The following is a 56,245-nucleotide window of genomic DNA, read 5'->3' as shown; positions in this document are numbered from 1 at the left end:
ACGTTATACGCCCTCTTGTCAAATCGTACGGCGATAACTGTACAACCACTTTGTCTCCGGTCAGGATTCGGATAAAGTGCATCCGCAATTTCCCGGACACGTGGGCAAGAATTTGATGACCGTTCTCCAGTTCAACTTTGAACATTGCATTCGGCAAAGGTTCGACTACCGTACCTTCGACTTCAATGACATCTTCTTTGGCCACCGTCAATCTCCTTTCGTATCGGCATCCGTCAGTGCCCGCTGCACAAATTTCGTTATGGCGTAACGCAATTTGCCATTCGTCACACGTCCGGTTTCCCTTAAACTGTCTACAACCTCGCTGCTGATCTCAGGCATGAGTTCCAGATGCGCGATGTTTTTCTTCTTCGGCTGGTCGAATTTGCGTTTGTTTCCATCGGCAATTCGCACAAACCGATCGTCGATAATGTCCACGATCACAGCGTATTTCTCGGAATCCCTTCCGCGCAAGGCCATCACGATTTGTCCGAGTTGTGGTTTGCCCATTCGCTCCACGCTTCTTCACCTACGTTCCGGTTCTTGTCAGGATCTCGTATCCGTCCGCTGTAACGGCCACAGTATGCTCAAAGTGCGCGCACCATGATTTATCGACGGTGACGACGGTCCAATTGTCGGTTAGCGTTTCGACGTAACGTTCCCCGAGCGCAACCATCGGCTCGATCGCCAACACCATGCCCGGCTTAAGGCGCGGGCCGCGGTCCGGAATACCGTAATTCGGAATTTGCGGTTCTTCGTGCAAATCGGCCCCGATGCCGTGCCCCACATATTCGCGAATGACCGATAAGCCTTCGTCTTCGATGCATCGCCCAATGGCGTGCGAGATTGTAAATAAGCGAACATTCGGTTTCACAAGCTCGATGCCGGCGTACAGCGACTTTTCGGTAACCTCCAGCAGCTTGCGCGCGGAGTCCGATATCGTCCCGACCGGATAGGTCCAAGCCGAATCGCCGTGGAACCCGTTATACTGGGCGCCGATATCGATGCTGATGATGTCGCCGTCGTTTAATTTACGGTGATTCGGTATGCCATGTACCAACTCTTCGTTGACCGAAGCACAGATGCTGGCAGGAAAATGGTTGTAGCCTTTAAAAGAGGGTATGGCGCCTTGACCGCGAATGAACGTTTCGGCGATCCGATCCAATTCCAGCGTCGTCATTCCCGGTTGAATCGCTTCAGCCATCAGCCGGTGCGTCTCGGCGACGATCCGCCCTGCTTCCCGCATGTAGCCTAACTCAACGTCGGACTTACAAATGATCATTACGCCTGCCCTTTCAGCAGCGAACCTATAACCTCGGTAACCGTATCGATTTCCTGCTCTCCATCCACTTGACGAAGCAACGCTTTGTTTTCGTAATACGAGAGCAATGGAGCCGTTTTGTTAAAATATTCATCGAGCCGCGTACCGACTTTTTCTTCCGTATCGTCGGAACGTTGGTACAGCTCGCCGGAGCATTTGTCGCACACGCCCTCTTGCGCTGGCGGGTTAAACAGTACATGATAGGTCGCGCCGCAAGATCTGCAAACCCGGCGTCCGGTCAGACGCGCAAGCAGCTTCGTACGGTCAACTGTCAGGTTGATGACATGGTCAATCTTCCGGCTCATCGAATGAAGGATTTCGTCCAGCGCTTCCGCTTGGGAAATCGTCCGCGGGAATCCGTCGAGCAAAAATCCATTTTCGCAATCCGGTTGCTGCAATCGTTCTCTGACGATCCCGATTGTGACATCATCAGGAACGAGCAAGCCTTTATCGACAAACTCTTTCGCTTTCACACCGAGCGGAGTGCCTTGCTTCATAGCTAAGCGAAAGGCGTCTCCAGTCGAAATGTGTGGAATTGAAAATTCGTTAACGATACGTTCAGCTTGTGTTCCTTTACCTGCACCCGGAGGACCCATGAAAATAATGTTCATCGATATCCTCTCCTTCAACAGCACAATAGGTGCCGACGCATTCAACGATTGGAATGCTATCGGAACCTACGCTTTTTCGGCGAACGGCAATCTCGGGTCATGCCGTTTATTTATTGATAAACCCTTTGTAATGGCGTTTGATCAGTTGCGTTTCGATCTGCTTCATCGTGTCAAGCGCAACGCCGATCACGATCAAGAGCGAGGTGCCGCCAACTTTCACTCCATCCGGCAAACCGGCGAGCGATCCGAAGAAGATCGGGAGCACCGAGATCGCAGCCAAGAAAAGAGCTCCGGACAACGTGATCCGCGTCATAACGCGTGTCAAGTAGGTTGCCGTTGTTTTCCCTGGGCGAATACCCGGAATGTAACCGCCGTTCTTTTTCATCTGATCCGCCATTTGCACCGGATTGATTTGCACGAACGTGTAAAAATAGGTAAATCCGATAATAAACAAGACGTACAGAACCATACCGAGTGCGCCAGTCGTGTAGTTGAAGTTACGCATTACCCAATCCGCAACCGGATGTCCGGTCCAGAATTGAGCAATCGTGTACGGGAACATCACGAGCGACATCGCGAAGATGACCGGGATAACCCCTGCCGCATTCACCTTCAATGGAATGTGCGTGTTTTGACCGCCATACATTTTCCGTCCTACAACACGTTTTGCGTATTGCACCGGAATTTTGCGAATCCCTTGCTGAATAAAGATAACACCCACGATAATCGCGATGACGACAATCAGGATGAGCAGCAGCTTCGCGCTGTTCAAGAAGATTTGTCCGCTACCGTCGACAAACTGGGATTGGTATATATCTTTGAGGTGTTTCGGAATACCCGCGACGATCCCTGCGAAGATGATGATGGATATGCCGTTGCCGATTCCGTATTCCGTAATCTGCTCGCCAAGCCACATCAAGAACGCGGTACCCGCCGTCAACACGATTGCGATCATCAAATAGGTCGTAAATCCGGAATCCAAAACCATCTTAAAGTTATACATCCGGTTAAAGCCAATTGCTGTACCATATGCTTGAATCAAGCCAAGAATAATCGTTCCGTAACGGGTAAATTGCCCCAGCTTTCTCCGACCGACTTCACCCTCTTTCGCCCATTGAGCGAATTTCGGGATGACGTCCATCGAGAGAAGCTGAACGATAATCGAAGCGGTGATATACGGCATAATTCCCATCGCGAAGATGGAGAATTGGAACAGTGCGCCACCCGTGAACGTATTTAACAAGCCGAACACGTTGTTTTGCTGTTCTTCAATTTGCTGAAATACCGATGTGTCAATGTTGGGCACCGGAATGAAAGAGCCAAGACGATACACAATCAGGATAAACAGGGTAAACAGGATTCGCTTTCTAAGGTCTTCGACTTTCCATATATTCGATATGGTTTTCAACATTAGATCACCTCGGTTTTACCACCGGCAGCCTGAATTTTATTTACCGCAGATTGAGAGAACTTGTTCGCTTTGACTGTCAGTTGAACAGTCAATTCGCCGTTGCCTAGGATCTTTATGCTGTCTTTCGCACTGGACAGAATTCCGGACTCAAGAAGCAGTTCCGGCGTAATTTCAGTTCCGGCAGCAAATTGATTTAATTGCTCCACGTTAACGACAACATACTCTTGGCGGAACGGATTGTTAAATCCGCGTTTAGGCACTCGGCGATACAACGGGTTTTGCCCGCCCTCGAAGCCAGGACGTACGCCGCCGCCGGAACGAGCCTTTTGACCTTTGTGACCTTTACCTGCTGTTTTACCAGTACCGCTACCGATACCGCGGCCGATCCGTTTACGAGTGTGACGGGAGCCTGGGGCTGGAGTCAGTTCATGCAATTTCATCGTTGCACCTCCTTCAACTTATTGCTTGCAATATATCACGATTAACCTTGAACTTCCGTAACTTTCAACAAGTGGCCCACTTGATTCACCATTCCGCGAATCGCTGGGTTATCGTTGTGAACTACCGATTGGTTCAACTTGCGCAATCCGAGTGCCTGCACCGTCGAACGTTGCGTTTCCGGGCGGCCAATCAAGCTGCGCACGAGGGTAATTTGTAATTTAGCCATCGTTTCCCCTCCTAACCTAAAAGCTCTTCTACCGTTTTACCGCGCAGTTTCGCTACGTCTTCCGCGCGCTTCAAGCGGGATAATCCTTCGAGTGTTGCGTTTACCATGTTCATGGAGTTCGAAGAACCTAACGATTTCGTCAAGATATCGCCAACGCCAGCCAGTTCGAGTACGGCACGAACCGGTCCGCCGGCAATAACTCCTGTACCTTCCGATGCTGGCTTAAGCAATACGCGGCCTGCACCGAAATGTCCTGTAACTAGATGCGGGATCGTCGTTCCGACGAGTGGCACATGGATTAAGTTTTTCTTCGCATCTTCGATGCCTTTGCGGATTGCTTCAGGCACCTCGGAAGCTTTGCCGATACCGGCTCCGACCCAACCCTTGCCGTCGCCGACGACCACTAGCGCGCTAAAGCTGAAACGGCGTCCGCCTTTAACAACTTTAGCTACGCGATTGATATTGACAACTTTTTCTGTCAGTTCTAAAGTGTTCGGATCTACACGCAAGTCGTTAACCTCCTTATTCAGTAATTAGAATTCAAGCCCTGCTTCGCGAGCCGCGTCGGCCAGCGCTTGGATTCTGCCGTGGTACAAATATCCGCCGCGATCGAATACGATCTTTTCGATTCCTTTTTCTTTCGCGCGTTTCGCAATCGCTTCGCCGACTTTACGAGCTGCTTCTACGTTGCCGCCGTTTTCTTCGCTGCCGAGAAATTCTTTCTCCAGCGTCGAAGCTGCTGCAATCGTTACGCCTTTCGAATCGTCGATGATTTGCGCATACATATGTTTCGCAGAACGGAATACGCTCAACCGAGGGCGCTCCGTCGTACCGTTGATTTTCTTACGAACACGAAGGTGTCTTTTCAAACGAGCTTTGTTTTTATCGCCTTTAGAAATCATGCTGATTTCACTCCTTCCATTCAGCGTTACGCAGCCGAGGCCGCTTTATACGTGCAGGCTAGATTATTTCTTCTTACCGACTTTACCTTCTTTGCGAAGGATGCGCTCGCCTTCATACTTGATCCCTTTGCCTTTATACGGCTCAGGCTCGCGTACGGAGCGGATTTTTGCTGCAGTTGCGCCGACCAGTTCTTTGTCGATGCCTTTCACGATAATTTTCGTGTTGGCAGGAACTTCGAACTCGATGCCCTTCTCCGGAACGATTTCGACCGGATGGGAGTAGCCTACGTTCAGAACCACTTTCTCGCCGGTTTTGTTAGCGCGGTAACCTACGCCTACAAGCTCAAGCGATTTGCTGAATCCTTCGGTAACGCCGCTCACCATGTTGGCTACGACGCTGCGAGTCGTTCCGTGCAGGGAACGGTGCAGTTTGTTTTCGGAAGGACGTTCGATCGTGATGACATTCTCTTCGATGCTAACTTTCATATCTTTATGAAGTTCGCGGCTAAGCGAACCTTTAGGACCTTTAACGGTGATCAGCGTACCTTCAAGAGATACGTTGACGCCACTCGGTACTTGGATCGGTTTGCGACCAATACGAGACATTGTTACACCTCCATTCGTAATGCAGTCAAATTACCAAACGTAGCAGACAACTTCGCCGCCCGCTTTGGACTGGCGAGCTTCTTTATCAGTCATAACGCCTTTGGACGTGGAGACGATAGCAATTCCAAGTCCGCCCAGTACGCGCGGAATTTCGTTGCTTTGCGTATACACGCGAAGGCCAGGTTTGCTGATTCTTTTCAATCCGGAAATAACGCGCTCGTTGTTCGGGCCGTATTTCAGGAAGATGCGGATAATGCCTTGCTTGTTATCCTCGATATATTCAGCGTCGCGGATGAAACCTTCGCGCTTCAAAATCTCAGCAATTTGCTTTTTGATTTTCGATGCAGGCATTTCAACCGTTTCGTGACGAACGATATTCGCGTTGCGAATGCGCGTCAGCATATCTGCGATCGGATCTGACATAACCATATTGCGTACCTCCTTCCCGTATCAGGGTAATTACCAGCTTGCTTTTTTAACACCAGGAATCTGGCCTTTGTATGCTAATTCGCGGAAACAAATTCTGCAAATTTTGAACTTTTGCAAAACGGAATGCGGACGGCCGCAGCGCTCGCAGCGCGTATAAGCACGCACTTTGAACTTCGGTTTACGCTGCTGCTTCACAATCATCGAAGTTTTTGCCACTACTCACACCTCCTGAATTATTTGGTGAACGGCATTCCCAATTGAACGAGCAACTCGCGGGACTCTTCGTCGGTTTTCGCTGTCGTTACGATAACGATGTCCATACCGCGAACTTTATCCACTTTGTCATACTCGATTTCAGGGAAGATCAGCTGTTCTTTCAGTCCGAGCGTGTAGTTACCGCGTCCGTCAAATGCCTTCGTCGACACGCCGCGGAAATCGCGAACCCGTGGAAGCGCAACGTTGAACAGTTTGTCCAAGAAGTAGTACATCCGGTCGCCGCGAAGCGTTACTTTTACGCCGATTGGCATATTTTCACGAAGCTTAAAGCCTGCGATGGACTTCTTCGAACGAGTAATGACCGGTTTTTGACCGGAAATGATACGCATATCTTCTACAGCTGTATCAAGCACTTTGGAGTTTTGTACGGCTTCGCCTACCCCCATGTTGATAACAACTTTCTCGATCTTCGGAACTTGCATTACCGTTGTATAATTAAACTTCTGCATTAAAGCAGGGGTAATTTCGTTTAAATAACGATCTTTCATTCTTGCAGCCATGAATTATGGACCTCCTTTCCACCAATCTCGATTAGTCGATTACTTCACCGGATCGTTTAGCAACACGAACTTTTTTGCCGTTATCGAGCACTTTGTAACCGATACGAGTCGGTTTGCCGCTCTTCGGATCAACCAGCATCACGTTGGACACGTGAATTGGCGCCTCCTGCTCGATAATGCCGCCTTGCGGATTTTGTTGCGATGGCTTCGCATGTTTCTTCACCATATTCACGCTTTCCACGAGAACGCGGTTTTGGCGCGGGTATGCTGCGATAATGCGGCCTTTCTTGCCTTTGTCCTTGCCTGTGATGACGATAACCGTATCGTCTTTCTTCACGTGCAATTTATTGTTGTGCGATTCAAGCACTTTTTTCAATCTTGGCATTCGTTAACACCTCCTGCATGCTTGCCGTCCGGACAAGCTTTTTCGCATAAGTCACTTCCTGGGGTGAAGATTAGATTACTTCAGGAGCCAGGGAGATGATCTTCATGAAGTCTTTATCGCGAAGCTCACGTGCTACTGGTCCGAAGATACGAGTTCCGCGTGGGCTCTTATCTTCTTTAACGATAACCGCTGCGTTTTCGTCAAATGCGATGTAAGAACCGTCTTTACGGCGAACAGCGCGCTTCGTACGAACGATAACCGCTTTGACTACGTCGCCTTTTTTGACAACGCCGCCTGGTGTTGCGGATTTAACGGAGCAGATGATCAAATCGCCGATATGGCCGACACGACGTCCCGTTCCGCCAAGTACGCGAATGCACATCAACTCTTTAGCACCGGAATTGTCACCTACGTTAAGGCGTGTAAATGGTTGAATCATTCAAGTCTCCTCCTTCCGAAAAAGCATCTATTCTGCTTGCTTAAATAACAACCGCTACTTCGACGATTTCAACCAATCTCCAGCTTTTGTCTTTCGACAATGGGCGAGTTTCCATGATCTTCACCGTGTCGCCAATCTTTGCTTGGTTGTTTTCGTCGTGCGCTTTGAATTTCTTCGTATATTTAATACGCTTATGGTACAGATCATGTTTTTTGTAGGTTTCTACAGCAACAACGATCGTTTTGTCCATTTTGTCGCTGACCACTTTGCCAATTTGAGTTCTGCGCGAGTTGCGTTCGCTCATGAGATGACCTCCTCTCTGTTACAGTCCATTTCGATCGATATCAAATATCGTCAATTAGCTGATCCCAAGTTCTCTTTCACGCAAAACGGTTTTCGCGCGAGCGATGTCCTTGCGTACGTCGCGAATGCGAGTCGGGTTATCAAGCTGGCCTGTAGCCAGTTGGAAACGGAGATTAAAGAGTTCTTCTTTAAAACCGTTGATTTTGTGCTCAATCTCAGCAGTGGTCAGGTTGCGAAATTCACTACCCTTCATTTGCTTCACCACCCAATTCTTCACGTTTCACAAACTTCGTTTTGATCGGAAGCTTGTGAGATGCGAGACGCATCGCTTCGCGTGCGATCTCCTCGGAAACTCCGGCAAGTTCAAACAGGATTTTTCCTGGTTTAACGACAGCGACCCATTTTTCCACGTTACCTTTACCGCTACCCATCCGTACTTCAAGCGGCTTTTGGGTAATTGGCTTGGAAGGGAAAATTTTGATCCATACTTTACCGCCACGTTTAATGTAACGTGTCATCGCGATACGGGCAGCTTCGATTTGACGGTTTGTAATCCAAGCCGGTTCAACGGCTTGCAGACCGTATTCGCCAAATGCGACTTCAGCGCCGCCTTTTGCACGACCTTTCATGTTACCGCGTTGTTCTTTGCGGTGTTTGACGCGTTTAGGCAATAACATGTTTAGTTACCTCCTTCCGGGGCATTTTTCTTCTTAACCGTCGGAAGAACCTCTCCACGATAAATCCATACTTTCACACCGATACGTCCGTATGTCGTATGAGCTTCCGCCGTGCCGTAATCAATATCCGCACGCAATGTGTGAAGCGGAACCGTACCTTCGCTGTAGCCTTCCGTACGTGCGATTTCCGCGCCGCCCAGACGTCCGCTGACCGAAGTTTTGATTCCTTTTGCTCCTGCACGCATCGTTCTTTGAATCGCTTGCTTCAGCGCGCGACGGAAAGAAACGCGGCGTTCCAATTGCTGTGCAATGCTTTCTGCAACCAGGATCGCATCGATATCCGGGGATTTGATCTCCGAAATGTTGATATGAACCTTTTTGCCTTTAGTGATCTTAGCAATTTCATTGCGAATCACTTCAACCTCAGAACCGCCTTTACCGATAACCATACCCGGCTTCGCCGTATGGATCGTCACGTTCACGCGGTTAGCGGCACGTTCGATTTCAATATGAGAAACAGCCGAATCTTTCAGCTTATTTTTCAAATACTCACGGATTTTTACGTCTTCCAGCAGCAAGTCGCCGAAATCTTTACCCGCGAACCATCTCGATTCCCAATCACGAATAATTCCGACTCGTAGTCCGACTGGATTTACCTTTTGGCCCATACGTTTTCCCTCCTTATTTCTCGGATACCACTAATGTAATGTGGCTTGTTTTCTTTTGAATCGGTTTTGCGCTCCCTTGCGCACGTGGACGGAAGCGTTTCAGCATCGGTCCTTGGTTTACGAAAGCTTCACTGATGACCAAATTGTTAGCATCCAACGAAAAGTTATTCTCTGCATTCGCAATTGCGGAAGTAAGCAACTTTTCCAGAACCGGGGAAGCCGATCTTGGCGTATGACGCAAAATCGCGATCGCGTCGCCAACCTTTTTCCCACGAATCAGGTCAATAACCAGTCTCACTTTTCGAGGAGCAATCCGAACATAATTCGCACTCGCTTTAGCTTGCACCGTAATACCCTCCTCTCGAACATATCAAGTAACTATATTAGCGTCTGCCCGTTTTCTTGTCGTCGTCCGTATGTCCTTTGTACGTACGAGTTGGCGCGAATTCGCCAAGCTTATGTCCTACCATATCCTCAGTCACGTATACCGGTACATGTTTGCGTCCATCATAAACAGCAAACGTATGGCCGATAAACTGCGGGAAAATGGTGGAACGGCGCGACCAGGTTTTGATAACTACCTTTTTGCTCGCTGTATTGAGGTCTTCCACTTTCTTCAGCAAATAACCGTCTACGAACGGTCCTTTTTTAAGACTGCGTCCCATGTGTGATCCTCCCTTCGTCAATCATGAATCGTCTAAGCGCTTCTTACCTTATTTCGTGCGACCACGAACGATATATTTATTGGAAGCTTTACTTTTCTTACGCGTTTTGTAACCAAGCGTCGGCTTGCCCCATGGGGACATTGGCGATTTGCGTCCGATTGGAGCGCGGCCTTCACCACCACCGTGTGGATGGTCAACCGGGTTCATAACAACCCCGCGCACTGTAGGGCGCTTGCCGAGCCAACGGGAACGTCCGGCTTTACCGATGCTGACGAGCTCATGATCTTCGTTACCAACGGATCCGATTGTCGCGCGGCAAACTTTAAGGATGCGGCGAACTTCACCGGAAGTCAGGCGAACGGTCACGTACTCTTCTTCTTTACCAAGCAATTGAGCTTCCGTACCGGCTGCGCGAACAAGTTGTCCACCTTTACCTGGTTTCAGCTCGATGTTGTGGATAACTGTACCGACTGGAATATTCTCCATCGCCAGTGCGTTACCTGTTTTGATGTCCGCAGTAGGTCCGGACATGACTTCGTCTCCGACTTTCAGGCCTTTCGGAGCAAGAATGTACCGCTTCTCACCATCTGCATATTGAATCAATGCGATATTCGAAGTACGGTTCGGATCGTATTCAATCGTAGCAACGCGGCCTGGAATGCCGTCCTTCGTCCGTTTGAAATCGATGATCCGGTATTTACGCTTGTGTCCGCCGCCTTGATGACGAACCGTAATTTTACCCATGTTGTTGCGTCCTGCTTTTTTGCTAAGCGGCGCGAGCAACGATTTCTCGGGAGTGCTTGTCGTAATTTCCTCAAACGTCGAAACGGACATATTACGTCTCGAAGGCGACGTCGGTTTGTACTTTTTAATTGGCACGTTGTTTTCCTCCTTACTTTAAAAATTTCTTATTCAACGGATTCGAAGAATTCGAGCGGCTTGCTGTCTTGGCTAAGCGTTACGATCGCTTTCTTCCATTCGGTCGTGTAACCGGAATAACGTCCGTACCGTTTCGGTTTAGCCGGAACGATCATCGTGTTCACGCCCGTTACTTTCACTTTGAAAATAGCTTCGATCGCTAGTTTGATTTCGGTTTTGTTCGAACGTTTGTCAACTTCGAACGCGTATTTCAGATCGTTCATCATTTCACTTGTGCGTTCGGTAATCACCGGGCGCTTGATAATATCGCGTGGATTTTTCATTACGCAAGCACCTCCTCTACTTTCTGTACCGCATCCTTCGTAATGATCAGTTGATCATAGAGCAGCACGTCAAGCACGTTGATTCCGTCAGCTGCAACAAACTTCACATACGGGATGTTGCGGGCGGATAACGCTACATTATCATCATAGTTCGCCGTTACGACCAGAGCTTTGCGCCCTACTTTCAGGTTGGTCAGAATCGATGCGAACTCTTTCGTTTTTGGCGCGTTAAGAGCCAATTGATCCAATACAATAATTTGATTGTCGATCACTTTGGACGACAATGCCGATTTGATCGCCAGACGGCGAACTTTTCTAGGCAGTTTGTACGCATAGCTGCGTGGAGTAGGACCAAATACGATCCCGCCGCCCTTCCATTGTGGCGAACGAATGCTGCCTTGACGCGCGCGTCCCGTACCTTTTTGTTTCCAAGGTTTGCGGCCGCCGCCACGCACTTCAGAACGACCTTTTGTTTTGTGCGTTCCAAGGCGTTGCGATGCTTGCTGCATAACGACAGCATCATGCAGTACATGGACGTTCGGTGTAATTCCAAATACGTTGTCGGACAATTCAACTTCTCCAACTTGTGCTCCAGTTACATTATAAAGAGCCACTTTCGGCATGTAGAGTTCCTCCTTTCCTGCTCAGGTTACTTCTTAACCGTAGTTTTTACTTTTACATAGCTGTTTTTAGGACCTGGAATAGAGCCTTTAACGAGCAAAACATTGCGTTCCGCATCAACGCGGACGATTTCAAGGTTTTGAATCGTGATTGTTTCTCTGCCCATTTGTCCTGGCAATTTCATGCCTTTAGGCACGCGGTTACCCGTACGGATCGTAGCGAGCGAACCTGGTCCACGATGGTAGTTCGAACCGTGCGTCATCGGACCTCTGCTTTGTCCCCAACGTTTGATCGAACCTGCGAAACCTTTACCTTTCGAAATACCCGTTACGTCAACAACTTCACCTTCCGCGAACAAATCAGCCTTAACTTCTTGGCCAACCTCATATGCAGAAAGATCAATACCGCGAATTTCGCGAACGTAGCGCTTAGGCGTCGCGCCCGCTTTTTTCGCATGGCCCGTTTCAGGTTTATTCGCGTTCTTTTCCTTCTTATCGGCGAAACCGAGTTGGATCGCTTCGTAACCGTCGTTCTCAGCGTCTTTCTTCTGAAGAACTACGCAAGGACCTGCTTCGATTACAGTAACCGGAACTACCGTCCCGTCTGCTGCGAACACCTGAGTCATTCCGAGTTTTTTCCCTAAGATACCTTTCATGTTGACACCTCTTTTCCTTTCTTTATTTCCGTTAAGTTAATATTACAGTTTGATCTCGATATCGACACCGGACGGTAAATCCAAGCGCATCAAGGCATCCACTGTTTGTGGAGTTGGGTTGACAATATCGATCAAGCGCTTGTGCGTGCGCATTTCGAATTGTTCCCGAGAATCCTTGTACTTGTGTACCGCGCGGAGAATGGTAATGATTTGCTTTTCTGTTGGAAGCGGAATCGGACCGGAAACACCTGCACCGGAACGTTTTGCAGTTTCAACAATTTTCTCTGCGGACTGGTCAAGAATTCTGTGATCGTAAGCCTTCAAACGGATACGAATCTTTTGCTTTGCCATATAAGTCCCTCCTTCTATCGCCCAATTTAGTATCGGACATACTCCGTGAAAATTCTCCGACCGCACCCTATGGCAAAGGAGCCGGGTGTGTCGGCAACCTCTCACATCATCGCGACGTCACAGACCAACGTTCACTATTATATAAAAAAACAAGGGCGAATGCAAGAAAATTTTCTAGAAAGATTAATTTTCATGAATAAACCCCCTTGCGATGTGGCAAGGGGGTCGTTACAGTCAGTGACTGTATTATTATTTTTGGATCGAAGCTACAGCGCCAGCGCCTACTGTACGGCCGCCTTCACGGATAGCGAAGCGAGTTCCTTCTTCTACCGCGATTGGAGCGATCAGTTCAACAGTAACCGTGATGTTGTCGCCTGGCATAACCATCTCTGTGCCTTCTGGCAGGTTGATGATGCCTGTTACGTCCGTTGTACGGAAGTAGAATTGTGGACGGTAGCCAGTGAAGAATGGTTTGTGGCGTCCACCCTCTTCTTTAGTCAGAACGTAAACTTGAGCTGTGAAGTTCGTGTGTGGTTTAACCGAACCTGGTTTAGCAAGTACTTGTCCGCGCTCGATGTCTTTACGGTCTACACCGCGAAGAAGAGCACCGATGTTGTCGCCCGCTTGAGCGGAATCAAGAAGCTTGCGGAACATCTCTACGCCAGTTACGACGCATTTGCGAGTTTCTTCAGCAAGACCTACGATTTCGATCTCGTCGGATACTTTAACTACGCCGCGCTCAACGCGTCCAGTAGCAACCGTACCACGGCCAGTGATCGTGAACACGTCCTCGACAGGCATCAAGAAAGGCTTGTCAGTGTCGCGCTCTGGGTTAGGGATGTAGCTGTCCACGTGTTGGAACAGTTCTACGATTTTGTCAGCCCAAGGGCCGTCTGGGTTTTGCAGAGCTTCACGAGCAGCACCGCGAACGATTGGAGTGTCGTCGCCTGGGAACTCATATTCGTTCAGCAGGTCGCGAACTTCCATCTCAACCAGTTCAAGAAGCTCTTCGTCTTCAACCATGTCGCATTTGTTCAGGAATACGACGATGTAAGGTACGCCTACTTGCTTGGACAGCAGGATGTGCTCGCGCGTTTGCGGCATTGGGCCGTCAGCTGCGGATACAACCAGGATTGCGCCGTCCATTTGAGCAGCACCGGTAATCATGTTTTTAACGTAGTCGGCGTGGCCTGGGCAGTCAACGTGTGCGTAGTGACGGTTGTCCGTCTCGTACTCAACGTGTGCTGTGGAGATTGTGATACCGCGCTCGCGCTCTTCTGGCGCTTTGTCGATTTGGTCGAATGCTACAGCAGCACCGCCATATTTTCTCGACAATACTGTAGTAATAGCAGCAGTCAGGGTTGTTTTACCATGGTCAACGTGACCGATCGTACCGATGTTAACGTGTGGCTTATTACGTTCGAATTTTGCCTTTGCCATTTCAACAATTCCTCCTTAATATAGGAAAATGGTTTATTATTATTCGCCTTTGTGTTTTGCAATAATTTCTTCTGCAATCGACTTAGGCACTTCTTCATAGTGAGAAAGTTCCATTGCGAACACCCCGCGGCCTTGCGTACCGGAACGAAGTACGGTCGAGTATCCGAACATTTCGGAAAGAGGTACTTTCGCACGGATGATTTGCGCGCCAGCGCGGCTGTCCATACCTTCAATACGTCCGCGACGGGAATTGAGCATCCCCATAACGTCGCCCATGTACTCTTCAGGTACTGTAACTTCAACCTTCATGATAGGCTCAAGCAGGGATGGGTTACATTTGTCCTTCGCTGCTTTAAGCGCCATTGAGCCGGCGATTTTGAACGCCATCTCACTGGAGTCGACGTCATGGTAGGAACCGTCGACAATCGTAGCTTTGATATCAACGAGCGGGAATCCGGCAAGAACACCGTTTTTCATCGACTCTTCGATACCGGCTTGAACCGGAGCGATATACTCTCTCGGTACGGAACCGCCAACGATTTTGCTTTCAAAGATAAAGCCTGTACCTGGCTCAAGCGGTTCGAACTCAATCCAGCAATGTCCGTATTGACCACGGCCACCGGACTGGCGAACGAACTTGCCTTCAACCTTAGCAGGCGTGCGGAACGTTTCGCGGTAAGCAACTTGCGGTTTACCGACGTTCGTTTCCACTTTGAACTCGCGACGCATACGGTCAACGATAATTTCCAGGTGAAGCTCACCCATACCGGAGATGATCGTTTGTCCCGTTTCTTCATCCGTTTTCGCGCGGAAGGTTGGATCTTCCTCAGCCAGTTTGGAGATTGCAACGCCAAGTTTATCTTGGTCAGCCTTGGTTTTAGGCTCGATTGCAACGTCGATAACCGGATCAGGGAAGTTCATCGATTCCAGGATAACCGGATGTTTCTCGTCGCAAAGCGTGTCGCCCGTAACGGTATCCTTAAGGCCTACTGCAGCTGCAATGTCGCCGGAATAAACGATAGCGATCTCTTGACGGCTGTTCGCATGCATTTGAAGAATCCGTCCGATTCTTTCACGCTTGTTCTTCGTTGCATTCAATACGTAGGAACCGGAGTTCAGAACGCCGGAGTATACGCGGAAGAATGTCAACTTACCGACATAAGGGTCAGTCATGATTTTGAAAGCCAATGCTGCGAACGGTTGATCGTCGCCCGATTTGCGAACCGCTTCCGTTCCGTCTTCAAGGTGACCCTTGATATCCGGTACGTCGGTCGGTGCTGGCAGGTAGTCGACTACCGCGTCAAGCATAACCTGTACCCCTTTATTACGGTAAGAAGATCCGCAAATAACCGGGAAGATCTTCACTTCGCAAACACCTTTGCGAAGTGCGGCTTTCAGCTCAGCAACTGTTATTTCTTCGCCTTCGAGATATTTCATCGTGAGCTCTTCATCAAGCTCAGCAACTTTCTCGATCAGCTCCAAACGAAGCTCCGCAACTTTGTCCTTGAACTCAGCTGGGATTTCGACTTGTTCGATGTCTTTTCCGAGATCGTCTTTGTACATGTAAGCAACTTGCTCGACAAGGTCGATGATCCCGTGAAACTCGTTTTCTGCACCGATCGGCAATTGAATCGCGACGGCATTAGCCTGAAGGCGATCGCGCATCGATTGTACAACGCCCAGGAAGTCCGCGCCGATGATGTCCATTTTGTTAACGTAGGCGATACGAGGTACGCCGTAACGGTCCGCTTGTCTCCAAACGGTTTCCGATTGCGGCTCTACGCCCTCTTTAGCGCTGAATACGCCAACAGCTCCATCCAATACACGCAGGGAACGTTCAACTTCAACAGTGAAGTCAACGTGTCCCGGGGTATCGATGATATTGATGCGGTGACCCTTCCATTGAGCGGTCGTCGCAGCGGAAGTAATCGTAATCCCGCGCTCCTGCTCTTGCTCCATCCAGTCCATCGTTGCGCCGCCCTCGTGAACTTCACCGATCTTGTGCACGCGTCCTGTGTAGAACAAAATACGCTCGGTCGTGGTTGTTTTACCCGCATCAATATGCGCCATGATCCCGATATTGCGTGTATTTTGCAAGGAGAATTCTCTTGACATGGAATAATCTCCTCTCGTTTTTCTAGTTTATCAGCTTGAAGCTGAAGACTACCAGCGATAGTGAGCAAATGCTTTATTCGCTTCAGCCATTTTGTGCGTGTCTTCGCGTTTCTTAACGGAAGCTCCGGCATTGTTGCTAGCATCGATAATTTCGGCTGCCAGACGCTCTTCCATCGTTTTCTCACCGCGGTTGCGGGAGTAGTTGACCAACCAACGCAGGCCAAGCGACGTACGGCGTTCAGGTTTAACTTCGATCGGTACTTGGTAGTTGGAACCACCTACACGGCGTGCTTTAACTTCAAGCACAGGCATGATGTTCTTGATCGCAGTTTCGAACACTTCCATCGGCTCTTTGCCCGTACGCTCGCGAATCAAATCAAACGCGTTGTACAGAAGGCGTTGTGCAACACCTTTCTTGCCGTCGATCATAATGCGGTTGACCAAACGGGTAACAAGCTTGCTGTTATATACTGGATCCGGTAATACGTCTCTTTTAGGAACTGCTCCTTTTCGAGGCATCGTAATCCTCCTTTCTCAAAAACTATGCGGTTATTCTCATAAACGCGATAGCGATTATTTTTTCACTTTAGGACGTTTCGCGCCGTATTTGGAACGGGCTTGTTTCCGGTTGTTAACGCCGGAAGTATCCAATGCGCCGCGAACGATATGATAACGAACACCCGGAAGGTCTTTTACCCGTCCGCCGCGAATCAGTACAACGCTGTGCTCTTGCAGGTTGTGTCCGATACCCGGAATGTACGCCGTTACCTCAACTTTATTCGTTAAGCGAACACGCGCATATTTACGAAGAGCCGAGTTCGGTTTCTTCGGAGTCATCGTGCCTACACGAGTACATACGCCGCGTTTTTGCGGAGCGCTCAAATCGGTTTGCTCACGCTTCAAGGCGTTGAACCCTTTTTGAAGAGCTGGAGATTTCGATTTGTATACTTTCGCTTGGCGACCTTTGCGCACCAATTGGTTAATTGTTGGCATGTTGCCACCTCCTTCCCAAAGATTAAGAATCGACTACATCGTTCATCGTAAGCCCACAGACCCAGGCGGTTCATAAATGAACAAACGAAATGTTCTTGCCGCGGTCCTCCGTCAAAAACGCCAGTGGCGCTCTGCCGGAAGACCGACAACAAAAACATTGTAAGCTTTATTCATTCACGACGGCGGCCATAGCGGCGCCGACTTCGATACCACACGCTTTCCCCAAATTCTTCATGGTGTCGACGTACGTGATTTTTACCCCCGATTTGTTGCAGAGGTTAACGATTTTAGTTGTAATCCGCGGATCTGCATCATGTGCAATGAACACTTCGCTAGCTTTACCAAGCTCCACGCTGCGTGTCGTTTGCTTTGTGCCAATGCTTAACTTCTGACCCTGTAAATTCTTTTCATAAGACATTAGCGATAACATCCTCCGAAACACAGGTAATCATGCCTTAGGCACACTTTGATATATTAGCACCTGAAAAATATCATGTCAAGCAATCTTTTAAAAACTGCCGAATATTATTCAACGCTAACCGCTTCCCGCTCGATTTGATCCTCGTTTTCTTCTTCCTCTTGGTCGGCAAAACGAATGTTGCGATAACGCGCCATTCCCGTACCAGCCGGAATCAGTTTGCCGATGATGACATTTTCCTTCAGGCCGAGCAGCTGATCGACCTTGCCCTTGATCGCCGCGTCGGTAAGTACTCTTGTCGTCTCCTGGAACGATGCAGCGGACAAGAACGAGTCCGTTTCAAGCGATGCCTTCGTGATCCCGAGCAATACCGGACGTGCGACAGCAGGCTCGTTGCCGGCCAGAATCGCTTCTTTGTTCGCCGCTTCATATTCATGAATGTCTACGAACGCGCCAGGCAAGAGCGTCGTATCTCCGGCATCGACGATGCGGATTTTGCGAAGCATCTGCTTGATCATAACTTCGATGTGCTTGTCGTTGATTTCTACGCCCTGGTTCCGGTAAACGCGCTGAACCTCTTGCAGAATATAGTTCTGCACGCCGCGGATCCCTTTGATGCGAAGCATATCTTTCGGGTCGATCGAACCGTCCGTCAGCTCGTCTCCGGCTTCTACGTGGACTCCTTCATGAACGCGGATACGCGAACCATAGGTTACGGCATACACTTTCGTTTCCGCTTCGCCTTGTACCTCGATCTCGCGGCGGTCCTTCGCTTCGCGAATTTGCTTCACTACGCCGTCGATTTCGGTGATGATCGCTTGACCTTTCGGATTGCGCGCCTCGAACAACTCTTGGATACGCGGCAAACCTTGGGTAATGTCATCGCCGGCAACGCCGCCGGTATGGAACGTACGCATCGTCAGCTGTGTTCCCGGCTCGCCGATCGATTGCGCCGCGATAATGCCGACCGCTTCGCCGATTTCGACAAATTTGCCGGTTGCCAAGTTGCGGCCGTAACAAATTTTACATACGCCATGACGTGCGCGGCAGCTCAGCACCGAACGGATTTGGATCGTTTCGACGCCGGCCTCGATTAACTCCTCGGCTTTCCATGCGTCAATCAGATCGTTGCGGGCTACAATAACTTCACCGGTTTTCGGATGACGAACCGTTTCGAAGGAATATCGGCCTTCGATCCGATCGTACAGATCCTCGATAACCTCTTTGCCGTCTTGGATCTTGCTGACCGTAAAGCCTTTGTCCGTTCCGCAATCGTCCTCGCGGACGATAACGTCCTGGGCGACGTCAACGAGACGACGGGTCAAGTAACCCGAGTCCGCCGTACGAAGGGCCGTATCGGCAAGACCTTTACGGGCGCCGTGCGTCGAGATGAAGTACTCGAGGACCGTCAGACCTTCACGGAAGTTCGATTTGATCGGCAATTCATGGATTCGACCGGATGGGTTCGCCATCAGACCCCGCATACCGCCGAGCTGAGTGATCTGCGATTTGTTACCCCGTGCTTTGGAGTCAACCATCATCATGATCGAGTTATAGCGATCCATCGATTTCATCAGAATGTCCGTAATTTGGTCTTTCGTATTGCCCCAGATTTGGATAACCCGGTCGTAACGTTCTTCGTTCGTAATCAATCCGCGACGGTATTGGTTCGTAACGACTTTAACCTTTTCTTCCGATTGCTGAAGGATTTCAACCTTTTCTTTCGGAACGGTTACGTCAGCTACGGCAACGGTAATACCCGCGCGCGTCGAATACGTAAAGCCGGTTTGCTTGATTTTATCCAAAATCTTCGATGTTTCGGTCGTATGATAGATCCGGAAACATTCGGCGATTATTTGTCCGAGATACTCTTTGCCGATCGCGCCTTTGACATCGACGTTTTTGATAAACTCAGAAACGTTGACGCCTTTTTCGGAAATAAAGTAACGATCCGGCGTGCCTTGCAGCAGGTTCGTTTTCGTCGCTTCGTTGATGTACGGGAAGCTTTTCGGGAAAATTTCGTTGAAAATAACTTTACCGATCGTCGTCACGAGCAACGAGTTTTGTTGAGTTTCCGTAAAGGACGTTTTGCCCAGCACTTTGGCAGGCAGCGCGATGCGTGCGTGCAGTGCCGCGATGCCGCGTTGGTAAGCGGAGATCGCTTCGTTCACCGTAGCGAACACCATGCCGGCACCCTTGGCTTCCACGTTGTCCATCGTCAAATAGAAGCTTCCGAGAACCATATCCTGCGATGGCGTAACGACAGGCTTGCCGTCTTTCGGGTTCAAAATGTTGCCCGAAGCCAGCATCAGCAGGCGCGCTTCCGCTTGGGCTTCCGCCGACAACGGAACGTGAACGGCCATTTGGTCTCCGTCGAAGTCGGCGTTGTAAGCCGTACATACGAGCGGATGCAGCTTGATCGCGCGGCCTTCGACCAGAATCGGTTCGAATGCCTGGATGCCGAGACGGTGAAGTGTAGGGGCGCGGTTCAGCAGAACCGGATGCTCCTTGATCACTTCCTCGAGCACGTCCCAAACTTCCGAGCTGACGCGTTCGACTTTGCGTTTTGCGCTTTTGATATTGTGCGCAAGACCTTTATTCACAAGCTCTTTCATAACGAAAGGCTTAAACAATTCAAGCGCCATTTCTTTCGGCAGACCGCATTGGTACATTTTCAGGCTTGGTCCGACAACGATAACGGAACGGCCGGAATAGTCAACGCGTTTACCGAGCAAGTTTTGACGAAAACGACCTTGTTTCCCTTTGAGCATATGGCTGAGCGATTTAAGCGGACGGTTGCCCGGACCGGTAACAGGACGGCCGCGACGACCGTTGTCGATCAATGCGTCAACCGCTTCCTGGAGCATCCGTTTCTCGTTCTGCACGATAATGTCGGGAGCGCCCAGGTCGAGCAGCCGCTTAAGCCGATTGTTCCGGTTGATCACGCGGCGGTACAAGTCGTTCAAGTCAGACGTTGCGAAACGTCCGCCGTCGAGTTGAACCATCGGACGAAGCTCCGGCGGAATAACCGGAAGCACGTCAAGGATCATCCATTCCGGATTATTGCCGGAATTACGGAACGCCTCCATGACTTCAAGCCGCTTGATCGCACGGTTTCTGCGTTGGCCTTGGGCCGTGCGCAGTTCTTCGCGCAGGTGATCAAGCTCTTTGTCGATGTCGATATCTTGCAGCAGCTTCTTCACCGCTTCGGCGCCCATGCCGGCTTGGAAGCCGTAGCCGTACTTCTCGCGGTAGCTGCGGTATTCTTTCTCGGACAGCAGTTGCTTCTTCTCCAGCGGCGTATCGCCTGGATCCGTCACAACGTAGGAAGCAAAGTAAATGATCTCCTCAAGCGAACGCGGCGACATATCGAGCGCCAAACCCATTCGGCTTGGGATTCCTTTGAAAAACCAAATGTGCGATACCGGAGCGGCCAGTTCAATATGACCCATCCGTTCACGGCGCACTTTCTGGCGCGTTACCTCAACGCCGCAGCGGTCACAAACGACGCCTTTATAACGCACGCGTTTGTATTTGCCGCAATGGCATTCCCAATCTTTCGTCGGGCCGAAAATCTTTTCGCAGAACAGCCCTTCCTTTTCCGGCTTTAACGTACGGTAGTTGATCGTTTCCGGCTTCTTCACTTCCCCGCGGGACCAGGAGCGAATTTTATCCGGAGAGGCCAAACCGATTTTCATAAACTCGAAATTGTTAACGTCCATCAAGGAGCAACCCTCCTCAAGAGTGTACTAGAGTGCAACAAAAGCATATATATTACTCTGCGCCGACTTCCGCACCTTCAAGGTTCAGGTTAAGCTTGTCGCTGGTCGCATCGTCTTCGTCATCGAATTCTTTCATTTCGATCTCTTCTTCGTTCTCCGTCAATATCTTAACGTCCATACCTAAGCTTTGCAGCTCTTTGATCAAGACCTTAAACGACTCCGGCACGCCCGGTTCCGGAACGTTCTCGCCTTTGACGATCGATTCGTACGTCTTCACGCGGCCGACCACGTCGTCCGACTTGACCGTAAGAATCTCTTGCAGCGTGTACGCCGCGCCGTAAGCCTCGAGCGCCCAAACCTCCATCTCCCCGAAACGCTGGCCGCCGAACTGCGCTTTACCGCCGAGAGGCTGCTGCGTAACGAGCGAGTAAGGACCGGTCGAACGGGCATGGATTTTGTCGTCGACCATGTGCGCGAGCTTGATCATGTACATGACGCCGACCGTTACTTCGCGCTCGAACGGTTCGCCCGTCCGGCCGTCGTAAAGGACCGTCTTGCCGTTGCGCTGCATTCCGGCTTCTTCCATCGCGTCGAAAACGTCGTTCTCGCGCGCGCCGTCAAATACCGGCGTAGCCATATGCATGCCAAGCGTCTTGGCCGCCATGCCGAGATGAACCTCAAGCACCTGTCCGATGTTCATCCGCGATGGTACGCCCAGCGGGTTGAGCACAACCTCGACCGGCGTGCCGTCCGGGAGGAACGGCAAATCTTCTTCCGGCAGGATACGCGCGATAACCCCTTTGTTACCGTGGCGTCCGGCCATTTTGTCGCCTTCAGAAATCTTACGTTTCTGTGCGATATAGACGCGTACGAGTTGATTCACGCCTGGCGGCAGCTCGTCTCCGTTCTCGCGGGTGAACACTTTTACGTCGACGACGATGCCGTCGGTACCGTGCGGCACGCGAAGGCTTGTATCACGCACCTCGCGGGCTTTCTCGCCGAAGATTGCGTGCAAGAGACGCTCTTCCGCCGTAAGCTCCGTTACCCCTTTCGGCGTAACTTTGCCGACCAGAATGTCGCCTGCGCCGATCTCGGCACCAACGCGAATGATGCCGCGTTCGTCAAGGTTGCGCAGCGCGTCTTCCCCGACGTTCGGGATGTCGCGCGTGATCTCTTCCGGTCCGAGCTTCGTATCACGGGCTTCGGATTCGTATTCTTCAATGTGAATGGACGTATATACGTCCTCTTTCACGAGCTTCTCGCTAAGCAGGATCGCATCCTCGTAGTTGTAACCTTCCCATGTCATGAAGGCAACGACGACATTTCGGCCAAGCGCCAATTCGCCTTGCTCGGTCGATGGGCCGTCGGCGAGAATGTCCCCCCGCTTGATGACGTCGCCTTTGCGGACGAGCGGACGTTGGTTGATGCACGTTCCTTGGTTGGAACGCATAAACTTGTGAAGCTTATATTTGATGATATCGCCTGTCACCGGCTTGCCGTCAATCATCTCGACGCGGCGCAGCCAAATCTCGTTCGCCGACGAACGCTCGATGATGCCGTCGTGCTTCGCAACGATACATACGCCGGAGTCTTTCGCGGACTTGTGCTCCATGCCCGTGCCGACTAGCGGCGATTTCGGAATGAGGAGCGGAACGGCTTGCCGCTGCATGTTCGATCCCATGAGCGCGCGGTTGGAGTCATCGTTCTCGAGGAACGGAATGAGCGCCGTCGCGACGGAAACGACTTGCTTCGGCGATACGTCCATGTAGTCGACGCGATCGCGCGGAACAGTCAGAATGTTGTCAGGCTGCTTGTTGTATCGAACGATTACATTCTCGTCGACAAACGTGCCGTCCGAATTGAGTTCGGCGTTCGCTTGCGCGATAAAGTAGTTGTCCTCTTCATCAGCCGTCAAATAATCGATATGATCGGTGACCTTGCTTGTCTGCGAGTCAACTCGACGATACGGCGCTTCGATAAAGCCGTATTCGTTGATCCGCGCAAAGGTCGACAAGGAGTTGATCAGACCGATGTTCGGTCCTTCCGGCGTCTCGATCGGACACATCCGCCCATAGTGGGAGTTGTGTACGTCACGAACTTCGAAGCCCGCGCGCTCGCGTGTCAAACCACCGGGTCCGAGAGCGGACAAACGGCGTTTGTGCGTCAGCTCGGCAAGCGGGTTCGTTTGGTCCATGAACTGAGACAGCTGGGAGCTTCCGAAAAACTCTTTGATCGACGCGATGACAGGACGTATATTGATCAGCGCTTGCGGCGTGATCACGTTCGCGTCCTGAATCGACATTCTCTCGCGCACGACGCGCTCCATCCGGGACAAGCCGATCCGGAATTGGTTTTGCAGCAATTCGCCTACGGAACGAAGACGACGGTTGCCGAGATGGTCGATGTCGTCCGTGCTGCCGACGCCATGGAGCAGGTCGATGAAATAGTTGATCGAAGAAATAATGTCGGCCGGCGTAATATGCTTCACCGATTTGTCGATCAGGCCGTTGGCGATAACTTTGATCACCTTGCCGTCTTCGATCGGCGAGAACACGTTGATGCTCTGCATCGGAATATCGTTCGCATCAAGCACGCCGTTAGCTACGTGATAAGTTTTGAACCCGACGTTCTTCTCCAAGTACGGCAAAATTTGATCCAGCAAGCGGCGGTCGATCATTTGTCCGGCTTCGGCAATGATCTCGCCAGTTCCCGGGTCCACAAGCGTCTCCGCCAGACGTTGGTTGAACAGACGGTTCTTGATATGCAGCTTCTTATTGATTTTGTAGCGTCCGACATTCGCCAAATCATATCGCTTCGGATCGAAGAAACGCGCGATCAGCAAGCTCTTCGCATTGTCGAGCGTCGGCGGCTCGCCCGGACGAAGGCGCTCGTATATTTCGATCAGCGCTTTTTCCGTCGAGTCGGTATTGTCTTTATCCAGCGTATTGCGGATATATTCATCATCGCCCAGCAAATCGATAATTTCCGCATCCGTACCGAAGCCAAGCGCACGCAAAAGCACCGTTACCGGGATTTTGCGCGTCCGGTCGATCCGAACGTAGATAATATCTTTCGCATCGGTTTCCAGTTCAAGCCAAGCTCCGCGGTTCGGAATAACCGTCGCGGTATATGTTTTCTTCCCATTTTTATCGATCTTTGTGCTAAAATAGACGCTAGGGGAGCGAACCAGCTGACTGACGATAACCCGTTCAGCACCGTTGATGATAAACGTCCCCGTCTCCGTCATTAACGGGAAGTCGCCCATGAACACTTCCTGTTCCTTAACTTCGCCGGTTTCCTTGTTGATTAGGCGCACTTTGACCCGCAGCGGAGCCGCATAAGTAACATCGCGTTCTTTCGACTCGTCGACGGAATATTTCGGTTCGCCTAAGCTATAATCGATAAACTCCAACACCAAGTTGCCTGTGAAATCTTGAATCGGCGAAATATCATGAAACATTTCGCGCAATCCTTCTTCCAAAAACCACTCGTAAGATTTTTGTTGAATTTCGATCAGGTTAGGAACTTCCAGTACCTCATTGATTCGCGCGTAACTCCTGCGAGTACGCCGACCAAATTGAACAAGTTGTCCTGCCAACTCCATTCACCCCTCATGTCTACTCACTTAAACATTGCTTGCAAACCTAAATCAAGAGAAGTTGCATGAGCGCACGATGCACGCACTGATGCAATCTCTCTTGCAAAAAAGCAAAAAACGAAGAAAACCTCTATTCGTAGCCTTTCATTAAAAAGCCGCATGTAGAGGCATGTTCTCATCTCAGAGACCGATGTCGTGTTGTGCACATATCAAGTAGATTTACCTAAAATGTAAACATTATACGTAATATGCTAATTTTATATGCATATCGCGCAAAAAAATTCTTGACATTTTAGCAAACTAAAGACATGTAGCCCATCCTAATACTGACATTTTATAATAATACCACATCCAGCATATCAAGTCAAACGGTTTTTACGAATGTAAAGTTTGCCATAACACGCCGGTGCAGCAGGATTTATCCTTACAGTTCCAAGCAATGACTTCATTCGATCATTTGGGCTTCGTTGCTTTAAAAATGCGGTAGCCCTTATCTTTCGTCACTTCTTCCACATGCTCAAACAGCTGCTCCAGCTTGTCCTGCGTTGACGGCGCTCCCTGCTTCTTCTGGATGACGACCCATAACGCGCCTTGCGGCGTCAGTCGCTCAGCCGATAACTCGTAGATCCGGTGCACCACGTCTTTGCCCGCCCGAATCGGCGGGTTCGTCAGAATGGCGTCAAACCTCTCCTCGCCCAGTGCTGAAAACAAATCGCTTTGCAGCACCGTCACGTTCGCGATGCCGTTGGTGCGCGCATTCTCTTTGGCCAGCCCGACCGCTCGTTCATTCACATCAATCATCGTAACATGACCTTGAGGCGCCAGTTTCGCAGCCGTCAGGCCAATCGGTCCATATCCGCAGCCGACATCGAGCACTTTGGCATCGGAAGGGAACGCCATATGGTCGATCAAAACACGGGAACCGTAATCGATGCTTTGTTTGGAAAACACGCCGGCATCCGTCACAAAGGAAAACTTGCTGCCGCGAAGGGTCGCTTCGAATTTTTGCCGGTCGTGAACGGTACTCGGCTTCTCCGAATAATAATGCTCCGACATCGCATTTGCTCCTATCTCTATATGAACTCTAGCAAGGATAAAACTTCAAAAAACAGCCCGTTTGAAGATAACTTCAAACGGGCTGCATCGTTTCCTTATTTCACTTCAACGTTTGCTCCAGCTTCTTCAAGCTTCGCTTTGATTGCGTTAGCATCGTCTTTGCTTACTTTTTCTTTGATTGGTTTAGGTGCGCCGTCAACCAGGTCTTTCGCTTCTTTCAAGCCGAGGCCTGTAATTTCGCGAACAACTTTGATAACGTTGATTTTGGACGCGCCAGCGTTAGTCAGGATTACGTCGAATTCGGATTGCTCTTCAGCTTCAGCAGCTGCGCCGCCGCCTGCTACTACAGCTACAGGAGCTGCTGCAGTTACGCCGAACTCTTCTTCGATTGCTTTAACGAGGTCGTTCAGTTCCAGTACAGTCATACCTTTGATTGCTTCTAAAATTTGCTCTTTGCTCATGGTAGAACCTCCATTATGGGAATTAGATTAATTTTAAGCTTCTGCTTCTTTTTTCTCAGCAACTGCTTTAACGCCAAGCGCAAAGTTGCGGATTGGAGCTTGCAATACGCTAAGCAACATGGACAGCAAGCCTTCTCTCGAAGGAAGCTCGGCCAGTGCTTTGATTTGGTCGAAACCAACCACTTTGCCTTCAACAACGCCGCCTTTAATTTTCAAAGCGTCGTTCTTCTTCGCGAAATCGGACAAGATTTTTGCCGGTGCCACAACGTCTTGCGTACTGAACGCAATCGCTGTCGGACCAGTCAAATGCTCGTCAAGAGCGGAAAGTTCCGCTTGTTCCGTAGCGCGTCTTGTCAGGGAGTTTTTCAAAACTTGAAATTCTACGCCTGCTTCACGAAGCTTCTTACGCAGCTCCGTCACTTGAGCAACGTTCAAACCACGGTAGTCCGTAACAACTGTACAGGAGCTCGCACGCAATTTGTCGGTAATCTCAGTGACAGCTTGTTGTTTCTCTTGAATAATTTTGACGTTTGCCAAACTGTACACCTCCTACAAGTTTTTCGAAGAAAAACTTTCGTCGTAACGATTGAACTAAATTAAAAATGCCTCCGTAGACAACTACGAAGGCATGATGCGTCGCACAGAAACTTACGTTTCAAAACACGAACCTGTATCATAACACCTCGGTAGGAAATTAAGCCTGAAAGGCACCTACTGTCTACGGTTTGCATATTCGTTTGGATGACGATTGAACAGCAACATCAAACAGATTAACACGTTCGCGGACCAAAGTCAATGGCGTAGGTTTTTCCAGACGCCTCGCAAACGATCTTATCTGAACGATTGCGTGTTCACCGTTGCGCTTGGGCTCATCGTCGAGGATACGGCGATGTTTTTCAAATATACGCCTTTCGCTGCTGCCGGCTTCGCCCGGTTAAGAGCTTCGATCAGAGCGCGGAAGTTGTCGTTCAGCTTCTCAGCGTCGAACGATACTTTCCCGATCGGTGCGTGAATTTGTCCCGCTCGATCTAGGCGGTATTCGATTTTACCCGCTTTGATTTCTTGAACTGCTTTGGCTACGTCGAAAGTTACCGTGCCTGCTTTCGGGTTCGGCATTAAGCCTTTACCGCCGAGCAGACGACCCAGCTTACCGACTTCGCTCATCATATCAGGCGTAGCTACGCAGACGTCGAACTCGAACCAGCCTTGTTGGATTTTGTTGATCAGATCTTGATCGCCAACATAATCCGCGCCAGCCGCTTCCGCTTCTTTCACTTTTTCGCCTTTCGCAAATACGAGCACTCGTTTCGTTTTACCTGTTCCATGAGGCAATACGACAACGCCACGCACGTTTTGGTCTTGTTTCTTAGGGTCTACGCCCAGACGGACGGCAACTTCAACGGTTTCGTCGAATTTGGCCGATGCCGCTTTTTTTACCAGCTCAATCGCCTCTAACGGCTCATAAGTGGCGTTGAAATCAAACAATTTTGCAGCTTCTGCATACTTCTTGCCGTGTTTAGCCATATTTCGTTTCCTCCTTTGTGGTATTAGCGGATAATCCTCCCACTGATGCGGCGGAATGCCGCCATGCGAAAAAAGTTTCGCAAACAATTAGTCTTCGATGACGATACCCATGCTGCGAGCCGTACCTTCAACCATCAGCATTGCCGCTTCAACGGAAGCTGCGTTCAGGTCGGGCATTTTTGTCTCAGCGATTTCACGCACTTTCGCGCGTTTAACGGTAGCGACTTTCTTCTTGTTCGGTTCTCCGGAGCCTTTTGCAATGCCCGCAGCAACACGAAGAAGAACTGCAGCCGGTGGAGTTTTGGTTTCGAATGTAAAGGAACGGTCTTCGAATACGGAAATAACGACAGGAATAATCAATCCCGCTTGGTCAGCCGTACGAGCGTTGAACTCTTTACAGAAAGCCATGATGTTAACCCCTGCTTGACCGAGTGCCGGTCCGATTGGAGGCGCTGGATTCGCCTTACCCGCAGGAACTTGCAGTTTCACCATCTTGATTACCTTTTTAGCCATGTGAAACACCTCCTTGCTCAAATTGTGGTCGAACGGGAAATATACCCTCCCACTGACGTAGGCCTATCCGCGTGAATAGACCCGAAAGAAACCAATACACATTAAATCGACGGAATCCTCTTTAGAAATCAGATGATCATTCTACTTCGAACAACTTCATGATTTCGCAATTAAATTCACCTTAAAAACGCGGTCGATCACCCACGAATTGCCTCGATCTAATTTAATTATATTTTCTCCACTTGAGTATAATCCAACTCCAGCGGGGTTTCCCTACCAAACATGTTGACATGCACCTTCAGCTTACTCTTGTCAGGAATAATATCCTCGATCGATCCTACAAAATTCGCAAACGGCCCAACTTTGACGCGAACCGTTTCTTTCAGATGGAAATCGATTTTCGGCTTCGGTTCTTCCATGCCCATATGCTTGAGAATTTGTTCGACTTCCTCAGGCAGAAGCGCCGTCGGTTTCGAACCCGAACCGGTCGAGCCTACGAACCCGGTTACGCCCGGCGTATTGCGGACGACATACCAAGAATCGTCGGTCTGGATCATTTCAACCAAAACATAACCAGGGTACACCTTGCGCATGACGGTTTTCTTCTTGCCGTCTTTGTTGACGACCTCTTCTTCCATCGGCACAAGAACCCGGAATATTTTGTCCTTCATATCCATGGATTCGACGCGTTTCTCTAAATTGGCTTTGACTTTGTTCTCATACCCGGAGTAGGTATGAACAACGTACCATCTTTTTTCCATAACAGCCACCTTTGGACCTACTATTTTAAAACAAGATCCAACAGTTGTGTAATACCGATGTCGAGCAGCCAGAAGTAAACCGTCATGATCAGAATCGTGACGATTACGACGAGCGTATAGCTTGTCAGCTCTTTACGATTCGGCCAACGGACTTTTTTCAATTCCGACCAACTGTCGGTAAAGAAAGAAAACGTAGTTCCAAAGCCTTGTTTGAGTTTACTTAAAAAAGCCACAACTACACCCCCCGGAACCTATCTCGTTTCGCGATGAGAAGTATGCTCGTTACAAAACTTGCAATATTTCTTCATCTCAATGCGGTCAGGGTTGTTCCGCTTATTCTTGCTGCTAGTGTAGTTTCTTTGCTTGCAGCTTGTACAAGCCATCGTAATAATTACCCGCATCGTGTACACCTCCCAAGACAACCTTGTAGTAAGGAGCGTCTATACTTACACCTAAAAATCGTACGCAAATTTAGGGCTACCTAACACACTTTAGCACAATACAAAAATCATGTCAAGGAGAAGGTGCCTTATCACACCTGCCGGGAAGGGCGTTTGTGGCCGCAGTAACAAGACTTCATCAGACATTATGGACATCTAATCGTAATCGTAAACTTTTTTCCAATTGGCATCTTCGGAAAACAGCATCAAAAAACAGCCCTCTCTCGCGAGATAGGCTGTACGTTTTCGAGTTCATAGGTTAAGGCATGATCGCTTCCGCCTGAAAAAGGTCGTTATGAATTGCTAATATCGCGTACTTCCAAATAACGTTCCAGCTTGCGTTTGACGCGTTGCAGCGCATTGTCGATCGACTTCACGTGACGATCCAGATCAACGGCGATTTCCTGGTAGGAGCGCCCGTCCAAATAAAGCATCAGCACCTTGCGTTCCAGATCACTCAAAATTTCGCCCATCTTATCTTCCAGGCCGCTGAATTCCTCCTGGTTAATAATCAGCTCCTCCGGGTCGGTGACCCGCGAACCGCAGATGACGTCAAGCAACGTACGGTCGGAATCCTCATCGTAGATGGGCTTGTCCAAAGAAACATACGAGTTGAGCGGAATATGCTTCTGTCGCGTCGCGGTCTTGATCGCCGTAATGATCTGCCGGGTAATGCACAGCTCCGCAAAAGCTTTGAAGGATGCCAGCTTGTCCCCTTTAAAATCGCGAATCGATTTATATAACCCGATCATTCCTTCTTGAACGATGTCTTCCCGGTCTGCTCCGATCAGAAAATAGGAACGCGCCTTGGCCCGGACAAAATTGCGATATTTGTTTATTAAAAATTCGAGAGCCTCGCTGTCCCCGTCACGCACAGCTTCGACGACGTCTTCATCCGTCTTGAGGTCATACTCGTGCATTCTCAATTCTTTGAGGTCGACGCTCACAAATAATCCCTCCGGTTGCAAGTGTTACCTATTTTCTCTAGCAAAGATAGAATAAGTATACATTATGTAACCTGACATCGTCAACCGAATGAGGCTGCCGATTTGTCACGGAAACGTCACATTCTACTTGCAAGATTGGCCGTCATTTTTCACCGCGCCGCCACCGCTCGAACAACTGCTTCGCATCGAGGCTCAGCTTCCCCTCGATCGTATTGGTCTTGACCACGGACTGCTCCGTGATTTGCCGCCGCACTTCCTTGCGGCTCGTCTCCACGTCGAGCAGCAGCTCCCGCGCCGACAGCCGGAGCGCCCCCTTGCCGAACGTCACGTGCTGCTCGACGACGTCCGAGGTTGCCACGATGATCCGCCGCCGCCGCGCGGACAACTCCCCGACGAAACGCTCGATGCATTCGTCGGCCGTTTCCTTCTCTTTCGTGTAATGCACTTGCACTCGGCTTTGCTTGTACTTCCCGCCATGGCCGGGCACATGATGGGCATCGAAGACGACGATGATCTTCATTCCCGAAAAAGCTTGATACCCGGCCAATAAATCGATCAATCGGTCGCGCGCCGATTCAAGACTGAGCTGTTTGAGCGATTCGAGCTCGGGCCAATCGCCGATGACGTTGTAGCCGTCGACGATCAGTACTTCTTCGATGTCCTTCATGTTTACTTCTTGCTTTCGCGTTGACGCACGACCTCGTACATGATGACGCCGGCCGCCACGGAAGCGTTAAGCGAATTGATTTGACCGAACATCGGAAGCTTCAGCAAGAAATCGCATTTTTCCTTGATCAGCCTGCCGATTCCTTTGTTCTCGTTGCCGATGACTACGGCGAGCGGCATCGTCAAGTCGCTGCGGTACATGTTCTGCTCGGCCGAGACGTCCGCCCCGGCAACCCATATGCCCTGCTCTTTCAATTCCTCGATCGTCTGCGCGATATTGGTGACGCGCGCTACCGGCACATATTCCACCGCGCCCGCCGATGTTTTCGATACCGTCGCGGTCAAGCCGACCGAGCGGCGTTTCGGGATGATGACACCGTGCACGCCGGTGCAATCGGCCGTACGAAGGATCGATCCCAGATTGTGCGGGTCCTCGATTTCATCGAGGATAAGCAGGAACGGCGTTTCGCCGGCCGCCTTCGCCCGCGCGATCAAATCTTCGACTTCGGCGTATTCGTATGCGGCCACCTGTGCCACGACGCCCTGGTGCTGAACGTTCCCCGCCATTTGGTCCAGCTTGCGCTTGTCCACAAACTGCACGATGATGCCGTTTTTTTTCGCTTCCGCCACGATCGGCATCGTCAGCTGCTTCTGCGCGTTCTCCGCAAGCCACAGCTTGTTGATCGTTCGTCCGGAACGAAGCGCTTCGAGCACCGAATGCTTCCCGGCAATATATTCTTCCAAAGGAAATCCTCCCTGCTTCTCTCTCGTTATCTATTCGGACGGGCTCTTCGCAGACTTGCCGCTTTCGATGCTTTGCACCGCAATGCCCATCAATTGTTCCAAACGTTCGAATCTTTTCTTATAGTACAAATAACCGAGCAAACATTCAAATGCCGTGCTGTGCCGGTATTGCAAAATATCGGCGTTTTTCGGCGCGGTGCCGGATTTGGCGTTGCGCCCGCGCCGGACGATATCCTGCTCTTCCTCGTCCAGCAGCGGGAGCACGAACTCCAGCGATTTGGATTGCGCCTTCGCCGATACAAATCGTGTCGCTTGCCGGTGCAAATGGTTCGGCCGATGGTTCGGCAGCGACACGACGTATTGCCGGACGTACATTTCATAAACGGCGTCGCCGACGTAAGCGAGCACAAGAGGTTGAATCAAAGCCGCGTCTTTGGCCGGCGCATGGGTAAACAATGTATCGTCCATCGTTATTTCCTGCGCCAGCGGATGCCTTGCGGCGTGTCTTCCAGCACGATGCCGCGTTCGGTCAGCAGGTCGCGGATTTCGTCGGCCCGCGCCCAGTTCTTCGCTTTGCGCGCTTCGACACGCTCGGCGATCAGCTGTTCGATCTCGCCGTCCAGCAGCGCTTCCTCGCCATCCGATAGGATGCCCAGAATGTCGTTCATTTCATCGAATAGAGCCAGCAGCGCCTTCAACACGGCAGCGTTCGCCCGCTCCCGCTGCAAATACAGGTTCGCTTCGCTGACGAGTTCGAACACGGCCGTAATCGCATCCGGCGTCGAGAAATCGTCCTCCATCTTGGCATGAAACTCGCCGCGGATCGCCTCAAGCCGCTCTGACAGCTCATGGCTGCCATTCGCATCCGCCGCTTCCGCGGCTTCTGCGCCGAGCACCTTCAGCCGGTGCTTCACATTGGCCACGCACGTTTCGATCCGTTCGACGCTGTTGCCGGCCTGCGCAATCGTTTCGTCGCTGAAATTCAGCGGACTGCGGTAATGCGCCGACAGCATGAAATAACGGATCACTTCCGGTCTGATGCGCGCAACCAGATCTTTAACCAGAATGCCGTTGCTGAGCGACTTGGACATCTTCTCGTTGTTGATGTTCACGAAGCCGTTATGCATCCAGTAATGGGCAAGCTCCTGCCCGTTCAGCGCCTCGGACTGCGCCACCTCGCACTCGTGATGCGGGAATTGCAGGTCGTGTCCGCCGCCGTGGATGTCGAGCGTTTCGCCCAAATATTTGCCCGCCATCGCAGAGCATTCGATATGCCATCCCGGGCGGCCTTCGCCCCACGGGCTGCTCCAGCTAATCTCGCCGGGCTTCGCTTTTTTCCATAACACGAAATCCATCGGGTTTTCTTTACGCTCGTCGACCTCGATCCGGATGCCGAATTGCAGCTCCTCGAGATTCTGATGCGACAGTTTGCCGTAATCGGCGAACTTCTCCGTCCGGTAGTTGACGTCTCCGCCCGCTTCATAGGCATACCCTTTGTCGATCAAGCCTTGAATGAACGCGATAATCTCCGGAATGTTGTCCGTTACGCGCGGATTCAACGTCGCCCGCCGCACCTTCAGGGCATCGATGTCCGCGTAATAAGCGGCGATGAACGTTTCCGCGACTTCCGGCACGGTCGTCCCCATCTCTTCCGCCTTGCGGATCAGCTTGTCGTCCACATCCGTGAAGTTGACGACATAATTGACGTCATAGCCGGTCGCATCCAGGTAACGGCGCACCACGTCGAAGACGATGGCCGGACGCGCATTGCCGATATGGATGTAGCCGTACACCGTCGGCCCGCAAACATACATTCTCACTTTGCCTGGCTCGATCGGCACGAACTTTTCTTTATTTCTCGTTAACGTGTTGTAAATCTTGAGTGGCATCTCGTTCAACCCCTTTGTCATTTGGTCTTGTTCCGTTATGTTTTAAGCTATGCAGCTCCGATTTCAATTCTTCGATTTCTTTCTGCATCGTGCGGAACATTTCGATAACCGGGTCGGGCAGCTTGGAATGGTCCAGCTTGTCGACCCGCACGCCGTCCCGCTTCACGACGCGGCCCGGATTGCCGACGACCGTGCTGTTCGGCGGCACCTCCCGCAGCACGACCGCATTTGAGCCGATACTTGCATTATCCCCAACCGTAAACGATCCGAGCACTTTGGCGCCCGAGCCGACAACGACGTTATTGCCGATCGTCGGATGCCGTTTGCCTTTCTCTTTGCCGGTACCGCCAAGCGTCACGCCCTGGTAGAGAACGACATCGTCGCCGATTTCGCACGTTTCCCCGATGACGACGCCCATTCCATGGTCGATGAACAATCGGCTGCCGATGCGTGCGCCCGGATGGATTTCAATCCCCGTAAAAAAGCGGCTGACCTGCGATACGATTCGCGCCATCGTGCAGAACCGCCGCTTGAACAAAGCGTGCGCGATCCGATGCGCCCATATCGCATGAAGCCCGGAATAGGTGAATACAACCTCAAAAACGCTGCGCGCCGCTGGATCGTTGTCCATGACCGCTTGTATGTCGGATTTCATATGGCTAAACATCTGGTTATCCCCTCTGCCATGGATAAACGATGGCGCCTTGGAAACCTAGCGCATGACGTTTACCGGTGAAATAAGATCAGCCTATAAGAAAAACCTCTATCGAAGTCCTTCAAGGATGAGCGACCGCGTTTTAGCGGAAGTTTATTCTAGGTAAAGAAAGTTCTTTTTCGCTTTAATGCTTCAGCGAACTTAAACTTTCATTATCGTTCAGAAAGGTTCGGCTCCGCTGAAAACTTATACTTTCACATATTATAAATACAAAAAAGCCTCTGCAGCCAAATTCGGCTGCAGAGACGTTTATCCGTGGTTCCACTCTGCTTGGGTTACGCTCTCCGACTCGATCTAACGATTCCGCTATCGGTCATCGTATCCCCTCTTGTGCGTCCTTAACGCGGACGATTCGGCACAACCTACCTTGTCTGGCGCGCCAAAAGGCGGCCGCAAATCGGATGCGCAGCTCACAGGTGCATCATACGCTTCGACGGAATGGGCGATTCGCAGCCGGACGCCGAAACGTCCGATCCCCCTCTCTGAAAATCCGCAGGTGAAACATATTCTCCTGATCAACGCTGATATAATTTAGGGCCCCGCGAAGTACCTGAGTCAGCTTTGAAGCCAAGCCCCACTTTGTGGTGACGTTTCCCCTAGTATACATCGTTACAGCAGGTTGCGCAACCGGCTTGTGACTTTGTCTCGTCCCAGCAAATACAAGGTCTGGTTCAGATCGCGGCCGTGCATCTGGCCCGTCAGCGCCACGCGGATCGGCATGAACAGCTGCTTGCCTTTGCTGCCCGTCTCGGCTTGCACGCTCTTGATTAGCCCTTGCATCGCTTCCTCCGTAAATTCAGGCGCCTGCTCCACCTGCTTCAAGAAAGAGGCAAGCACGGCCGGTACTTGCGGTTCGGCGAGCACGGCTTTCGCTTCGTCGTCGAACTCCACTTCCTCGCGGAAGAACATGTCGGACAACTCGACGATTTCCGATGCGGAGCGCAGCTGCTCTTGGTACAGGCCAACAAGCGCGGTGACCCATTTCGTCGTCGCTTCGTCCAGCTGCGCCGGAATCCTGCCGGCTTTCTGCAAATGCGGGATCGCCATCTCAACGACACGCGTCAGATCGGCTTTCTTCAAGTAATAGTTGTTCATCCAGCTCAGCTTGTCGGTATCGAACACCGCCGGGCTGCGCGACAGCCGGCTCTCGTCGAAAATGCCGATCAGCTCGTCGCGGGTGAACATCTCGTTCTCGCCTTCCGGCGACCAGCCGAGCAGCGCGATGAAGTTGAACAACGTCTCCGGCAAATACCCGAGATTGTCGTATTGCTCAATAAATTGAATGATCGACTCGTCGCGCTTGCTCAGCTTTTTCCGGTGCTCGTTCACGATCAGCGTCATATGGCCGAACAGCGGCGCTTCCCAGCCAAGCGCTTCATACAGCATCAGCTGACGCGGCGTATTGGATACGTGGTCCTCGCCTCGAAGCACATGGGAAATGCGCATCAGATAATCGTCCACGACAACCGCGAAGTTATACGTCGGAATGCCGTCTTTCTTCACGATGACGAAATCGCCCATGCCGTCCGATTCAAACGAGATTTCGCCTTTTACCATATCGTTGAACGTATACGTCCTGCCTTCCGGCACGCGGAACCGAACGCTAGGGATGCGGCCTTCCGCCTCATACGCCTGGCGTTGTTCCTCCGTCAATGTGCGGTGCTTCCCGGAATAACGCGGTGTTTCGCCGCGCGCGGTTTGCTCTTCGCGCTCCTGCTCCAGCTCCTCCTCGGTGCAGTAGCAATAATACGCCAGCCCTTTATCCATTAACTCCTGCCAGCACTTGCGGTAAATATCGAGTCGTTCGGTTTGACGGTACGGCCCGTATTCGCCCCCGATGTCGATGCTTTCGTCCCAATCGATGCCTAGCCATTTCAAATATTTCAGTTGACTTTCCTCGCCGCCGGCCACGTTGCGCTTCACGTCCGTGTCCTCGATGCGGATAATGAATTTTCCCCCGTGATGGCGGGCGAACAAATAGTTAAACAACGCCGTCCGAGCGTTACCGATATGCAAATGACCGGTTGGGCTCGGCGCATAGCGCACGCGGATTTCTGGTTGGCTGCTCATCTGATCCAGCGCTCCTCCCTGAACGTTCAATATCCCTTGATCATAGCACATCGCGAACGAGACAGACAACCGACTGGGCGGCGATTCCTTCGCCTCGGCCGGTGAAACCAAGCCATTCCGTCGTCGTTGCCTTTACGTTCACCTGCGAAATCTCCGCCTCTAGCGCACGGGCGATAATCTCGACCATATGCGGAATGTGCGGCGCCATCTTCGGCTTCTGGGCGATGATCGTCGAATCGATATTGCCGAGCTTGTAGCCCATCGACTTCGCGATCGCCCATACTTGCTCCAGCAGCTTCAAGCTGTCGGCGTCCTTAAACGCAGCATCCGTGTCGGGAAAATGTTTGCCGATATCGCCTTGTCCCAGCGCGCCGAGGATGGCGTCGCTAATCGCGTGCAGCAGCACGTCGGCGTCGGAATGGCCGAGAAGCCCTTTCTCATATGGAATGCGGACGCCGCCGATAATGCATTCACGGCCTTCCACCAATTGATGCACGTCAAAACCTTGCCCTACTCGAATCATCTTGTCGTATCCCCTCTCCATGATTGCCGGGACAGCACGTACTCCGCCATGTCCAAATCTTCCGGCGTCGTAATTTTCAAATTGCGGTAGTCACCCTCCACGACATGAACCGGCAGTCCAAGCCGCTCGACGAGCATCGCGTCGTCGGTGCCGAGGAACCCGTCGCGCTCCGCCGCACGATGCGCCTCAAGCAACGCGGACAGACGAAAAGCCTGCGGGGTCTGAATCGCCCACAAGCTTCGCCGATCCGGCGTCGATGATATGACGCCAGAAGGATGTACAAGCTTAATCGTATCTTTGACCGGTACGGCGAGCACCGCTGCGGCATCCGTCGACCGCGCCTTTTCATAGCAGCGTACCGCTTGCTCCGGTTTCACGAACGGACGGACGCCGTCGTGAACCAGCACCCACTCGATCCCTTCTTCCTCCAGTGCGACAAGCCCGCGATAGACCGAATGCTGCCGCTCTGCGCCGCCGGCGATGACGCGGATCACTTTGGTCAGCGCGTACTGCCGAACGAAATCTTCATTCCGGTCCACGTCGTCTTTCCCTACAACAAGCGTAATCGCCGCAACATCCGCCAGCTGCTCGAACAGCTCCAGCGTATGCACGACGATCGGTTTGTCCTGCAACAGCAAATATTGCTTGCTTTCTTGCGTGCCCATCCGCGAGCCCCGGCCCGCGGCGACAACGACAACGCCAAGCTTCCCCATATTCCTCGGCCCCTAATCTCTCCTGTTGGAGTCACTCATCTGTATCTACTATACCTGTTTTAGAGTGCTTTTTCCAACAATTTCGGCTTGGCGAAGATCATTCGGCCGGCCGACGTTTGCAGCACGCTCGTCACGAGCACTTCCATCGTCGTGCCGATATACTCGCGGCCGCCTTCGACGACGATCATCGTTCCGTCGTCCAAATAAGCGACGCCTTGTCCGTGCTCCTTGCCGTCCTTAATGACCTGGACCAGGATTTCCTCACCCGGGAGAACGACAGGTTTCACCGCATTCGCCAAATCATTAATGTTCAGGACGGAAACCCCTTGCAGCTCGCAAACCTTGTTCAGGTTAAAATCATTCGTCACCACTTTACCCTGGAGCGCTTTGGCAAGCCGCACCAGCTTGCTGTCAACCTCGGAAATATCCTCGAAGTCACCGTCATAAATGAGAACTTTAACGTCCAATTCCTTCTGGATCCGGTTCAAAATATCAAGACCACGACGGCCGCGATTCCGTTTCAGCAAATCCGAAGAATCGGCGATATGCTGCAGCTCCTCGAGCACGAACTCGGGAATGACAAGGGTCCCTTCGATAAAACCGGTTTTGCAAATATCGGCGATCCGGCCGTCGATGATGACGCTTGTATCCAATATTTTGTGCTCCTCAAATCCCTTCTCATCCTTCTGCTTGCCGCGATCCCCGCGAGCGGCCGCTAGCAGAGCGGCGATTTCGTCCTTCTTCAAATACCCGATCTGAAACCCGATATAGCCGAATAATAGCGTCATCATGAGCGGAATTACCGTATCGGCACCGCTGATCTTGGCGACAGGCGGATAGACCAGAAAAGAAGCGAGCAGGCCGACGATCAAACCCAGAAGGCCGGAACCCAACTCCCCCCCGGGAACTTGAGCCAACCGGTCGATACTACCCCGAATCATCCCGATGATCGCTTGGGTTCCCCAAGTTGCTACCGCAAATCCGAGCAGCGCGCCTAAGGCGACGAACAAGAGCTTGCCGCCGAAGCCATTCGCAGCATCAAATACAGGTTCTAGAAACAAGAACGGCTTGTCCATCAAATCATAAAGCTGGCCGCCTACCATCGCGCCCAATAAAGTCAACAATAGCTGAATTGTTCTTTTGAACATCATGATGCTTCACCTCCATCAATTTGTATGCTTATTTCCATTCCTTTTACAATTATGGTCCAATTTCTTCAAGGCTAATCGGAGACGAACAATTTCTTTTGAAATCGGACATCGGTTTCGCTATAATGAAATTGGAAATTGAGTGGAATTGAGGTGCATGGGATTGAGCGCGACAACATTAACGGAATTTCAGGAACAAGTATCGGAATTGCTGCTCCGCCATCGAAGTTTGCTGGATGTATTGTCAAAGTGCGGCCAGGCGAATGCCGCCGTCAATCGATCGGTCGTCAAATCCATAACCGAATGCGGCTGCATTGCCGTTCAAGCCACAAAACAAACGTATTCCGACGATCTGAGCATCGAAGGAACCAAGCATCAGATGAACAGCCACGTTTCCGGCGAGCTCTGCGAGCATTGCAAGGAAATGATTACGACCGAGCTTGGGAAAAATTTGTTCTATATGTCCGCCTTATGCAATTTGCTTGATGTGGATATGGATGAGGTTGTTACCAAAGAATCGCAAAAATGCACGACGCTCGGATTTTTTAACCTATCGTAGGTCTGAACCGAAACCAAAGAAAAAAGCATTTATTTTCTCTTCAGAAAATAAATGCTTTTTATTTTGCCTCGCTATGATATTTTACGATTCGGATTTGACTGCTTCTTCCGATTTGGCGGCGGCGGATTGTGTCTTGGATTTGCGCCGTCTGCGCGGGAAGAGCCGTTCAACGTTTTTTTTTAAGCCGTACAGCGCGTAAAGTACGAGCGGCACGAAGATCAGCTTGGACGAATGCTCCGGAAAAATAATAGCCAACGTTACGGCCGCAATGATGATGGCCGGTACGACCCAGATGGCGGCTTTCGGAATGCCGACCTTCTTGAAGTTCGGGTATTTGACGGTGCTGACCATCAAATACGACAAAAGCAAGCTGCCGACGACCATGTACGGTGCGCCGATATCGTTATGGAACAACGCCAGCGTAGCGAGTACGCCGCCCGCCGCCGGAATGGGCAAGCCGACAAAATAACCGGGAATCCCTGCTATGACGTTAAACCGGGCAAGCCGAAGCGCTCCGCAAATCGGGAAAATCGCAGTAACGATCCAGGCTGCAGCCGGATTAATATTCTGAAAAGCGACAACGTACATAATAAACGCAGGCGCTACGCCAAACGAGATTACATCGGACAGCGAATCAAGCTCTTTGCCGAATTCGCTTTGCACATTTAACGCTCGGGCAACCCGACCGTCGATCCCGTCGAGCAGCATCGCGATGATGACCATAATGGCAGCCAATTCCGGTCTTTCGTTAAACACCAGGATAATCGAAACGATTCCTAGAAATAAATTACCCACAGTAAATAAGCTGGGAATGGATTTGGTTATCATTTATTTGTCCACCTCTACATTTACTATGCCCCAAAACCGTTTCTCAATTGATGTCGTATAAAATGCCATTAATTGATTGTATGGGATTTAAATATGTCTGTCAATAAACACTTGTTCTTGGATGCGCTTTAATCCTTCTTTGATCGCGCGGGCACGAACCTCGCCGATACCGTCGACCTCGTCCAATTCTTCGATGGTTGCCATCATCATATGCGACAGATGGCCGAATCTTTCCACCAGATTGCCGATGATGACCGCCGGCAGCCTCGGGATTTTGCTTAACATCCGGTAACCGCGCGGCGAAATCGGTTCTTCCATCATGCTGCTCGTGTATGGATACCCGAGTATGCGAACGATGCTATGGTGGTCGAGCAGTTCCTCGGAAGACAGCTTCTTCAACCCCAGCTTCACTTCTTTGATGCGTTCCTCGGAGTTGTCCCGAGAATAATCCTTGAGCAGCAGCCATGCCTCGGCATCGATATGGCTTACAAGCTCCTCCATTTGCAAGCTGATGAGACGCCCTTCGGTGCCTAGCTCGTTGATGAAGCGCTTGATTTCAGCCTTGACCCGCAGCACCATCTCGACGCGCTGCAGCACACCCGCCACTTCATGCAAGGTGACAAGCTCCTCGAATTCGGACGCCCCCAAATTGGTGAAAGCTTGGCTCAGCACGGCTTTATATTTTTCAAGCGTTTGGATCGCTTGATTCGCTTTCGTGAGGATCACGCCGATATCTTTGAGCGTATACCGAAGGCTGCCTTGGTACAGCGTGATGACATTCCTTCTTTGCGAAATCGATACGACGAGCTTGCCGGTTTGCTTCGCGACTCGCTCCGCCGTCCGGTGCCGGATGCCGGTTTCGGTGGCGGGCAGCGATGGATCCGGGATAAGCTGCGTATTCGCATACAAGATACGCTTCAAATCTTCGCTGATGATGATCGCGCCGTCCATCTTCGCGAGTTCGTATAAGTAGTTCGGCGAAAAATCGCAATTGATCGAGAACCCTCCGTCCACCACTTCCATCACTTCCGGGCTGTACCCGACCACAATCAGAGCGCCGGTTTTGGCCCGAAGCACATTTTCCAGCCCGTCGCGGAACGATGTGCCCGGAGCGACCAGCTGCAGCAATTGGCTCATCGTTTCCTGTTGGTTCGTTTCCTTCATCTATATCGCCCCCTTATCCCCTAACCTAGCGCAACCGCAAGTGCTTCCGCCACCGTATCCACCCCGATGACTTCGATTCCTTTAACCGGTTTGAAGCCTTTCAGGCTTTTCGCCGGCATAATGACCCGCTTGAAGCCGAGCTTCTCGGCTTCCTTGATCCGCTGCTCCGCACGGGATACGGCCCGAACCTCGCCCGTCAGTCCGATCTCGCCGAATACGACGTCGAATTCGTGGGTCGGCCTATCGCGGAAGCTTGAGGCGATGCTCACCGCCACCGCCAAATCAACCGCCGGTTCGTCCAGCTTGACCCCGCCCGCCACGTTCAAGTAAGCGTCCTGATTCTGAAGGGACATGCCCATGCGCTTCTCCAGCACGGCGATGATCAATGCGAGCCGATTATGATCGATCCCGGTCGACATCCGCCGCGGCGTCGGAAAGTTGGTCGACGTTACAAGCGCTTGCAGCTCGACGAGTACCGGGCGTGTGCCCTCCATGCTGGCGATGACGGTCGAGCCCGCAACGCCGCGCGGCCGCTCGGACAAGAATAGCTCCGAAGGATTCGCCACTTCGATTAGTCCCGCTTCAGCCATCTCGAATATGCCCATCTCGTTCGTCGAACCGAACCGGTTCTTCACGGTCCGCAGCAGCCGGTAAGCATGATGCCTCTCCCCTTCGAAGTAGAGCACGCAATCGACCATATGCTCCAGCATCCGGGGGCCGGCGATCGCTCCTTCCTTCGTCACGTGACCGACGAGGCAGGTCGCAATACCTTTCCCTTTAGCGATGCGCATAAAATGCGCCGTACATTCGCGAACTTGCGATACGCTGCCCGGTGCCGACGTGACCAACGGCACGTATACGGTCTGAATCGAGTCGATGACCATAAAATCCGGTTCCACTGTCGCAACCGCCTCTTCGATCTGGTCCACGTTCGTTTCGCAGAGCACGAACAAATTGGCCGACAGAGCGCCGAGCCGATCAGCCCTCAGCTTCGTCTGCCGGACCGATTCCTCTCCGGAAACGTACAGTACCTTCAAGCCGCTTGTGGCAAGAGCATTCGACGTTTGCAGCAGCAAGGTCGATTTGCCGATCCCGGGATCGCCGCCGACAAGCAGGAACGATCCCGGCACAAGCCCGCCGCCGAGCACGCGGTCCAGTTCGCCGATGCCTGTTAAGATGCGCGGCTCCTGACCACTTTCTATATGTATGATCGACACCGGTTTTTCTTTCGTCATGAGCGACGAATTTACGCCCTGCGTTTTGACCACAGTTTCGATCTCTTCCACCATCGTATTCCAACCGCCGCAGCCTGGGCATTTGCCGAACCACTTGGCCGACTCGTAGCCGCATTCCTGGCAGTTGAACTTTGTTTTGACTTTTGCCATAAGCGTTCTCCTTCTAGATCTTCCTTGCGCTTACCCGATGTGCATTTCATGCACAATAACTCATTGCATGTAAGAAGCACGTTAGTGTATGATTAAACTAAGTAAGGAGCCGGCGGCAACCGGCTCCGGCACAATATTTACGGTAAAAGGAACAGACCGCAATCCTTTGCACAGGGCGGTCTATTTCTTTTTAGAACTCCCTTTCAGGAGATCCGCCTAGCCGCCCTTGCGAGCCTGTCTCTTGTGCTTATCCATCATTTTACCATATTTGCGAAGAAAAAGAACCGCCAAAGTGAGTATTTGCTCGCTTCGCGGTTCTTCCTTTTATCCTATCGCCTTTTCGCCTTATTTGCCCAAAATATCTTTCAGCGCTTTGTCGAGCTTCTCCAGCAGCTGATCCTTGTTGATCCGTCCGCCTTCGTATTCTTGCATCGCAGCGCCCCATCCTTGCGTCGTGCCGTCCGGGAAACGGTCCCACTGCCAGCCCAATGCGTCCTTCGACTGGTCCTGAATCGCAACGGCGATCGGTCCAACGTCTTCTTTCGTAGCCGTAACGTTATTCACCGCCGGCATAAACTTGAATTCCTTGGTCAAATAACGTTTGCCGGTCTCCGAGCTGACCATCCAGTTCAGGAATTTCTTCGCTTCTTCCGGATGCGCCGACTTTTTGTTGACGATCCAGTTGTTCGGTACGCCGACCATCACATGTCCCGGCTGATCGTTGATCGGCAGCGGAAGCACGCCCAGGTTCAAGTTCGCGTTCACCTTGTTGATGTCGCCTTGCGTCCAGTTGCCTTGCTGCAGCATCGCCGCTTTGCCGGATGCGAAGTTGGCGACTTGCGTTGCGTAGTCGGTTGTCAACAGTTCCTTTTGCGAATTTTGGAAGATGAGGTCAACCAAGTCTACCCATTGCTTGAACACGGCGTTGTCCTTGATCGTTGCCGTGCCTGCCTTCAAGTCCTCGGCAAATTTCGCCGGATCCGGTTGGTTCGCAAGCGCCACGTTCAACAAATGAATGCCGAGCGACCACCATTCGTTCGTTCCTTCGAACGGCGTAATGCCCGCCGCTTTCAGCTTGGCCACAGCTTCTTTCAGCTCCGGAAGCGTCTTCGGCTCGCCGGTAATGCCCGCTTTGGCAAATAAGTCTTTGTTGTAAATAAGGCCGTAGCCTTCCGTATTCATCGGCATGCCAACCAGCTTGCCATCCATCGTAATCGGCGCTTTCGTTGCCTCAAGCAAGTTCGCTACCCACGGTTCGCCGCTCAAATCCTCTGCACGGTCCGCATACGGCTGAATTGCGGAAAAACCGCCGCTATTGAAAATTTCCGGTTCGGAGCCGGACGCGAATTCCGCTTTCAGCAGCGCGCCGTAATCCTCGCCGCCGCCATGCGTTTCGACGATGACTTTGACGCCGGTTTCTTTTTCATACTCCTCCGCCATTTTATTCAAGGCATCGGCAATTTCGACTTTGAATTGAAACACTTTAATCGTTACGTCTTTCGCCGGTTGCTTTGTCGTATCCGTGCCGGCACCTTCCTTGGACGTGTCCGTTTTCGCGCCGCAGCCTGCGGCCAGAACGACGAGTAGCACGGCCGACAGCGTTAGCATGAGCCATTTTTTCATGAATAGACCCTCCTAAGAGTAATGACTTTGACTTACGCGCTCCATCGAATACTATAATTTTACATGGAAGCGTTTGTGATGTGTTTTCTTGCTCAGTTTTATTATAGGTTTATCGAATTCAACGCAACACAGACGATGTTGACACAAAAGGTGGAACTTGTTGATTAACCTTTGACCGAACCCGCCGTAATCCCTTCGACGATATGCTTCTGCAGCGCCAGGAAGAAAACGATGATCGGCGCGATCCCGATCGTAAGACCGGCAAGCGCCATGTCCCACTGCTTCGTATATTGACCGAAAAATTTCGTGATCGCGAGCGGAATCGTCGTTAACTCCCGGTTCCCGCCGATGACGAGAACGGGCAGCAAATAATCGTTCCAAATCCAAAGCGTGTTCAGGATGATGACCGTCACGACGATCGGCTTCAGCAGCGGAAACACGATCCGCCAGAACACGCCGTACGGCGATGTCCCGTCGATCACGGCGGCTTCTTCGATTTCAAGCGGCACGCTTTTGATAAAGCCGTGGAACAGGAACATCGACAGTGCGAGCCCGAAGCCGAGGTAACATACGACGATGCCGAGCAGATTGCCCCGCAGCTCCAGCAAGCTCGTCACGCGGACAAGCTGAAGCATGACCGACTGGAACGGTATGATCATCGATGCGACGCACAGCATGAACAACATCCGATTGAACAGCGTCGGCCGGCGTACGAGCCGGTACGCGGTCATGGAGCTGACGATGACGATGCCGGCCACGCTAATCCCGGTGATCATCACCGAATTGAGAAGCACCTTCGGAAAATTGATAATGTCCCATACCTTCGAGTAGTTATCCCAATGAAACACAGCCGGCCAAGAAGCCGCGTCAACCAATATTTCACCAAGCACCTTCACCGAATTGGCCAATACGAAATAAAAAGGCGCGATAAACAATAAGGCGAGCAGGATCGCAACCACTTCCAGAACAAACGTCCCGCCGCCGTATCTCTCCGACCGTTCCATTAGGCTTCGACCTCCTTCCGTTTCGTGAGCCACACTTGCGCAAGGGTTATGAGGGAAACGGCAAAGAAGAACAGCATCGCTTTCGCCGTGCCCAGGCCGTACCGGTTATTGTTCAGCGCTTCGGCGTAAATGTTGAACGCGATCGATTGCGTCGAAGTTCCCGGCCCGCCTTTCGTCAACGATAAGCTCAAGTCAAACATTTTGAATGCGTTGGAGATGGTTAGGAACAAACAAATCGTAATCGCCGGCATGACAAGCGGAACGAGCACCGAACGCACGATTTGCCAATAACCCGCTCCGTCGATGCGGGCCGCCTCCAGCAGATCCTTCGGCAACCCGGCCAAAGCCGCAATATAAATGATCATCATATAGCCGGATGTCTGCCAGACGAACACGATAACGAGTCCCCAAAATCCGGTCTCCGGCGTTCCGAGCCATGGGAGCTGGAACAGCGAAAGCCCGGTCAAGTCGCCGATCGTCAGAAAGCCTTTCGTAAAAATAAACTGCCAAATAAAGCCGAGCAAAATGCCGCCGATGACGTTCGGCACAAAAAACACCGTGCGCAGCATGCGCTTGGTCTTGAGCGGGCGATTCAGCGCCAGCGCCAGGAAAAAGGCAAGCACGTTCGTAACAATGACGGAGACCACTGTAAATTTAAGCGTAAACACAAGCGATTGCCAAAACTTCTCGTCATTCGTAAAAATTTTGCGGAAATTATCCAAGCCGGTCCATGTCGCTTTATCCATATCCAGCCCGTTCCAATTCGTAAACGAGTAATAAAACCCGAGCAAAAACGGAATGGCTACGATAATGGTGAAAAATAATAACCCGGGACCGACGAATACAAGCTGCTGCAGCCATTCGCTGCGTTTTCTCTTCGTATTCATGTATGCTATCTCCTTCCCTGCCGAGACGTTTATACGGTGAACATCCCCAACTTCAGTATAGGAGCAGGAGGGGGAGCGAACCACCGATAGAGGTGAACAGAAAGGTGGAATATATTGATCTTCATTGCTACAATGATACAGGATGAATCCAGATTAGAGCGTTAAACGCATAAAGGGGGGCTCCTCTTGTTCAAGACAAGCATCCGCAACAAGCTGATGGGACTGCTGCTGGCGGCAACGATTATCCCGATCGCCACTTCCATCTTCATGTCTTACGTATATACGAAAAAAACGGTAACCGAAGAGTCGATCGGCCGGAACTTGAATTTGATTTCGCTAGGCAAAAGCAATATCGAAAATTATATGGAAACGATCAATCAAACATCGTTAAGCGTTTATAACGATCTGCACAAGCCGAACTCCCTATTCGGCATTGTCGAACGAGAGAGCAGGCACGCAACCAAAGATGCCGATATTCTGGGCAATTGGAAAACGATTTTCTCGCATTTACTTAATATGTACCAAAATAAACGGGATATTCTGCAAATCCACCTGCAGCTGGAACCCGATAACCGTGCGTATTTGCTTGCACGGGGGCAATTCCGCGGGCCGGCAGTCGGGAATTATACGATCCCCTATCCGCCTCATGCGGATCCGGCGGCTCCTTTTGTGGAGGCGACGCATATGAGCCATTCGTATAACGCACAATGGAACATGAATGCCAAGCCGGAAAACGTATTTACGCTACATCGCCCGATCTTGAACACGCCTAGCGAACAAGTGATCGGTTATTTATCGATCGACGTGAAAGTGCAAGGATTGTTCGCGATATGCGGACAGCTGTATGATCCGAACGTGGAATCGCTGTATATTATCGACAGGCAGGGCAACGCCATCTTTGCGGACAATCCGGATCAGCTCGGCAAACCGCTCGCCGAGGGATGGGTATCCAAGCTGAAGGAAGCAAGCGAAGATTCGGGATATTTCGAATGGAGCGATAAACAATTCGCAGGGCTTGTGACCTACGACCGGATCAAAACCAACTATATGGATTGGACGATCGTCAAGCGGCAAACCTTCGCGCATTTGTACAGCAATGCTACGCAAATCGCCAAAATGAACACCTTTATCGCGGCGGTGTTTCTCGTCATCGTGATCATTGCGACTTTGTATATTTCACTGCATTTTTCCGAACGCATCAAAAAGCTGATCAATTATATGAATAAAGCCCAATCCGGCAACCTGAACTTCGACATTCGGATGCAGAGCAACGACGAGATCGGCATCCTGGGACGCCGCTTCGACGCGATGATCCAAACGATCAACGATTTGATCAACCGCGAGTACAAGCTGGAGATCGCCAACAAGACGAACCAGCTCAAAGCGATGCAGGCGCAGATCAACCCGCATTTCATCAACAACGCGCTGCAGTCGATCGGTACGCTTGCGCTCCAGCTGCAAGCACCCAAGCTCTACTCGCTCATCTCGTCGCTGGCCCGGATCATGCGGTACAACATGACGACGAATGAGCCGATCGTCCCGTTATCGACGGAGATCAGCCACATCAAAGCTTATCTTGATTTGCAGAAAAACCGGTTCGGCGAACGGCTGGACGTCATCTACGAGATTGCGGAGCAGACCGAACAGAAGCAAGTCCCAAAAATGCTGCTACAGCCGATTATCGAAAATTATTTTAAGCACGGCTACCATACGCGGCCGGACGAGATCGCGCAAATCCGGATCGCCTCGACATTGCGGCCGGACGGACAGCTCGTCATTACGATTGAAGACAACGGAGCCGGCGTGGAGCCCGATAAGCTGGCTGAGCTGCAGAACCTGCTCGGCAAACCGAATCTTTCGTTGATGGAAGGCCAGGAGCATATCGGACTCAGTAATGTATTGATCCGGCTGCGGCTTTATTTCGGCGAGGATGCGAGCATGACCGTGGAGTCGAAGAAGCCTTACGGATTCATCGTGACGCTCACGATTCCATACGTTCAAGGAGAGGGGGAACAGCCGTGAACATCCTCATCGCAGACGACGAACAGCATGTCCGGGAAGCGATCAAGCTTCTAGTCGATTGGCAGGCGCTTGGGGTCGACCGCATCATCGAAGCCGACAACGGAACCGTCGCGATCGAGCTTGCAGAGCGGTATCAACCGGAGCTGATCGTGACCGATATGATCATGCCGGGTAAAAACGGCATCGATTTTCTCGAATGGCTGCAGCAGCATTTGCCGCACAGCAAAAAAATCGCCGTCAGCGGCCACGACGACTTCGATTTTGTACGCAATACGCTCAAGTTCGGGGGCATGGATTATTTGCTCAAGCCGATCGACGCGGAACAGCTGAACGAAGCGCTGCTTAAGGCAAAAAGCTGCTGGGAACGCGAAGAATCGACGCGCCACGAGCAGCAGCGGAAAAATATCGAGATGAACCAGTTGAAGCCGGTGTATCGGGACAAAATCTTTTCCAACCTGGTCACCGATCCAAGCTATTATGCATCCGTGCAAGATATGCTGCATAGCGAATTCGGTCTTGGTCCGGACACCCGGCAATGTCAAATCGTCATCATCAGCCTTGATTTCATGGAACGGACCGTCATCGAAAAATTCAATCATCACCGCGACCTGTTGTTCTTCTCGCTGACCAATATTTGCAATGAGATTCTGCGCAAGGACAATAGCGGATACGCTTGCCGGTATTGGAACAGCGAGAACGAGATCATTCTATTCTATTGGAAAAGATTCGAGCGGCTGCGTGATTTGCTGGCTGTCATTAATGAAGGCTTCTACACGACGCTGCGCGGCCGGTTTGACTTTGGGGTAGGTACCGCGCAGCCTTTTCCGGAAGGATTAAGCACCTCTTACAAGGAAGCGCAAACCGCCTTGAGATTTCGCAATATGCTGGAGAACAACACCTGGCTGCATATTTATGAGGCGAAGGAAAAACCTGCGCTCAGCACGCTGCAAATTTCGGACTTCGAAGAAAAGTTCAAGCTTTCCGTCTTCAGCGGCAAAAAGGAAGAAATCGAGTTTGCGGTACACGATTGGATCGAAGCCGTCAAGCGGTTGCCCGTCATTACCGTCGAACAGATGGAGCTGTGGCGGCACGAATATCAAGTCCTCCGTTCGCAATGGCTCAAGCAGCGCATGGCGGAAGACACGCCGTTGCCGGAGCTGCCCGCTTTGCCGATTCCGGTCGACGAGCATGGGCGACTGTCATTGTCGTTATGGCGGAGGGAGCTGGTCGACCAATGGGTCGCGTTCGCCGGATTGATCGGCAGGATGCAGCATAAGGAACGGAACGTTATTTACGACATTGCGCAATATATCGAGCAAAACTACAGTCAGGAAGTGACGCTGCAGGATATTGCGGAACGGTTTTACTTGAGCCGTGAATACATTTCCCGCAAATTCAAGCAGGAGTTCGGCGTGAACATATTCGACTACCTGCTGCAAATTCGGATGGAAAAAGCGAAAATTTTGCTGCAAAACCCGAATCTGAAAATAACGCAAATCGCCGCGATGGTCGGTTACCCGGATGAAAAATATTTCAGCAAGGTGTTCAAGAAGGAGTTCGGCCAATCGCCGGGGCAATATCGCAAAGAGTTATGACTAAATGAAAAAGCAGCATCCGGTTTCGCATGATGCGAAAATCGGATGCTGCTTTTTTTCAGGCATATTCCTTTATTATGAACTGGCCGTTACTTCGCTGTTGCGAAGAACGATGAGCTCCCCGTCCTTCTCGTCGATCGTGAGCGAATCACCTTTGGAAATTTTACCCATCAGCAGATCTTCGGACAACCGATCCTCGATATGCTTCTGAATCGCGCGGCGGAGCGGGCGTGCGCCATAGGTCGGGTCGAACCCTTCCTTGGCTAGGAACGCTTTGGCCGAATCCGTCAGCGTGAAGTCGACTTCTTGCTCTTTCAGGCGCTTGCGCAGCTCGTCGGACATAAGCGACACGATTTGCGCAATATGCTGCTGCTCGAGCGAGTGGAACACGATGATTTCGTCGATCCGGTTCAGGAACTCCGGACGGAAGCTTTTCTTCAGCTCCGCCATCACCTTATCCTTCATATTGCCGTATTCGTGGCCGGAATCGGTTGTTGCCGTAAAGCCCAGCGTCGAATTTCTCTTGATCGTATCGGCTCCTACGTTAGAAGTCATGATGATCAGCGTGTTGCGGAAGTCAACGACGCGGCCTTTGGAGTCGGTCAAACGACCGTCTTCCAGTACTTGCAGCAGGATGTTGAACACTTCCGGATGCGCTTTTTCGATTTCGTCGAGCAATACGACCGAGTAAGGCTTACGGCGTACTTTTTCGGTCAGCTGGCCGCCTTCCTCGTAGCCCACATATCCCGGAGGCGCTCCGACCAGACGCGAAGTCGAATGTTTCTCCATGTATTCCGACATGTCGATGCGGATAACCGCATTTTCATCCCCGAACATGGATTCGGCAAGCGCGCGTGCCAGCTCGGTTTTACCTACGCCGGTTGGTCCAAGGAAAATGAACGAACCCATCGGACGCTTCGGATCTTTCAGACCTGCGCGTGCCCGGCGGATTGCCCGGCTTACGGCTTTGACCGCTTCTTCTTGGCCGATGACGCGAGCATGCAGGATGTCCTCCATCTTAAGCAGGCGTTCCGTTTCTTCTTCGGCAAGCTTCGTTACCGGAATGCCGGTCCAGCTAGCGACGATTTCCCCGATATCCTCCGGCGTCACCTCGGAATCGGTGCGGCCTTGCTTCTCTTTCCATTGATTCTTCGTATCGTCCAGCTCTTCGCGGAGCTTCTGCTCCGTATCGCGAAGCGCGGCTGCCTTCTCGAATTCTTGGCTTTGGACGGCGGCGTCTTTTTCCTTGCGGATGTCTTCCAGACGGCTCTCCAGCTGCTTCAAGTTCGGCGGTATCGTATAAGAGCGAAGCCTTACTTTGGAGCTCGCTTCGTCGATCAGGTCGATCGCTTTATCCGGCAGGAAGCGGTCCGTAATGTAGCGGTCCGATAGCTTCACCGCTTGAATGATCGCTTCGTCGGTAATTTTTACGCGGTGGTGCGCTTCATAGCGATCGCGCAAACCGTACAGGATTTGAATCGCTTCTTCTTGCGAAGGCTGATCCACCGTAATCGGTTGGAAACGGCGTTCCAACGCGGCGTCCTTCTCGATATATTTACGGTATTCGTCTAGCGTTGTAGCGCCGATACATTGCAGCTCGCCGCGGGCTAATGCCGGTTTGAGGATGTTGGAAGCATCGATGGCTCCTTCCGCCCCGCCTGCGCCGATCAGCGTATGCAACTCGTCGATGAACAGGATGATATTGCCCGCTTGGCGGATCTCATCCATGATTTTTTTGAGCCGATCCTCGAATTCTCCGCGATATTTGGTGCCTGCCACGACGGAGCCCATATCGAGCGTCATGACGCGTTTGTCGCGCAGCGTTTCGGGAATTTCGTTGTTGATGATTTTCTGCGCCAGTCCTTCGGCAATTGCCGTTTTACCAACGCCCGGTTCGCCGATCAGAACCGGATTGTTCTTCGTCCGGCGGCTGAGCACTTGGATTACGCGCTCGATTTCTTTGCTGCGGCCGATGACGGGGTCCAAATTGCCGTCTTTGGCAATCGCCGTCAAGTCGCGCGCTAAGCCGTCCAAGGTCGGCGTATTCACATTTGCCGAGCTTCCGTGACTGCTCGACACCGCTTCGCTCGAACCGAGCAGCTGCAGCACTTGTTGGCGCGCTTTGTTCAAGCTGACGCCCAGATTGTTCAGCACGCGTGCCGCGACGCCCTCGCCTTCGCGAATGAGCCCGAGCAGGATATGCTCGGTGCCGACGTAGGTGTGACCCAGCTTGCGGGCTTCATCCATCGACAGCTCGATCACTTTTTTCGCACGCGGCGTATAGGCGATGTTGGTCGGTTTCTCTTGCCCGCGGCCGATGAGCGACTCTACTTCGTCTTGAATTTTCTCGAGACCTAAGCCGAGTGCGATGAGCGCTTTGGCTGCGATCCCTTCATTCTCGCGAATCAGCCCGAGCAGGATGTGCTCCGTTCCGATATTGTTATGGCCGAGACGCACTGCTTCTTCTTGTGCCAGCGCCAGTACCTTCTGTGCGCGTTCCGTGAATCTTCCGAACATCATATCTATACACCTCCATTAATATTTCAGTCGTTCCCGAATCAATTCGGCTCTGCGAATATCGCGTTCGTCGGCGCTTAATTTCTCACCGGAATATTGCTGCAAAAACCCGGGCTGCATCATAACCATCAGCTCGTTCATCACGTTGCCGGATACGTCGGATATGAGCTCCAGATCGATTCCAAGCCTTACGTCCGACAACCGCTGAGCCGCTTCCTTCGAATCCAGAATAGCCGCATTCGACAAAATGCCGTACGACCTCATCACCCGATCGACGATACGGATTCTCGACTCTTGCAGCAGCTTTTGTCTTGCCGCTTTTTCATGTTCGATAATCTGCTTCGCGACACCGTATAGGTTGTCGATAATCTCATCCTCGGATTGGCCTAACGTAATCTGATTGGAGATTTGAAACAGATTGCCCGTCGCTTCGCTGCCTTCGCCATATATGCCGCGAACCGCAAGACCCACTTGAGTAATCGCCGACAAAATGCGGTTGATTTGCTGTGTAAGCACAAGCGCCGGCAAATGCATCATGACCGATGCGCGAATCCCGGTACCGACATTCGTCGGGCAGCTCGTTAAGTATCCGTATTTCTCGTCAAAAGCATAGTCGAGATGCGTTTCGAAAATGTCGTCGATCCGACTGGCCTGCTGCCAAGCTTCCTGAAGCTGAAAGCCAGGGAACAAACATTGAATTCGAATATGGTCTTCTTCGTTTACCATAATGCTGATCGATTCGTTTTCGCTCAAAATAACGGCGCCGTTCCGTGACTCATTCGCCAAATTCGGGCTAATGAGATGCTTCTCGACGAGCACCCGCCGTTCCAATTCGTTCAACTTCGCCAGCGGAATCAGCTCCAGCTTATCAATGCCGGCAAGCGCCTGGTCGGAGACGACTTGGACGATACCGTCAAGCACTTCTTTCAGCTGCTGATTCGTGGCCAGCATCGGAAAAGGCTGCGACCGCACGTTTCGTGCGATCCGAATTCGGCTGCTGATCACAATATCGGAATCGGGGCCGCTGCCTCTCATCCAATCGCTTAACGCTTCTTGAGTAAATCGCGACATCGTACACCTTCCTCCCTATGCCACTTCGTTAAAGCTTATGCAAAGACCTTCTAGGCAGAAAGCCGTTGTAAGTTATGCCCCGGATAATTTCCTCTCCAGTTCGCGAATTTGATCGCGAATTTGCGCAGCCGACTCGAATTCCTCGTGCTCGATACGGTATTGCAATTCCTTCTTTAAATCGTCGATTTCCCGTTTAAATTGAATTTGCGTACCCGACCGCTTTGGAATTTTGCCGCTATGCACCGTGTTGCCGTGAACTCGCTTGAACAGCGGATCGAGCCGATCGCCGAAATGCCGGTAACACGAGCTGCAGCCGAATCGACCCAGCTTGCTGAATTGCGCATAGGTCAGGCCGCATTCCTCGCAGCGCAGCGTCTGCGGCTTGGCACCGAAGGACGCCCCGGCTGAGGAAGGCTGGAAATCAAGCAGCCCTGACAACAGGCTGTGAATGGAAAATCCGTTGGCAGTCCCGGGAATTTCTCCTTTTTCGCGAGCACAGGACTCACAAATGTGAAATTCCGTTTTTTCGCCATTGACGATTTTCGTAAAATGTAGCGTTGCCGGTTTCTTGCCGCATTCCTGACACAACATCCAGGATCCCTCCTCACTTGCCTAATAATGCGATCAACATGGCCTTGAGTACCTTGGCGCGAATTTCGTCGCGCAGCGGCAGCTTCAAAGCAAGTACTTCGCGAGCGATGGCCGCTCTTAGCATGCCGGCTTCCCTTGCGGAAATATGCCTTGCTTCCTCCAATTGATACACGAGTCCTTCCGCCGCGGTTTGATCGATTTGCGAACCGATCGACTGCAGAATATGGCCGTGTATCGCGCCATGCGAAGGCAGCTCAATACGCTGAATGCGGATATATCCACCGCCGCCGCGTTTGCTTTCGACAAGGTAGCCCTTCTCCAGCGTGAACCTTGTGCTGATCACATAATTAATCTGCGAAGGTACGCATTGGAACCGGTCCGCCAAGTCATTGCGTTGAATCTCCACGGCGCCTTCAGCGCTTTGCATCAGGCTGTTCTTAAGAAACTGTTCGATAAGATCAGAGATATTACGCACCGATCCATCCTCCAATGAAACGACTTTCTGATGAAGTCGCGTAGTCTGCAACCGTTCGGTTGACTTTGACTATCTTTGACTTTAACTTTATTATAATCAACTTTTGACAATTTGCAAGTGCTTTGTCATCCGTATCAATAGTTTAGGCCGGAAATTATTTTTTATTCTTGCCCTTGATTGTTCTTCCATTATTGTCCGGATTGAAAAACGTATGTTCGTGGTGTATGATTGATAAGAATAGGAATATATGTTCTTATATTTCGCAAGGCGGGAGGAATCAAGGATGTCGAATCGTCTTCAATATGAAAACGTTGAGGCCAAAAGCATTCTGAATGCAGTAAAAGCGCCATCTATGCCTTTTGAAGGATCGATCAATCCTTACCGAGGCTGCCAGCACGGATGCAGCTTTTGTTATGCCCGTAAAACCCATGGTTTTCTAGGAATGGACACTGATGATACGTTCCAGCATCATATATTGATCAAGATCAACGCAGCCGATGTACTAGAGAGGCAATTAAGGCAATGGACGAAAAAATCGGGACCGCGGCGCATTGCGCTCGGAACGGCAACCGACCCGTACCAGCCGGTGGAAGGAAAAGCGCGAATTACACGTGAATGCCTTGAGATACTCGCTCGGCATAAAGTACCGGTTTCCATTACGACCCGTTCGCCGCTGATTATGCGCGATATGGACTTATTAATGAAGTTGCCGATGGTATCGGTGAACATAAGTATCAATACATTGAACCGTGACCATTGGAGACGGCTAGAGCCGTCGTCGCCCTTTCCCGCGAAACGAATGGAAACCGTACGGCGGTTAAATGAAGCCGGCATTCCAACCGGCGTTTTCCTGGCTCCGATAATACCCTATATTACCGATGGCCATGATGAACTTAAAGAACTTGTACAACATGCGGCGGATGCTCAGGCTAAATTTGTCATGTCTTCGTTCTTGCGGCTTGATCATCCGGACGTGAAGAACTGGTTTTTCTCCACGCTTCGTTTGTATTATCCACAGCTCGTCCCGAAATATGCCGATCTATTTTATCGTTCTTCGCGTGTGCATGACGATTATCGACAACCATTGCGCGATTATATTCAGGCTTTGCTGCGGCAGTACCGCTTGAATAATCATGAGCATGCGCTTCATGAGACAAACTCTAATGAGGAAAAGTCAGTTCCTTTGCAAACAGGGGAAAAATGTGGAGAGGTACCGGAGCAACTATGCTTTACATTTTAGCTCCATTTGAAATACAAAAACAGCCATTACGATGGATCGTAATGGCTGTTTCATCTGTGCTTGGCGACGTCCTACTCTCCCAGGATCCTGCGATCCAAGTACCATCGGCGCTGGAGGGCTTAACGGTCGTGTTCGGGATGGG

General features: G+C 51.3%; 65 protein-coding genes, 1 rRNA gene and 1 other annotated feature (1 of these 67 cut by a window edge). Of the genes, 4 read left to right on the top strand and 62 right to left on the bottom strand.

Annotated features, from left to right (window positions below; all coding sequences use genetic code 11):
• The 51 genes from infA to AC0LWM_RS29390 form a co-directional block, all read right to left on the bottom strand.
• On the bottom strand, nt 1-205 hold the 5' portion of the coding sequence (gene infA, locus AC0LWM_RS29640; RefSeq protein WP_474678642.1) for a translation initiation factor IF-1. Its footprint begins 11 nt before the window's first position; the window shows 205 of its 216 coding nt (coding positions 1-205); its start codon is at nt 203-205; its stop codon lies off the left edge, out of view.
• Between the two features lie 2 nt (nt 206-207).
• Nucleotides 208-507: a hypothetical protein gene (locus AC0LWM_RS29635; protein WP_474678641.1), complete on the bottom strand. Its 300-nt coding sequence runs from the start codon at nt 505-507 to the stop codon at nt 208-210.
• A 19-nt stretch (nt 508-526) separates the two neighbouring features.
• The gene (gene map, locus AC0LWM_RS29630) at nt 527-1,279 is read right to left on the bottom strand and encodes a type I methionyl aminopeptidase (RefSeq protein ID WP_474678640.1); all 753 of its coding nucleotides are present in this window, start codon (nt 1,277-1,279) and stop codon (nt 527-529) included.
• Entirely contained in the window at nt 1,279-1,929 is a 651-nt protein-coding gene (locus AC0LWM_RS29625; RefSeq protein WP_474678639.1) for an adenylate kinase, read from the bottom strand. Before AC0LWM_RS29625 ends, map begins: the two co-directional genes overlap by 1 nt.
• Nucleotides 1,930-2,035: 106 nt before the next feature.
• Nucleotides 2,036-3,340: a preprotein translocase subunit SecY gene (gene secY, locus AC0LWM_RS29620; protein WP_474678638.1), complete on the bottom strand. Its 1,305-nt coding sequence runs from the start codon at nt 3,338-3,340 to the stop codon at nt 2,036-2,038.
• A complete protein-coding gene (rplO, locus tag AC0LWM_RS29615; protein ID WP_474678637.1) occupies nt 3,340-3,780 on the bottom strand; it encodes a 50S ribosomal protein L15 in 441 nt (146 codons plus the stop codon). The genes secY and rplO overlap by 1 nt, the downstream gene beginning before the upstream one ends.
• A gap of 41 nt (nt 3,781-3,821) precedes the next feature.
• A complete protein-coding gene (rpmD, locus tag AC0LWM_RS29610; RefSeq protein WP_474678636.1) occupies nt 3,822-4,007 on the bottom strand; it encodes a 50S ribosomal protein L30 in 186 nt (61 codons plus the stop codon).
• An 11-nt stretch (nt 4,008-4,018) separates the two neighbouring features.
• Nucleotides 4,019-4,516 (bottom strand): 30S ribosomal protein S5, encoded by a 498-nt coding sequence (gene rpsE / locus AC0LWM_RS29605; RefSeq protein WP_474678635.1) that lies wholly within the window; start codon nt 4,514-4,516, stop codon nt 4,019-4,021.
• A gap of 24 nt (nt 4,517-4,540) precedes the next feature.
• Entirely contained in the window at nt 4,541-4,909 is a 369-nt protein-coding gene (gene rplR, locus AC0LWM_RS29600; protein WP_474678634.1) for a 50S ribosomal protein L18, read from the bottom strand.
• 63 nt (nt 4,910-4,972) lie between these two features.
• Nucleotides 4,973-5,515: a 50S ribosomal protein L6 gene (rplF, locus tag AC0LWM_RS29595; RefSeq protein WP_474678633.1), complete on the bottom strand. Its 543-nt coding sequence runs from the start codon at nt 5,513-5,515 to the stop codon at nt 4,973-4,975.
• Between the two features lie 30 nt (nt 5,516-5,545).
• Nucleotides 5,546-5,944, bottom strand: coding sequence for a 30S ribosomal protein S8 (gene rpsH, locus AC0LWM_RS29590; RefSeq protein WP_474678632.1), 399 nt, complete (start codon nt 5,942-5,944; stop codon nt 5,546-5,548).
• 30 nt (nt 5,945-5,974) lie between these two features.
• Entirely contained in the window at nt 5,975-6,160 is a 186-nt protein-coding gene (locus AC0LWM_RS29585; RefSeq protein ID WP_474678631.1) for a type Z 30S ribosomal protein S14, read from the bottom strand.
• A gap of 17 nt (nt 6,161-6,177) precedes the next feature.
• Complete coding sequence (gene rplE / locus AC0LWM_RS29580) at nt 6,178-6,720, bottom strand: 50S ribosomal protein L5 (RefSeq protein WP_474678630.1); 543 nt, start codon at nt 6,718-6,720, stop codon at nt 6,178-6,180.
• A 31-nt stretch (nt 6,721-6,751) separates the two neighbouring features.
• Entirely contained in the window at nt 6,752-7,105 is a 354-nt protein-coding gene (rplX, locus tag AC0LWM_RS29575; RefSeq protein ID WP_474678629.1) for a 50S ribosomal protein L24, read from the bottom strand.
• A 70-nt stretch (nt 7,106-7,175) separates the two neighbouring features.
• Nucleotides 7,176-7,544 carry a 50S ribosomal protein L14 gene (rplN, locus tag AC0LWM_RS29570; protein ID WP_474678628.1) on the bottom strand — a complete coding sequence of 123 codons (369 nt, stop codon included), beginning with the start codon at nt 7,542-7,544 and terminating at the stop codon, nt 7,176-7,178.
• A gap of 40 nt (nt 7,545-7,584) precedes the next feature.
• Nucleotides 7,585-7,848, bottom strand: a complete 264-nt coding sequence (gene rpsQ / locus AC0LWM_RS29565) for a 30S ribosomal protein S17 (RefSeq protein WP_474678627.1) — start codon at nt 7,846-7,848, stop codon at nt 7,585-7,587.
• 54 nt (nt 7,849-7,902) lie between these two features.
• Complete coding sequence (gene rpmC / locus AC0LWM_RS29560; RefSeq protein ID WP_474678626.1) at nt 7,903-8,100, bottom strand: 50S ribosomal protein L29; 198 nt, start codon at nt 8,098-8,100, stop codon at nt 7,903-7,905.
• Nucleotides 8,090-8,524 carry a 50S ribosomal protein L16 gene (gene rplP, locus AC0LWM_RS29555; protein WP_474678625.1) on the bottom strand — a complete coding sequence of 145 codons (435 nt, stop codon included), beginning with the start codon at nt 8,522-8,524 and terminating at the stop codon, nt 8,090-8,092. The genes rpmC and rplP overlap by 11 nt, the downstream gene beginning before the upstream one ends.
• A gap of 2 nt (nt 8,525-8,526) precedes the next feature.
• Nucleotides 8,527-9,192 carry a 30S ribosomal protein S3 gene (rpsC, locus tag AC0LWM_RS29550; protein WP_474678624.1) on the bottom strand — a complete coding sequence of 222 codons (666 nt, stop codon included), beginning with the start codon at nt 9,190-9,192 and terminating at the stop codon, nt 8,527-8,529.
• 13 nt (nt 9,193-9,205) lie between these two features.
• Nucleotides 9,206-9,538: a 50S ribosomal protein L22 gene (gene rplV, locus AC0LWM_RS29545; protein WP_474678623.1), complete on the bottom strand. Its 333-nt coding sequence runs from the start codon at nt 9,536-9,538 to the stop codon at nt 9,206-9,208.
• A 37-nt stretch (nt 9,539-9,575) separates the two neighbouring features.
• Nucleotides 9,576-9,857 carry a 30S ribosomal protein S19 gene (gene rpsS / locus AC0LWM_RS29540; RefSeq protein WP_474678622.1) on the bottom strand — a complete coding sequence of 94 codons (282 nt, stop codon included), beginning with the start codon at nt 9,855-9,857 and terminating at the stop codon, nt 9,576-9,578.
• Nucleotides 9,858-9,905: 48 nt separating this feature from the next.
• Nucleotides 9,906-10,736, bottom strand: a complete 831-nt coding sequence (gene rplB / locus AC0LWM_RS29535) for a 50S ribosomal protein L2 (RefSeq protein ID WP_474678621.1) — start codon at nt 10,734-10,736, stop codon at nt 9,906-9,908.
• Nucleotides 10,737-10,765: 29 nt separating this feature from the next.
• Nucleotides 10,766-11,059 carry a 50S ribosomal protein L23 gene (rplW, locus tag AC0LWM_RS29530; protein WP_474678620.1) on the bottom strand — a complete coding sequence of 98 codons (294 nt, stop codon included), beginning with the start codon at nt 11,057-11,059 and terminating at the stop codon, nt 10,766-10,768.
• Nucleotides 11,059-11,682 (bottom strand): 50S ribosomal protein L4, encoded by a 624-nt coding sequence (gene rplD / locus AC0LWM_RS29525; RefSeq protein ID WP_474678619.1) that lies wholly within the window; start codon nt 11,680-11,682, stop codon nt 11,059-11,061. The genes rplW and rplD overlap by 1 nt, the downstream gene beginning before the upstream one ends.
• 26 nt (nt 11,683-11,708) lie before the next feature.
• A complete protein-coding gene (rplC, locus tag AC0LWM_RS29520; RefSeq protein ID WP_474678618.1) occupies nt 11,709-12,335 on the bottom strand; it encodes a 50S ribosomal protein L3 in 627 nt (208 codons plus the stop codon).
• Between the two features lie 42 nt (nt 12,336-12,377).
• Complete coding sequence (rpsJ, locus tag AC0LWM_RS29515; RefSeq protein WP_005544556.1) at nt 12,378-12,686, bottom strand: 30S ribosomal protein S10; 309 nt, start codon at nt 12,684-12,686, stop codon at nt 12,378-12,380.
• A gap of 249 nt (nt 12,687-12,935) precedes the next feature.
• A complete protein-coding gene (gene tuf / locus AC0LWM_RS29510; RefSeq protein WP_474678617.1) occupies nt 12,936-14,126 on the bottom strand; it encodes an elongation factor Tu in 1,191 nt (396 codons plus the stop codon).
• A 39-nt stretch (nt 14,127-14,165) separates the two neighbouring features.
• Nucleotides 14,166-16,241, bottom strand: a complete 2,076-nt coding sequence (fusA, locus tag AC0LWM_RS29505; protein ID WP_474678616.1) for an elongation factor G — start codon at nt 16,239-16,241, stop codon at nt 14,166-14,168.
• Nucleotides 16,242-16,289: 48 nt separating this feature from the next.
• Complete coding sequence (gene rpsG, locus AC0LWM_RS29500; protein WP_474678615.1) at nt 16,290-16,760, bottom strand: 30S ribosomal protein S7; 471 nt, start codon at nt 16,758-16,760, stop codon at nt 16,290-16,292.
• Between the two features lie 54 nt (nt 16,761-16,814).
• Entirely contained in the window at nt 16,815-17,234 is a 420-nt protein-coding gene (gene rpsL / locus AC0LWM_RS29495; protein ID WP_474678614.1) for a 30S ribosomal protein S12, read from the bottom strand.
• Nucleotides 17,235-17,400: 166 nt separating this feature from the next.
• Nucleotides 17,401-17,652, bottom strand: coding sequence for a ribosomal L7Ae/L30e/S12e/Gadd45 family protein (locus tag AC0LWM_RS29490; RefSeq protein ID WP_474678613.1), 252 nt, complete (start codon nt 17,650-17,652; stop codon nt 17,401-17,403).
• A 107-nt stretch (nt 17,653-17,759) separates the two neighbouring features.
• Entirely contained in the window at nt 17,760-21,377 is a 3,618-nt protein-coding gene (rpoC, locus tag AC0LWM_RS29485) for a DNA-directed RNA polymerase subunit beta' (RefSeq protein WP_474678612.1), read from the bottom strand.
• Between the two features lie 49 nt (nt 21,378-21,426).
• The gene (gene rpoB, locus AC0LWM_RS29480; protein ID WP_474678611.1) at nt 21,427-24,972 is read right to left on the bottom strand and encodes a DNA-directed RNA polymerase subunit beta; all 3,546 of its coding nucleotides are present in this window, start codon (nt 24,970-24,972) and stop codon (nt 21,427-21,429) included.
• 453 nt (nt 24,973-25,425) lie between these two features.
• Nucleotides 25,426-26,028: a class I SAM-dependent methyltransferase gene (locus tag AC0LWM_RS29475; RefSeq protein ID WP_474678610.1), complete on the bottom strand. Its 603-nt coding sequence runs from the start codon at nt 26,026-26,028 to the stop codon at nt 25,426-25,428.
• Between the two features lie 95 nt (nt 26,029-26,123).
• Entirely contained in the window at nt 26,124-26,489 is a 366-nt protein-coding gene (rplL, locus tag AC0LWM_RS29470; protein ID WP_474678609.1) for a 50S ribosomal protein L7/L12, read from the bottom strand.
• 33 nt (nt 26,490-26,522) lie between these two features.
• Nucleotides 26,523-27,026 carry a 50S ribosomal protein L10 gene (gene rplJ, locus AC0LWM_RS29465; RefSeq protein WP_474678608.1) on the bottom strand — a complete coding sequence of 168 codons (504 nt, stop codon included), beginning with the start codon at nt 27,024-27,026 and terminating at the stop codon, nt 26,523-26,525.
• Nucleotides 27,027-27,078: 52 nt separating this feature from the next.
• Nucleotides 27,079-27,231 (bottom strand) — a sequence feature (ribosomal protein L10 leader region).
• An 89-nt stretch (nt 27,232-27,320) separates the two neighbouring features.
• On the bottom strand, nt 27,321-28,013 hold the full coding sequence (gene rplA, locus AC0LWM_RS29460; protein ID WP_474678606.1) for a 50S ribosomal protein L1: 693 nt from the start codon (nt 28,011-28,013) through the stop codon (nt 27,321-27,323).
• 87 nt (nt 28,014-28,100) lie between these two features.
• Entirely contained in the window at nt 28,101-28,526 is a 426-nt protein-coding gene (gene rplK, locus AC0LWM_RS29455; RefSeq protein WP_474678605.1) for a 50S ribosomal protein L11, read from the bottom strand.
• Nucleotides 28,527-28,753: 227 nt separating this feature from the next.
• The gene (gene nusG, locus AC0LWM_RS29450; RefSeq protein WP_474678604.1) at nt 28,754-29,287 is read right to left on the bottom strand and encodes a transcription termination/antitermination protein NusG; all 534 of its coding nucleotides are present in this window, start codon (nt 29,285-29,287) and stop codon (nt 28,754-28,756) included.
• Nucleotides 29,288-29,307: 20 nt separating this feature from the next.
• Entirely contained in the window at nt 29,308-29,520 is a 213-nt protein-coding gene (gene secE, locus AC0LWM_RS29445) for a preprotein translocase subunit SecE (protein WP_474678603.1), read from the bottom strand.
• 18 nt (nt 29,521-29,538) lie between these two features.
• Nucleotides 29,539-29,688, bottom strand: coding sequence for a 50S ribosomal protein L33 (gene rpmG, locus AC0LWM_RS29440; protein ID WP_474678602.1), 150 nt, complete (start codon nt 29,686-29,688; stop codon nt 29,539-29,541).
• Nucleotides 29,689-30,020: 332 nt separating this feature from the next.
• Nucleotides 30,021-30,674 carry an RNA polymerase sporulation sigma factor SigH gene (gene sigH, locus AC0LWM_RS29435; protein ID WP_474678601.1) on the bottom strand — a complete coding sequence of 218 codons (654 nt, stop codon included), beginning with the start codon at nt 30,672-30,674 and terminating at the stop codon, nt 30,021-30,023.
• Nucleotides 30,675-30,816: 142 nt separating this feature from the next.
• On the bottom strand, nt 30,817-31,341 hold the full coding sequence (locus AC0LWM_RS29430; protein WP_474678600.1) for an NYN domain-containing protein: 525 nt from the start codon (nt 31,339-31,341) through the stop codon (nt 30,817-30,819).
• 2 nt (nt 31,342-31,343) lie between these two features.
• Entirely contained in the window at nt 31,344-32,084 is a 741-nt protein-coding gene (gene rlmB, locus AC0LWM_RS29425; protein WP_474678599.1) for a 23S rRNA (guanosine(2251)-2'-O)-methyltransferase RlmB, read from the bottom strand.
• A gap of 30 nt (nt 32,085-32,114) precedes the next feature.
• Nucleotides 32,115-32,552, bottom strand: coding sequence for a Mini-ribonuclease 3 (locus AC0LWM_RS29420; protein WP_474678598.1), 438 nt, complete (start codon nt 32,550-32,552; stop codon nt 32,115-32,117).
• Between the two features lie 2 nt (nt 32,553-32,554).
• Complete coding sequence (cysS, locus tag AC0LWM_RS29415; RefSeq protein WP_474678597.1) at nt 32,555-33,973, bottom strand: cysteine--tRNA ligase; 1,419 nt, start codon at nt 33,971-33,973, stop codon at nt 32,555-32,557.
• Nucleotides 33,936-34,640, bottom strand: a complete 705-nt coding sequence (epsC, locus tag AC0LWM_RS29410) for a serine O-acetyltransferase (protein ID WP_474678596.1) — start codon at nt 34,638-34,640, stop codon at nt 33,936-33,938. The genes cysS and epsC overlap by 38 nt, the downstream gene beginning before the upstream one ends.
• Before the next feature lie 657 nt (nt 34,641-35,297).
• The gene (gene gltX / locus AC0LWM_RS29405) at nt 35,298-36,758 is read right to left on the bottom strand and encodes a glutamate--tRNA ligase (protein ID WP_474678595.1); all 1,461 of its coding nucleotides are present in this window, start codon (nt 36,756-36,758) and stop codon (nt 35,298-35,300) included.
• A gap of 40 nt (nt 36,759-36,798) precedes the next feature.
• Complete coding sequence (gene ispF / locus AC0LWM_RS29400) at nt 36,799-37,281, bottom strand: 2-C-methyl-D-erythritol 2,4-cyclodiphosphate synthase (RefSeq protein WP_474678594.1); 483 nt, start codon at nt 37,279-37,281, stop codon at nt 36,799-36,801.
• The gene (gene ispD / locus AC0LWM_RS29395; protein ID WP_474678593.1) at nt 37,278-37,994 is read right to left on the bottom strand and encodes a 2-C-methyl-D-erythritol 4-phosphate cytidylyltransferase; all 717 of its coding nucleotides are present in this window, start codon (nt 37,992-37,994) and stop codon (nt 37,278-37,280) included. The genes ispF and ispD overlap by 4 nt, the downstream gene beginning before the upstream one ends.
• Nucleotides 37,995-38,053: 59 nt before the next feature.
• Nucleotides 38,054-39,142 carry a PIN/TRAM domain-containing protein gene (locus tag AC0LWM_RS29390; protein ID WP_474678659.1) on the bottom strand — a complete coding sequence of 363 codons (1,089 nt, stop codon included), beginning with the start codon at nt 39,140-39,142 and terminating at the stop codon, nt 38,054-38,056.
• Nucleotides 39,143-39,305: 163 nt separating this feature from the next.
• Here AC0LWM_RS29390 and AC0LWM_RS29385 point away from each other — a divergent pair, with 163 nt between their 5' ends.
• Complete coding sequence (locus tag AC0LWM_RS29385; RefSeq protein WP_474678592.1) at nt 39,306-39,701, top strand: DUF1573 domain-containing protein; 396 nt, start codon at nt 39,306-39,308, stop codon at nt 39,699-39,701.
• A gap of 81 nt (nt 39,702-39,782) precedes the next feature.
• Here AC0LWM_RS29385 and pssA read toward each other — a convergent pair whose 3' ends face one another.
• From pssA to AC0LWM_RS29355, 6 genes are all read right to left on the bottom strand, one after another.
• A complete protein-coding gene (gene pssA / locus AC0LWM_RS29380; protein ID WP_474678591.1) occupies nt 39,783-40,529 on the bottom strand; it encodes a CDP-diacylglycerol--serine O-phosphatidyltransferase in 747 nt (248 codons plus the stop codon).
• Nucleotides 40,530-40,616: 87 nt separating this feature from the next.
• Nucleotides 40,617-41,693 carry a DNA integrity scanning diadenylate cyclase DisA gene (gene disA / locus AC0LWM_RS29375; RefSeq protein ID WP_474678590.1) on the bottom strand — a complete coding sequence of 359 codons (1,077 nt, stop codon included), beginning with the start codon at nt 41,691-41,693 and terminating at the stop codon, nt 40,617-40,619.
• 20 nt (nt 41,694-41,713) lie between these two features.
• A complete protein-coding gene (radA, locus tag AC0LWM_RS29370; RefSeq protein ID WP_474678589.1) occupies nt 41,714-43,078 on the bottom strand; it encodes a DNA repair protein RadA in 1,365 nt (454 codons plus the stop codon).
• A 345-nt stretch (nt 43,079-43,423) separates the two neighbouring features.
• Nucleotides 43,424-44,701, bottom strand: coding sequence for an ABC transporter substrate-binding protein (locus AC0LWM_RS29365; RefSeq protein ID WP_474678588.1), 1,278 nt, complete (start codon nt 44,699-44,701; stop codon nt 43,424-43,426).
• 164 nt (nt 44,702-44,865) lie between these two features.
• Complete coding sequence (locus AC0LWM_RS29360; protein ID WP_474678587.1) at nt 44,866-45,705, bottom strand: carbohydrate ABC transporter permease; 840 nt, start codon at nt 45,703-45,705, stop codon at nt 44,866-44,868.
• The gene (locus AC0LWM_RS29355; RefSeq protein WP_474678586.1) at nt 45,705-46,592 is read right to left on the bottom strand and encodes a carbohydrate ABC transporter permease; all 888 of its coding nucleotides are present in this window, start codon (nt 46,590-46,592) and stop codon (nt 45,705-45,707) included. The genes AC0LWM_RS29360 and AC0LWM_RS29355 overlap by 1 nt, the downstream gene beginning before the upstream one ends.
• Before the next feature lie 186 nt (nt 46,593-46,778).
• Here AC0LWM_RS29355 and AC0LWM_RS29350 point away from each other — a divergent pair, with 186 nt between their 5' ends.
• Nucleotides 46,779-48,614 (top strand): cache domain-containing sensor histidine kinase, encoded by a 1,836-nt coding sequence (locus tag AC0LWM_RS29350; protein ID WP_474678585.1) that lies wholly within the window; start codon nt 46,779-46,781, stop codon nt 48,612-48,614.
• A complete protein-coding gene (locus tag AC0LWM_RS29345) occupies nt 48,611-50,209 on the top strand; it encodes a helix-turn-helix domain-containing protein (protein WP_474678584.1) in 1,599 nt (532 codons plus the stop codon). Before AC0LWM_RS29350 ends, AC0LWM_RS29345 begins: the two co-directional genes overlap by 4 nt.
• Before the next feature lie 75 nt (nt 50,210-50,284).
• Here the strand turns inward: AC0LWM_RS29345 and clpC are convergent, their stop codons facing one another.
• The 4 genes from clpC to AC0LWM_RS29325 all read right to left on the bottom strand — a co-directional run bounded on the left by clpC (nt 50,285) and on the right by AC0LWM_RS29325 (nt 54,863).
• On the bottom strand, nt 50,285-52,729 hold the full coding sequence (gene clpC / locus AC0LWM_RS29340) for an ATP-dependent protease ATP-binding subunit ClpC (RefSeq protein ID WP_474678583.1): 2,445 nt from the start codon (nt 52,727-52,729) through the stop codon (nt 50,285-50,287).
• A gap of 15 nt (nt 52,730-52,744) precedes the next feature.
• Complete coding sequence (gene mcsB, locus AC0LWM_RS29335; RefSeq protein ID WP_474678582.1) at nt 52,745-53,797, bottom strand: protein-arginine kinase McsB; 1,053 nt, start codon at nt 53,795-53,797, stop codon at nt 52,745-52,747.
• A gap of 72 nt (nt 53,798-53,869) precedes the next feature.
• Nucleotides 53,870-54,388, bottom strand: a complete 519-nt coding sequence (mcsA, locus tag AC0LWM_RS29330) for a protein-arginine kinase activator protein McsA (RefSeq protein WP_474678581.1) — start codon at nt 54,386-54,388, stop codon at nt 53,870-53,872.
• A gap of 13 nt (nt 54,389-54,401) precedes the next feature.
• Nucleotides 54,402-54,863, bottom strand: coding sequence for a CtsR family transcriptional regulator (locus tag AC0LWM_RS29325; protein ID WP_474678580.1), 462 nt, complete (start codon nt 54,861-54,863; stop codon nt 54,402-54,404).
• 283 nt (nt 54,864-55,146) lie between these two features.
• Between AC0LWM_RS29325 and AC0LWM_RS29320 the strand changes: the two genes are divergently transcribed.
• A complete protein-coding gene (locus tag AC0LWM_RS29320) occupies nt 55,147-56,103 on the top strand; it encodes an SPL family radical SAM protein (RefSeq protein ID WP_474678579.1) in 957 nt (318 codons plus the stop codon).
• 58 nt (nt 56,104-56,161) lie between these two features.
• On the opposite strand, the gene rrf is transcribed toward AC0LWM_RS29320, so the two are convergent.
• Nucleotides 56,162-56,245, bottom strand: a 5S ribosomal RNA gene (gene rrf, locus AC0LWM_RS29315); the annotation flags it as partial.

It is taken from the genome of Paenibacillus sp. sgz302148 (genome assembly GCF_056120465.1).
Note: the sequence above shows the minus strand (reverse complement) of the source record. Positions and strands in the feature narration are given on the sequence as shown.

What these genes read in the sequence shown, in the direction of transcription:
- ispD (WP_474678593.1), bottom strand. Translation starts at nt 37,994, where the DNA reads ATGGGGAAGCTTGGCGTTGTCGTTGTCGCCGCGGGCCGGGGCTCGCGG.
- cysS (WP_474678597.1), bottom strand. Translation starts at nt 33,973, where the DNA reads ATGCCACTCAAGATTTACAACACGTTAACGAGAAATAAAGAAAAGTTC.
- pssA (WP_474678591.1), bottom strand. Translation starts at nt 40,529, where the DNA reads ATGATAACCAAATCCATTCCCAGCTTATTTACTGTGGGTAATTTATTT.
- rpsL (WP_474678614.1), bottom strand. Translation starts at nt 17,234, where the DNA reads ATGCCAACAATTAACCAATTGGTGCGCAAAGGTCGCCAAGCGAAAGTA.
- rplN (WP_474678628.1), bottom strand. Translation starts at nt 7,544, where the DNA reads ATGATTCAACCATTTACACGCCTTAACGTAGGTGACAATTCCGGTGCT.
- rpsQ (WP_474678627.1), bottom strand. Translation starts at nt 7,848, where the DNA reads ATGAGCGAACGCAACTCGCGCAGAACTCAAATTGGCAAAGTGGTCAGC.
- rplE (WP_474678630.1), bottom strand. Translation starts at nt 6,720, where the DNA reads ATGGCTGCAAGAATGAAAGATCGTTATTTAAACGAAATTACCCCTGCT.
- rplL (WP_474678609.1), bottom strand. Translation starts at nt 26,489, where the DNA reads ATGAGCAAAGAGCAAATTTTAGAAGCAATCAAAGGTATGACTGTACTG.
- AC0LWM_RS29625 (WP_474678639.1), bottom strand. Translation starts at nt 1,929, where the DNA reads ATGAACATTATTTTCATGGGTCCTCCGGGTGCAGGTAAAGGAACACAA.
- rpmD (WP_474678636.1), bottom strand. Translation starts at nt 4,007, where the DNA reads ATGGCTAAATTACAAATTACCCTCGTGCGCAGCTTGATTGGCCGCCCG.
- rplC (WP_474678618.1), bottom strand. Translation starts at nt 12,335, where the DNA reads ATGAAAGGTATCTTAGGGAAAAAACTCGGAATGACTCAGGTGTTCGCA.
- AC0LWM_RS29490 (WP_474678613.1), bottom strand. Translation starts at nt 17,652, where the DNA reads ATGTCTTATGAAAAGAATTTACAGGGTCAGAAGTTAAGCATTGGCACA.
- rplX (WP_474678629.1), bottom strand. Translation starts at nt 7,105, where the DNA reads ATGCCAAGATTGAAAAAAGTGCTTGAATCGCACAACAATAAATTGCAC.
- rpsJ (WP_005544556.1), bottom strand. Translation starts at nt 12,686, where the DNA reads ATGGCAAAGCAAAAGATTCGTATCCGTTTGAAGGCTTACGATCACAGA.
- rpsS (WP_474678622.1), bottom strand. Translation starts at nt 9,857, where the DNA reads ATGGGACGCAGTCTTAAAAAAGGACCGTTCGTAGACGGTTATTTGCTG.
- ispF (WP_474678594.1), bottom strand. Translation starts at nt 37,281, where the DNA reads ATGATTCGAGTAGGGCAAGGTTTTGACGTGCATCAATTGGTGGAAGGC.
- mcsA (WP_474678581.1), bottom strand. Translation starts at nt 54,388, where the DNA reads ATGTTGTGTCAGGAATGCGGCAAGAAACCGGCAACGCTACATTTTACG.
- rplA (WP_474678606.1), bottom strand. Translation starts at nt 28,013, where the DNA reads ATGGCTAAACACGGCAAGAAGTATGCAGAAGCTGCAAAATTGTTTGAT.
- AC0LWM_RS29390 (WP_474678659.1), bottom strand. Translation starts at nt 39,142, where the DNA reads ATGTTCAAAAGAACAATTCAGCTATTGTTGACTTTATTGGGCGCGATG.
- gltX (WP_474678595.1), bottom strand. Translation starts at nt 36,758, where the DNA reads ATGAGCAGCCAACCAGAAATCCGCGTGCGCTATGCGCCGAGCCCAACC.
- rpsH (WP_474678632.1), bottom strand. Translation starts at nt 5,944, where the DNA reads ATGGTTATGTCAGATCCGATCGCAGATATGCTGACGCGCATTCGCAAC.
- clpC (WP_474678583.1), bottom strand. Translation starts at nt 52,729, where the DNA reads ATGATGTTCGGAAGATTCACGGAACGCGCACAGAAGGTACTGGCGCTG.
- rplD (WP_474678619.1), bottom strand. Translation starts at nt 11,682, where the DNA reads ATGCCGAAAGTGGCTCTTTATAATGTAACTGGAGCACAAGTTGGAGAA.
- secY (WP_474678638.1), bottom strand. Translation starts at nt 3,340, where the DNA reads ATGTTGAAAACCATATCGAATATATGGAAAGTCGAAGACCTTAGAAAG.
- rpsG (WP_474678615.1), bottom strand. Translation starts at nt 16,760, where the DNA reads ATGCCTCGAAAAGGAGCAGTTCCTAAAAGAGACGTATTACCGGATCCA.
- mcsB (WP_474678582.1), bottom strand. Translation starts at nt 53,797, where the DNA reads ATGTCGCGATTTACTCAAGAAGCGTTAAGCGATTGGATGAGAGGCAGC.
- AC0LWM_RS29365 (WP_474678588.1), bottom strand. Translation starts at nt 44,701, where the DNA reads ATGAAAAAATGGCTCATGCTAACGCTGTCGGCCGTGCTACTCGTCGTT.
- rpsC (WP_474678624.1), bottom strand. Translation starts at nt 9,192, where the DNA reads ATGGGCCAAAAGGTAAATCCAGTCGGACTACGAGTCGGAATTATTCGT.
- AC0LWM_RS29355 (WP_474678586.1), bottom strand. Translation starts at nt 46,592, where the DNA reads ATGAATACGAAGAGAAAACGCAGCGAATGGCTGCAGCAGCTTGTATTC.
- AC0LWM_RS29320 (WP_474678579.1), top strand. Translation starts at nt 55,147, where the DNA reads ATGTCGAATCGTCTTCAATATGAAAACGTTGAGGCCAAAAGCATTCTG.
- rplF (WP_474678633.1), bottom strand. Translation starts at nt 5,515, where the DNA reads ATGTCTCGTATTGGTCGCAAACCGATCCAAGTACCGAGTGGCGTCAAC.
- AC0LWM_RS29635 (WP_474678641.1), bottom strand. Translation starts at nt 507, where the DNA reads ATGGGCAAACCACAACTCGGACAAATCGTGATGGCCTTGCGCGGAAGG.
- epsC (WP_474678596.1), bottom strand. Translation starts at nt 34,640, where the DNA reads ATGTTTAGCCATATGAAATCCGACATACAAGCGGTCATGGACAACGAT.
- map (WP_474678640.1), bottom strand. Translation starts at nt 1,279, where the DNA reads ATGATCATTTGTAAGTCCGACGTTGAGTTAGGCTACATGCGGGAAGCA.
- rplR (WP_474678634.1), bottom strand. Translation starts at nt 4,909, where the DNA reads ATGATTTCTAAAGGCGATAAAAACAAAGCTCGTTTGAAAAGACACCTT.
- AC0LWM_RS29360 (WP_474678587.1), bottom strand. Translation starts at nt 45,705, where the DNA reads ATGGAACGGTCGGAGAGATACGGCGGCGGGACGTTTGTTCTGGAAGTG.
- tuf (WP_474678617.1), bottom strand. Translation starts at nt 14,126, where the DNA reads ATGGCAAAGGCAAAATTCGAACGTAATAAGCCACACGTTAACATCGGT.
- AC0LWM_RS29475 (WP_474678610.1), bottom strand. Translation starts at nt 26,028, where the DNA reads ATGTCGGAGCATTATTATTCGGAGAAGCCGAGTACCGTTCACGACCGG.
- rplP (WP_474678625.1), bottom strand. Translation starts at nt 8,524, where the DNA reads ATGTTATTGCCTAAACGCGTCAAACACCGCAAAGAACAACGCGGTAAC.
- disA (WP_474678590.1), bottom strand. Translation starts at nt 41,693, where the DNA reads ATGAAGGAAACGAACCAACAGGAAACGATGAGCCAATTGCTGCAGCTG.
- rpmC (WP_474678626.1), bottom strand. Translation starts at nt 8,100, where the DNA reads ATGAAGGGTAGTGAATTTCGCAACCTGACCACTGCTGAGATTGAGCAC.
- rpmG (WP_474678602.1), bottom strand. Translation starts at nt 29,688, where the DNA reads ATGCGGGTAATTATTACGATGGCTTGTACAAGCTGCAAGCAAAGAAAC.
- rplO (WP_474678637.1), bottom strand. Translation starts at nt 3,780, where the DNA reads ATGAAATTGCATGAACTGACTCCAGCCCCAGGCTCCCGTCACACTCGT.
- nusG (WP_474678604.1), bottom strand. Translation starts at nt 29,287, where the DNA reads ATGGAAAAAAGATGGTACGTTGTTCATACCTACTCCGGGTATGAGAAC.
- radA (WP_474678589.1), bottom strand. Translation starts at nt 43,078, where the DNA reads ATGGCAAAAGTCAAAACAAAGTTCAACTGCCAGGAATGCGGCTACGAG.
- rplW (WP_474678620.1), bottom strand. Translation starts at nt 11,059, where the DNA reads ATGAAAAATCCACGCGATATTATCAAGCGCCCGGTGATTACCGAACGC.
- AC0LWM_RS29420 (WP_474678598.1), bottom strand. Translation starts at nt 32,552, where the DNA reads ATGGACGATACATTGTTTACCCATGCGCCGGCCAAAGACGCGGCTTTG.
- rplK (WP_474678605.1), bottom strand. Translation starts at nt 28,526, where the DNA reads ATGGCTAAAAAGGTAATCAAGATGGTGAAACTGCAAGTTCCTGCGGGT.
- fusA (WP_474678616.1), bottom strand. Translation starts at nt 16,241, where the DNA reads ATGTCAAGAGAATTCTCCTTGCAAAATACACGCAATATCGGGATCATG.
- AC0LWM_RS29430 (WP_474678600.1), bottom strand. Translation starts at nt 31,341, where the DNA reads ATGAAGGACATCGAAGAAGTACTGATCGTCGACGGCTACAACGTCATC.